Below are 54,030 nucleotides of genomic sequence, written 5' to 3'. Positions count from 1 at the left end.
GTCCGAAAGAGCGGGTGGAGACCACGCCTGACGCGCGGCGTTCGGTGTCCGTTCGTCGTGGTCGCTACTCCGTGCTCAAGTACCCTCCCAGTTCTGTTGGTATCTGCTAACTTCAGCAAGTGGTGTGCCCCGAAGCCGAGTCCGAATCGGAGCGAAGGTAGAACGCGGTCGGTGTCTGATTAGTACCTGCTAAGTCGCTCCGCGACAGAGCGAAAACCGAATGCGCGAGTTCGAATTCGTCGTTCGCTTCTCGGAGGGAACCGACGAGCTAATGGACCTGTTTTACGAGTACCCGAGCCTGCGGTCCCGGTCGTCGGTCTGTTCGTCCACCACGGACGTGATGTGGCGGGTCGACCACGTCGTCGGCACGCCGGAGGCGCTGTCGGCGTTCGAGGAGGTGTTCCTCGACGAGACGCGGTGTAACGAGTGTCTCGACGCGCCCGACTGCCACACCCATCGCAACTACCACGTCCTCGACCGCTCGGACAACTCGATGACCGTCTACACCTACCGCGAGGAGGTGAGCAACTGCCACTCGATTCCGCGCTACGTCCTCGAACACGTCGGGCCGGGGGTCATCTTCGAGTCGTCCCGCCGCGCGGGCGCGTACCGCTGGCGCATTCTCTATCCCGGCGACCACCCGCTCGGCGAACTGTACGAGACCATCGAGGCGCAGCTCAGAGAGGGACTGCAACTGGACGTCGAACACCTCACGAGCGCCGGTAACTGGGACGCCGAGTCGCGCATCGCGGCCGACCTCTCGTCGGCTCACTGGGAGGCGCTCGAAACCGCCGTCGAACACGGCTACTACGAGCGCCCGCGAAAGGTGACCGTCGAAGACCTCAGCGACGTGCTCGACGTGCCACGTTCGACGGTTCAGTACCGACTGCGAACCGCCGAGGACCTCGTGATGTCGCAACTCGGTGACCCCGACTTGTAGGTGCAGCGCGAAATCGTGCCACGTAAAAGCACACGCTCGCTGCCGCTCGCGGTTCAAGATTGAGAGAAGTGCTCCGTCAGGGATTCGAACTCACTCGCAACGCGTTGCGTTGCTCGCTGCTCGAACCCTTCGTCGAATTTCTGACTTGAACCCGCTCGCTGCCGCTCGCGGTTCAAGATTGAGAGAAGTGCTCCGTCAGGGATTCGAACCCTGGTCATCACCGTGAGAGGGTGATATGATTGGCCGGACTACACCAACAGAGCACGTTGGTACATCACCAGATATTGCTCGCGATTGTAAAAGGTTGTCGCTTCAAATCGGGTGTGATACCGACTGCCGTGTTGCGATTAGACGACCCGTTTGCCCTCTCGATACACCTGCCGGACCGTCCGCCACGCGCCGGCGTCCTCGCTCGGGTCGGCGTCGAGGACGACGAGGTCCGCGACGTAGCCCTCGGCGACCTTCCCCACGTCGTCCAACCCGAGGAGGTCCGCGCCGCCGACGGTCGCGGCTTCGAGCGCTTCGGCGGGCGACAGGCCGTACTCGACGAGCAGTTCCATCTCGCGGAGCGCGTTCTCGCCGTGGTCGTTGAACGGCGTGCCCGCGTCGGTACCCATGGCGATGTTCACGCCGGCGTCGAGCGCGTGTTCCCATGCGGTTTCGAAGCGCTCGGCGGCGTCCGCAGCCTTTTCGACCGCCTCCGGCGGGATGCCGGCCTCGACGCCCGCCTCGACGATTTCGCGGACGGCCGAGGCCGTCGGCACCCAGTACGTGCCGTTGTCGACCATGAGGTCGGCGGCTTCCTCGTCCATGAACATCCCGTGTTCGACGCTCGAAACCCCCGCGCGGGCGGCGTTTTTGATACCGTCCTCGCCGTGGGCGTGGGCCGCGGTCGTGACGCCCTTCGCGCTCGCGGCCTCCGCGAGGGCGCGAATTTCCGCTTCCGTGAGCTCGGGTGCGCCCGTGACCGCGCCGGTCGTGAGGACGCCGCCGGTCGCGATGCATTTCACCACGTCGGCGCCGCGCTTCAGTTGCTCTCGGGCGGCCTTGCGAACCTCGTCCGGACCGTCGGCCTCCCGACCCAACCAGTGGGCGTGGCCGCCGGTCATGGTGATGGGTTCCCCCGCGGCGAGGACGCGCGGCCCGTCGAGCTCGCCGGCGGCGACTGCGGCCTTCGCACTCGTCGCAGTGTTGCCGGGCGAACCGAGGTCGCGGACGGTCGTGACGCCCGCTTCCAGCGTCTTCCGGAGGTTGGCCGCGGCCCGATAGCAGGCGCGTTCGACCGGCTCGGACCGATAGGCGGCCACGTCGGGGCGACCGTCCATCATGAGGTGAACGTGGGCGTCGACGAGTCCCGGCGCGACCACCGCACCCGAGCAGTGTCGCGTCTCGCCTTCGGTCTCGTCGCCGACGGACGCGATGCGCCCGGTCGACTCGTCTATCACCACGTTCGCCTCGCGGGTCCCGTCGGCGTCGACGACCCGCACGCCGGTTAGCGTGAACATACGTGTGTCAACCCGGGCAGGTGACCTAAAGCCGCGGGTGTCAGCGAAGAACAACCGACCGACTGCGAGGCATTCGAACGCGACGAAACCCGACCCCCTCACTCGGGGACGATGTCACCGACGGTGACCGCGTCACCGACCGACAGCGTCTCGCCCCACGACGATTCCGGCACCGCGGTGTTGACCATGAGCCGGAAGTCGTGGTCGAACCAGTCGCCGCCGGACCACTCGGGGAGCGTCTCGCGGCGCTTCGTCATGAACGTCGTCCGGAAGTCGGCCGTCTCCGCGCCCGTGTCCGGGTCGCGGCTCGGGACGACACAGCGCTGGCAGGGGTTGACGCCCTCGAAGGCGACCCCGCCGACGCTGAACTCGACGACCGTCCCGCGCCGGTCGAACAGGTGGTCCTCCCAGAACGGCTCGCTCGCGTCGAAGACGAGGTTCGGCCGGAGGCGACGGCGCATCTCGTCGGCGTCGACGCTGTCGAACCACGAGGCGACCGCGTCGAGCGTCCCCGTCGAGATGACGGTCGGGCCGCTGGCTTCGGTGTCGTCGGGGAACCCGCCGGCGGGGTCGCGCCGGAGTTCGACCGGGTAGCCGAAGTACGCCGAGAGCCAGCCGTCGGCCTCGGCTATCGGGCCGTCGTAATCGTCCATCTCGGGGGCCGACAGTTCGACCGTTCCGTCGGCGAGCGAGACGGAACTCCGGATTCGGTGGACCGCCCGCTCGCGCTTACCGTTGACGTACTCGCCGTCCTCGTCGAAGATGGCGTACTCGCGGTCGCCGCGGAGCCCGCCGTTCTCGACGATGTCGGCGGCGTCGACGAACTCGGCGTCGAGCGACTTCACGGGGTAGACCGCGATGCGGTCGAGCGTCACGGCCGCCGCGCCGGCGGTCGCGCCCGCTTCCGCATCCGTGGCCGCGGCCGCTGTCGTCTCCGCCTCGGCCGCCGAGGTGTTACCGTCGGTCGGGCTCCCGTCTGTCATCTACTCCTCGCTTTCGTCCGTCTCGTCGGACTCGTCGTCCGCGGTCGCGTCGGCGAACAGCTCGGCGATGGTCTCCTCGTCGACGATTTCGTAGCCCGCCTCGGAGACGGTGACGAGATTCAGTTCGTCGCTCTCGATTTCCTCGTCGGCCGCGACGAGCGCCTCGACGGCGAGCGCGAGGCCGTCTTCGAGCGACAGGTCCTCGGCGTAGCCGTCTTCGAGGGCGGCCTGGACGTCCTCGCGGTGGCCGCCGATGGCGACCGCCTTCCACTCCTGGGGCGTCCCCGAGGGGTCGGTCGCAAACAGGCGACCCGAGCCGTTTTCGACGCCGCCGATGAGGAGCGACGCGCCGTACGGGCGGGTGCCGCCGGACTGCGTGCTCTCTTGGATGTTGTCGGTGATGGTTTTCGTGAGCGTCTCGACGCCGATTGGCTCGCCGTAGCGCAGGTGCTCGCGCTGGGCGGTCGTCCGCGCGAAGTCCACGAGCTTCCGCGCGTCGGCGACGTGGCCGGCCGTGGCCGCGCCGAGCGCGTCGTCGAGTTTGTGCAGTTTCTCGATGCTTTCGGCTTCCATGAGTTCCGACGGGGTCGACCGGAGCGCCGCCAGCACGACGCCGTCGGCGGTGCGGACGCCGAGAACCGGCGCGCCGCGCTTGACGGCCTCGCGGGCGTACTCGACCTGATAGATGCGTCCGTCGGGGGAGAAAAGCGACGTTCCGCGGTCGTAGGCCTGCTTGTCGTTTCGGTTCATCGTGCGACCTCCTCGCTCGCGTCGGCGACGTTCGTCATTACTCTCCGGTCAGTCCCGGAGGCGGAAAAAGCCTCCACACCCGGCATCGGTGTGGGGTTCGTACTCGAATCGGCGGGCTATCCGACGGTTTCAGGCGAATCGAGGGCTCGAACCGCGGAACTACGCTTCGATAACGTCCGCGTCGGGCGCGTTCCGCTTGACGCTCTCGATGCCCTGTTTCGCCTTCTGTTTCGACGCGTAGCCCTCGCCCGAGTCGGCGAGGATGTTCCCGTTGTCGTGGACGAGTCGCCAGCGGTACTTGTCGGCCGCGTCGACGAACACCTCGAAGTGCGCCTTGCTCATACGGAGAAACTGTTGTCAGCCGACAAAAATGTATTCGCCGGCGGAGCGTCGCGGCCGACGCGCCAGTCCGGCGGCTCAGGCGGCTTCGGGTTCGAGCGCCTCGGCGTCGACTTCCAGCAGTCGCGTCTCGCAGTCCTCACAGCGGACGACGAACACCTCCCACGACCGGCAGCACGATTCGGCGGTCTCCGAGCCGAACCGGACGCCGCCGCCGCAGGTCGGACAGCTGTTGAGGTAGATGCGGAGCCCCCGCGCCAGCGCGCTCCGCTGTTCGGCCGTCAGCTGGTCCCGGTCGTCGAGGCGACCGTCGAGGGCGGCGTCGGCGGCCACGTCCGCGACGAGCGCGCCGTTCGACTCCCAGGTGCCGAGGGTGGTGCCGTCGGCCATCGCCACGAGCCACCGGCTCCGAGCGCGAGACTCCAGCGTGACATCGGCCTCGTCGACCCCGGTCAAGCGGGCGAGCCACCGTCGAGCGACCGTCTCGTCGGTGCGCGCGATTTCGTCGTCCCACGCCGATTCGAACGCCGGTGCGAGGCGGAGTTCGTCGCCGCTCTCGTCCAACTCCAACGCACCGGCGTCCATCAAGGTCGCCTCCACGTCGAACGCCGCGACTGACGCGCCATCGCCGTCTAACTGCCCCGATTCGACCTCCTCGCCCGACGATTCGGCGTCAACGTCGTCATCGGCGGCCGACCCAGGCGCGGATGCGGTGGCCCCGACGCGAGTCTGCGTCGGCTCCTTGTCGAACCAGCGGAGGACCCGGTCGGGGAAGTACGTCTTCGTGAGCGTCGGCGTGCCGGGAATCAGGTAGCCGCGGAAGTAGATGGCCCCCGCGAAGAGGGCGAACGAGACGAGTCCGAGCGGCGGCCACGCGACGCCGAGCACCAGACTCAACGCGGCGGCGATGACGACGTTCACGACGGTACAGGGCGTACACCGGTTCTCGCCGGTGTACTCGGGTTGTCGGAGTCGGTCTGCGAGTGTCGAGGCGGTCATAGCGAGGGGAAGCTTCGTTCCCTCTTACGAGGTCGTTCGCGTCAATAAAGCTACTCGTGATGCGTCACGAGAAACGCAGGTCGTTCACGAGCGCCCGTGAGGTGACGCCCGGCGTCTCAGCGCTTCGGCCGCTTGAACACGAGCGCCGTCTGCCCGCTGTTCGCGCCAGCGCCGCGCGAGTCCGAAATCGTGTCCACGAGCTCCCAGCCGTCGCCGCCGAGGGAGTTGAGCGCGTCTTCCATCGGGGAGGTGTCGCCGCTGAACAGGCCGCCGTCGGCCGTGCGGACGATTTTGTACTCCCACTCGCCCGAGTTACTCATCGGATTCCTCCGCGCCGCGGTCAGCCGCGGCGGGCTGTTTGCGCTCGTACGTGACGAACGAAAAGCCGTCGCGGTCGTCGCGGTCGGTCTCGACCCACTTCCCGCGGTCCCACTCGGGGAACCGCGTGTCGCCTTCGTGTGCCGCGTCGAGTTCGGTGAGCACCAGCCCCGCGGCGCGGCCGAGGAACTGCTCGTAGACGGTCGCGCCGCCGACGACGTAGACGGTCTCGACGCCCATCTCGTCGGCCGCGTCCTCGGCGGCGGCGACCGCAGATTCGACCGACTCGACCGCTTCAGCGCCCTCGGGGAGGTCGAGGTCGCGGGTCGTCAGCACGACGCTGTGACGCTCCGGAAGCGGGCCGCCGAGCTGGCGGGCGATGCTCTCGTAGGTCTTGCGACCCATCACGACCGGGTGGCCGGTCGTCGTCCGCTTGAACTGTTTCAGGTCCTCGGGGAGGTGCCACGGCATGTCGCCGTCGCGGCCGATGACGCGGTTGTCGGCGACGGCGGCGACGAGGACGAACCGGACCGCGGCGTCGCCCTCGGTTTCGGACCCAGAAAGCTCCTCGCCGCTCATTCGGCCACCGCGAAGCGAATCCCGTCGGCCGGGTCGTAGTCGCGGAGGACGATGTCCTCGAACGAGAGGTCTTCGAGCGGCACGTCGGCCACGTCGAGCGCGGGGCGCTCGCGCGGCTCGCGCGAGGCCTGCAAGAGCAGTCCGGGGACGTGGTCGTAGTCCTCCTCGCCGTCGGCCTCCTCGGGGGCCGCGTCGAGGAGCCATTCGCGCACGTCGAGGTATTCGTCGGGCGACTGCACGTCGGCGAGGCGGGACTGGAGTTCGTCGAGGTGGTCGCCGTACCACGCGCCGCGCTCGCCGGCCCCGCAGTAGACGTGGGCGTCGACGATGGTGTGGGCGAACGACCCGAGTTCGAAGCCGGCGCGCTGGGCGACGACCTGCGCGAGGATGGCGTACGCCGCGAGGTTGAACGGGACGCCGAGCGCGATATCGCCGGAGCGCTGGGTCAGATGGAGGTTGAGTTCGTCGCCCTGCACGTTGAAGACGAACGTGTAGTGACACGGCGGGAGCGTCGAGACGGCCGCGTTGGCGGGGTGCCACGCGTTGATGACCAGCCGGCGCGAGTTCGGGTTCTCGTCGAGCGTGTCGAGGACGTACGCGAGCTGGTCGAACGTCCCCTCGTCGTTCATCCAGCGGTGGCCGTCGTCGGGCCACGCCTCGCCCGCAAGCCCCTCCTCGGGGACCGGGTAGCGCCGCCAGAACCGGCCGTAGGCCGTGTCGAGGTGGCCCTCCTCGTCGGCCCACGCGTCCCAGATGCCCGTCTCCTCGCGGAGGGTGCGGATGTGTTCCTCGCCGGAGAGATACCACAGCAGTTCGTGGATGAGGGAGTTCCAGCGGAAGCCCGAGAGGTCCTTCGTCGTGAGCAGCGGAAAGCCCTCTTGGAGGTCGACGGTGTAGTGCTTCGAGAAGCCCGAGATGGTATCGACGCCCGTTCGATTCGGTTTGTGCCGCCCGGTTCCGAGAACGTCCGTGACGAGGTCGAGATATTGGCGCATGAGAGGTGCCCTGGTTGGGTGTTGGTCGTCGTCGGTCCCTCTAAATCCTACCGTCCTCGGCCCGGATTTCCGCAGCGCCCACAACACCGAATACCCCGCTTTTCGTACCCGTGACCGTGATTCGCAATCTCGCAGGAGACATCTGCGCCTTCACGAGCAACGTCTTTCTCGTCGACGGCGAGACCACCGCGCTCGTGGACACCGGGGCGAACTTCGACGTGGTGCCGACGGTCCGCGAGGTCACCGACTCGCTCGACGCGGTGTACCTCACCCACACGCACCCCGACCACATCGGCAACGTCGACGCCGTCCGCGAGGCGTTCGACGTGCAGACGTGGGGCTACGACACCGGCAACCTCGCCGTAGACAGGCGCATCGACGACGGCGAGCGCGTCCAAATCGGTGACGACGTGTTCGAGGCGGTCCACACGCCGGGCCACAAGGACGACCACCTCTGCTTTTTCTCCCGCGGGTCGGGCGTCTGCTTCGCGGGCGACCTCGTCTTCGCCAACGGCGGGTTCGGTCGGACCGACCTCCCCGAGGGCGACCGCGGCGCGCTCGTCGAGAGCATCGACCGCCTGCGCGAGGTGGTCGGCGGCGACCTGACCGAACTCCACACTGGCCACGGCCCGAGCGTCGCGACTCGCCCGAGCGAGGACCTCGAACTCGCGGCCCGCGCGGCGCGGACGAGGTAAACCGTCGCCTCGCCGCGTCACCTCGCGCTAGCGACTCGTGTAGCCGCCGTCGACGGTGAGCGCCTCGCCGGTCGTGAACGACGCGCCGTCCGAACAGAGCCAGACGACCGCGGAGGCGATTTCGTCCACGTCGCCGAGGCGGTTCATCGGGTGGAGCGACTCGATTCCCTGGCGCGCTTCGGGGTCGTCGAGGCCGCCTTCCCCGAGCAGGGGCGTGTCGACGAAACCCGGGCACACCGCGTTGACGCGGACGCCCTGTTCGGCGTACTCGATGGCCGCGGTCTTCGTCAGTCCGAGGACGCCGTGCTTCGCGGCGACGTACGGGGCCGCGTTCGCGAAGCCGACTTTCCCGAGAATCGACGCCATGTTGACGATGACGCCGCCGTCGACGTCGAGCATCGCGGGAATCTCGTGTCGCATCGACCGCCAGACGCCGTTGAGGTTCACGTCGACGACCCGGTGCCACTCGTCGGCCGAGAGGTCGGCGGTCGGTTTCTGCGGGCCGCCGATACCCGCGTTGTTGCAGGCGAAGTCGAGTCGGCCGTACTCGGAGACAGCCGTGTCGACCAGCGCGGCGACGGCGTCGTCGTCCGTCACGTCCGTCTCGACGAATATCGCCGTCCCGCCGGCTTTTTCGATGCGTGCGACGGTCTCCTCGCCGCCCTCGACGTTCACGTCGGAGACGACGACGCGCGCGCCCTCCGCGGCGAACGCCTCCGCGGTCGCGCGACCGATTCCAGAGCTAGCGCCGGTCACGACCGCGACTTCGGTGTCGAACTGAGTCATCGTACGAGAGAGAACACACCGACCTGACAGATAACCGTTTGTGCGACTCTCACGCCGGAAGAATATCGGGGACACCGAGCCGCGCGGTGCGGGTGTGGTCGTTATTCCTCGTCTGCTTCGGGGACGGCGTCGGGATGAAGGCCGAAGTAACCCGGTTCGTCGCTCCGCGGGTCGTTGATGACGAAGTCCTCTTGGTTGGCGACGATCCACGGAATCGTCCACTGGATGATGCGGTCTTCGGTCTCCTCGGCGAGGTCGTCCTGCGGCGACAGCCCCTGCATCAGGCGGGCGATTTCGCCCACGGTGTACATGTAGTCTGGGTCGAGGATGTCGGCGGGTTCGTACAGGAGATACCCGTAGAGGGTGTCGAAGTCGTCTTTCGGCTTGGGCATGCGTGCGCTTCTCGGCCGACGGGCAAAACCCCGACGACCGCGGGCGGCGGGTGACGAGCATCGGCGGCGACGGCAGTGCGACTGACGAGCGTGCCCATCGCTCCCTTACAGCCTTCGATAACCCCATAAGTAGGCTTATCAGCCGTGACGCCAGACCCGAAACGATGAGCGCCGCCGCCGCACGACTCGTCGAGGCCTTCCGTAGCTTCGGCGGGGACGACCTCCGCGACCTCTGGGTCTTCGACCACCACGGGTACGAACACCTCTACGTCAGGGAGGACGTGTCCGATGCGCTCGAATGTCTCGACATCTCGCAGTTTATCGACAACGAGCGGTTCGGATACGTCACGAGAGACACCTACGAGACGCTGTACTACGCGGACTACGGCTACACCGTCCGCGGGTTCGACTCGTTCGAGCAGTTTCGGACCTTCGTCGGCGACCGCCCCACCGGAATCCTCGCCGGCTTCGACCGCGGGGCTGGCCGCGACTTCGCCGCCCTGCACGACCGCGTCTGCGCGCTGAACGACGAGTTCGACGGGGCGGACCTGTTCAGCGACCCGACCGCCCGCGACCGACTGCCCTGAGGTCGAGCGGAGCGCATCCGCGGACTGATTTGATTCGATTCGGTTCGACGCGGACAGCGCCGCCGCTGACGGCGTTGCGTCCGAAAGAAAAGTCGGGATGTACCGGGTTTACTCGAAGAGTTCGACGGCCTGCTCGTAGCGAGCGGCGGGTTCGTCCCAGTCGACGACCTCGAAGAACGCGGAGACGAAGTCGCCGCGGGCCGGGCCGTAGTCGTGGTAGTACGAGTGCTCCCAGACGTCCAGCGCGAGGATGGGATGGCTACCCCAGAGCGCGCCCTGGTCGTGCTTGTCGACGACGACGTTCCGAAGCTGGTTCGAGAACGAGTCGTACACTAAGAGCGCCCAGCCGCCGGCCGCGCCGGCCGCCGCTTCGAATTCACCCTTCCACGCCTCGTAGGAACCGAAGTCCTCCGCGATGCGCTCTGCGAGCGCACCTTCGGGTTCGTCGCCGCCTTCCGGCGACATGTTCTGCCAGAACAGGTCGTGCAGAATGTGACCGGAGCCGTTGTGGGTGACGTTGCGGAGCGCGCCGGCGGACGAGCCGAACTCGCCTGCTTCGCGGTTCTCGGCGAGGGTTTCTTCGGCCGCGTTCCAGCCGTTGACGTAGCCCTGGTGGTGGGTGTCGTGATGCCACGTCAGCACCTGCTCGGAGATGTGCGGTTCGAGGGCGTCGTACTCGTACGGAAGCGGGTCGAGTTCGTAGCTCATAATGTGTAACCTCCGTATCATGCGTCGGGCGGAATCCTGTTAAAACTTGAGGAGGGGTATGCTAGCACAAACCACAGTATGCGGGTCGCTATCGGTCGATATCTCCGCTTCGAGAAGCTCCGGTTCGCGCGAGCGTGTCAGCCGTCGAACGGCTTCGTCCGGCGCTCGTACTCGATTTCCGTCGAGACGGCGTCGGCGATTTCGGCTCCGAACTCGCGTTCGACGAGATGTAACGAGAGGTCGAGACCGGAGGTGACGCCGCCCGCGGTGAGCACGTCGCCGTCGTCGACGACGCGCGCTTCGACGACTTCCGCGGCCGTCTGTCGGAGGTCGGAGAGCGCGCCGCCGTGGGTGACCGCGGGGCGTCCGTCGAGGATGCCGGCGCGGGCGAGGAGCATCCCGCCGGTACAGACGCCGGCGACGGTCGTTCCGGCCTCGTGGAGCGCGGCGATGGCGTCGGGAATCTCGCCCTTCTCGGCTTCGGCCCACGCGCTCTGGTCGGCGCGGGAGTTCCAGCCGCCACCGGGGACGACGAGCAGGTCCGGGCGGTCGGTTTCCGGGTCGAGGGCGCCGTCGACGCCGACGCGCATCCCGTGGCTCGCGGTCACGAACTCGCGGTCGTCGAGCGCGACGAGTTCGGCCTCGCAGTCGGCCCCGGCCGCGCCGGCGTTCTGGAACACCTCGAACGGCGCGACGGCGTCGAGTTCGTCGAAGCCGTCGTAGAGGATGATAGCGACGTGCATGAACTCTGAGTCGATTTGCGAGAAGAAAGTCGTTCGTGCCGCGGCGACCGAGGGCAAAAAACAGCAGGCGGGGTCAGTCGTCGCTCAGTCGTCGCCGCGGGCGGCCTCGAACATCGAAATCGCGCGCTCGCGGCGGTCGGCGTGGTCCACGATGGGCTCCGGGTAGTCGGGCGCGAGCCGCTCGCGTTCGAGGTCGGTCAGTTCGTGCCACTCGTGGATGGTGTTGGCCGTCACGTCCGAGAGCTCGGGGACGTACCGCTTGATGTACTCGCCGTCGGGGTCGTAGCGCTCGCCCTGCGTCATCGGGTTGAAGATGCGGAAGTACGGCTGGGCGTCGGTCCCCGTCGAGGCGGCCCACTGCCAGCCGCCGTTGTCGTTTGCGGTGTCGTGGTCCGCGAGGTGCTCGCGGAAGTGCGCGTAGCCGTGTCGCCAGTCGCACAGCAGGTCCTTCGTGAGGAACGACGCGACGATCATCCGGACGCGGTTGTGCATGTACGCCTCCTCGCGGAGCTGTCGCATCCCGGCGTCGACGATGGGGTAGCCGGTTTCGCCCGCCTTCCACGCCGCGAGTTCCTCGTCGTCGTCGCGCCACGCGATGTCCTCCTCGTACTCCTTGTAGTTCTCCGTGACGACGTTCGGATGCTCTCGGAGGACGTGGGCGTAGAACTCCCGCCACGCCAACTGCGACTGGAACTCCTCGACGGACTCGTCTCTCTCGCCGCCGACGCCCTCGCGGGCCGCGGCGGTCGCCGCGTACACCTCGCGGATGCCGATGGTCCCGAACTTGAGGTCCGTCGAGAGCCGCGACGTGGCGTCCCGCGTCGGGTAGTCGCGGTCGTCGGCGTAGCGGTAGATGGCGTCCGCGCAGAACGCCGAGAGGCGCTCGCGGGCCGCCTCGGTCCCCGCCGACTGGACCGATGCCGACGGCTCCTCGAAGCCGAGGTCCGAGATGGTCGGGAGGCCGCCGACGGCGATGTCGAACTCTGCGTCGCCGTTGGTGAGGTCTTCGGCCGCGGATTCGAGCGTGGCGGCGTCGACGAGGTCGTCGGCGTCCGGCTCCGGGTACGGGTCGGGCTTGTCGCGGTCGCGCCACTTCTTCCAGAAGTAGGTGTAGACGGAGTAGGTGTCGCCAGCGTTTGTCGTGATGCTCCCCGGCGGGTGGAAGATGGCGTCGTGGACCGGCTCGCGGGCGACGCCGGCCTCGTCGAGGGCGAGCCGCACGTCCGCGTCGCGCTCGCGGGCGAGCCCGGAGTAGTCGATACCCCACACGGCCCGCTCGGCGTCGAGCGCCGCCGCCACCGCCGGCACGACCGTCCGGGGGTCGCCGCGGGCGACGAGCAGGTCGCTCCCGCGCTCTCGGTAGGCGTCGCGGAGCTCGGAAAGCGCGTCGAGCAGGTACCTGACGCGGGGCGCGCCGGCGTGGTCGAGCACGTCCCGGTCGAAGACGAAAAGCGGGGCGACGGGGCCCGCCTCCGCGGCCGTCGCGAGGCCGCGGTTGTCCGCGACGCGCAGGTCCCGGCGGTGCCAGTGCAGTTGCATGTGCGCGCCTCAGGACGGCGGCTATGTGAATGTAGCGGCAGTCGGACGCCGACGGGCCGAAAAATCGGCCGACCGGCTCGTTCGACTGAACTTAATCGCTCGCTGTCGCTGGAAACGGTGTCCTACCGCGTCTCGCGGCGGCAGTCGCTCGTGTTCGGACACCCGTTGGCATGGATGTGGTACGATAGTCGACACTCGCGGCGGCGCGACTGTCGCGGGTAATGTGATGTTATCGACCGAAGTCCGGCACGGGAGCACGTTTACGTTCTTGCTATCTGGTGTACCCGGTTCATACCTATACGGCGTCGTACCCACGGTTCTGGTATGTCCGGGCATCGCTGCCTTCCTGACTCCGGGGTCCGACAGCCGCGTCTCCGGTCTCCGCTCGTGTTTCCGCTCCTCCTCTTGACGTTCGTCTGCGGGACGCTCGGGTGGCTCGTCTGGGTCCCCTACGGCGCGTTCCTCGGCGTGCTCCCGCCCGTCGTCGTCTTCGGCTTCGCGTTCCTCGAACTCTCGTCGGCCTCGCCGTCGCCCCCGCAACTCCCGTCGGCGCGGCCGTCGCCGCCGCTCTCGCTCGACGGCCGGGTCGACCTCGCCGCCGCGTTGCACGGCGCGGGCGTCTTCGCGACCGACGCGGACGACAACCTCTCGCTGTCGCCGCAGTTCGCCGACGACTGGCGCGCCCGAATGCTCGAAGCCGACGGGCGAGACGGCGACCGCGAGGCGCTCGCGGCGCTTCTCGGCGTCGACTCGGACAGAATCGAGATGGGGTGGAACGAGCGGGGGCTGTTCGCGCGACTCGACCACGGAACCGTCGGTCGGTGGTCCTCCCGCGCCGCGTTCGTCGCCGACCGCACGGCGGTCGCGACGTTCCGCCGGTACTACCCCGAGTGGTGGCGGCTCTCGACGGCCGACCGGAACCGCGTCCTCGGGGCGCTTCGGTTGTGTCTCCGGACGTGCCCGACCTGTGACGGCGCGGTCGCGGTCGAAACCGAACGGGTGCGGACCTCCGACGGGACGAAACGGCACGTCTCGGCCGTCTGCCGGGGCTGTGACGCGACGCTGTTCGACGGCGTGGTCGAGCAGTCGGCGGCCGAACAGTCCGGGTCCGACAAGGGTGCCGGCGTGCACCCGCAGAACACGCGGTAAGCGAGGCGAGAGCGCGAGGCACGCCGCGCCCGGCGAGCGCCGACGGGTCGGCGCGAGCGCGGGCCTCTCAGGGGAGCGAGTCGATGCCGTCGCGCCGCCCGTCGAGCACCGAAAAGCGCTCGTCGCGGCGTCGTTCGAGCCACCGGAGCAGGCGCTCCGCCCACCGGAGTTTCTGCGCTTTCATCGCGTCCACGGTCGGGTCGTCGAAGTCCCAGCCGGCGAAGACGAGCCGCTTCGCCCCGAGTTCGTCGGCGATGAAGACCGCCCGGTCGCCGTCGGTGAAGCCGCCCCAGTTGACGACGGGGCCGACGGGAGCCGCCTGCGTCGTCCCGAGGACGTGGTCGGCGTCGAACTGTGGAACCCACTCGCGGACCGCGGGAAGGTTGTCGCCGTGGGCGTGGGCCGCGACGGGCACGCCCGATTCGGTTAGTTCGACCGCCGTCTCGGGGTTCTTGTCGAGGTCCGTCACCATCAAATCGAGGTCGAACCCGGCGTCTCGCACCGCGTCGGCTGCGGTGGAGGCGGCGACGACCACGTCCACGTCGGGGTCGTCGAGTCGGTCGAGTTCGGCGTCGAGCGTCGGGGCCGCCCCGCAGACGGCGACGGTCGCGCCCACCCAGTCCAGTCGGTCGCGGTCGAACGGTTTCACGAGGTCCGCGAGCGCGTCTCTGGCGCGCTCGTCGCCGGTTCGGTCGAAGCCGAAGTCGTCGAGAATCCGCCCGTAGACGGGTTCCCACGTGGTGAAATCCATGGTATAGCTGTCGCTCAGAATGTAACTGTATGGGCCGGAACGGCACTCGTGTACCCCTACCCGCGTGCCCTTCCGGCGTCCACAGGACCGTTTTAGAGTCGGATGGTATAAGTTTTCTCTTAGTAGAACGGTCAACGTCTGCCGAACGTCAGACGGCGAGACGGGTCTGTGAGGGGTTCACGCACCAGTTATCGCGTCGCCCGCTCGACCGTTTCGAGGGCGGCTTCGAGGGCGTCGGAGGCGTCCGTGACGAGCGTCGAAAGCCGGGCGAGCGCGGCGGGCGTCCCGACCAGCAGCGCCCCGGTGTCGCCGGCGGCCAAGACGGCTCCCGCGTCGCCGGCGGCGGCTTCGAGGGCCTCGCGGTCGTCGACTCCGAGTCCTTCCAGTTCGAAGACGCGCGTGACGCTCTCGGCCGCGAGGTCGCGGTTCGCGCCGACCCGGTCGAGGTGTCTGGCGGCCTCGCCGGTCGTCGTCACGTCGAGTTCCTCGACCGACACGTCGCCGGGGTCGCGGACGCGACGGCGCGCGAACTCGTGGCCGATGAGGGCCGCGTCGCGGGTCTCTTTCACGTCGTGGGTCCGGACGACGTGGGCACCGCGCTCGACCGCCATCGACGTGGCGGCGAGGCTGACGGGCAGGGCCTCCTCGGTCGAGCGGCCGGCCACGTCGCGGAGGAAGTTCTTGCGGTTGATGGAGACCAGGATGGGGTAGCCGTAGCCGCGGAACTCCCGCAGGCGGTCGAACGTCTCGCGGTCGTGTTCGAGCGTCTTCGCCTCCGACCAGCCGCCGAAAGCGGGGTCGAGGATGGTCTTGTCGGTGAAGCCGTTCAGTTCGAGGGCGTCGTAGATGTCGTCGACCTCCTCGATTGCACCGGGGCGGGTGAGGTCCGGGGGGCTCGCCATCTTGGCGACGGCGGCGTCGAACTCCTCGCAGACGCGGGGCATCTCCGGGTCGGCGAAGCCGCAGATATCGTTGACCATGTCGAACCCACCGTCGAGCGCCGCCTCCGCGACCTCGTGGTAGCGCGTCTCGATGGAGAAGACGGCGTCGCCGGAGACGCTGTCGAGGACCGAAAGCGCCGTGTCGAGGCGGTCGAGTTCGTCTTCGGCCGACAGCACGTCGAGGCGCTTGTTCGCGGATTCGAGGCCGATATCGACGATGTCGGCCCCCTCGTCGATGAGTTCGCGGTCGACGTACTCGGCGGCCTCGCTCGGGTCGTTGAACACGCTCGGCTTGTACGGGGACTCCTTGGAGACGTTCAGCACGCCCATGATTCGGGGCGGGTGGTCGTCGCCGATTTCGAGTCCTGCCGCATCGACGGTGCGCATACCCGTCGGTTGGACCACACGACTATATGCCGACCGGTCGCGGAAGGCGGGCAGCCAGCCCTGCGGCGCTCGTTCGCCGTCGCTCGCGGACGACTGACCGGCATCACGCCACTTTTATCCGCCGCTCGGCTACCTCGGACCATGGCGAAGGTCAGCGTCGGACTCCGCGGATGGCGCTTCGAAGAGTCCGAGATATTCACCGACGAGGGCGAGTTCAAACCGCTCGACGAGATTCCCGAGGACCCACGGGAGCGTCTCATGCGCCTCGTCTCGCTCGTCGAGGAGCCGTGCGACGCCTGCTATCTAATCCACGGCGACGAGGAGATACAGCAGTGCCGACAGGCCGCCATCGTCTACGGCGAGCCCCGCGAGGAGGTGCTTCTCTGCGAGCACCACGAGCCGGACTTCCTCTACTGGTTCCGCGAGGAGGACGGCCGCGACCTCGTCGGCGACGCGGTGTTCGCCGACGCCTTCCACGAGTGGTTCGCCGCCGGCGGCCGCGCGCCCGACGGCTACGGCGGGCTGGAGTACGTCGACACCGAACCCGACGAACTCCCGTCGCCGCCGGACGCCAACGAGATACAGCGCCGGCTGGAGGAGAACTTCGTCGAGGGCGAGCGTATCAACCTCCGCGACTACGGCCCCGGCGCGGACGACGAGGACGGGACGCCCCTGACCGAAGACGACCTCGACGGCGTCGACCTCGACACGGACTACCCGACGAAATGAGCGACGACCCAGACGCCGACGCCGTCGATGTTGCCGACGCCGCCGATACCGCCGATACCGCCAACGCCGCCACCGGTGACGCCGGGGACCGCGAGTTCGTCGTCGTCGTCGTCGAACCCGAGACGCCCGGCAACGTCGGGACCATCGCGCGGGCGATGAAGAACTTCGGCATCTACGACCTCCGCCTCGTCGACCCGCCGCCGCTCGACCCCGACGGCGAGGCCTACGGCTTCGCCGGCCACGCCCGCGAGGACGTGCTTCCGAACGCCACCGAGACGACCCTAGAGGAGGTCGTCGAGGAGTTCCACACCGTCGGGACGACCGCGGTCTCCCACGAGGACTCCACCCGGCACGTCCGCTACCCGTTCAAGACGCCGGTCGAAATCGCCGACTCGCTGGAGTCGGTGGAGACGAAGACCGCGCTCGTCTTCGGCCGCGAGGGAACCGGCCTCGACAACGAGGAGTTGGCGATGCTCGACGAGGTCTGTTGTATCCCCGCCGACGACCGCTATCCCGTGCTCAACCTCGGGCAGGCGGCGACGCTTCTCATGTACGAACTTCGCCGGTTTACGGTCGAGGAGACGCAGCTACCGGATGTGGAGCGCGAGCGCGCCTCAGAGGCGGAAATCGAGGTCGTCTACCGCTTTTTCGACGAGTTGCTCGACGCCGTGGACTACCGCGAACACAAGCGAACCAAGACCTCGCGGATGATGCGCCGACTGCTCGGCCGCGCCCACCCGACCGAGCGCGAGGCCGCGACGCTGACGGGCGTGTTCCGCCGGGCCGCCGAGGCCGTCCGCGACCCGGACCGCTTCCGCGACGACGAGAGCTGACGCGTCCGCGCTACTCCGCGTCGTCGTCCCGGCGGGCGAACATCACGTAGCTCACGAACGAACAGACTTTCTCGACCTCGCCGGACTCGCGCTCCGCGCGGGTCGTCGTCCGAATCTCCACGAGGCCGCGGCTGTCGGTCTCGACGGTCGTCTCCAGCACCTCGTTTTCCACGACGAGCGTGTCCCCCGGATACACCGGTTTCCACCAGCGAAGCTCGTCGACGCCTTTCGCGCCGAGGGCGGCCGAGTCACCGAGGAAGCCGTCAACGAGCAGGCGCATCGTCATCGCCGTGGTGTGCCAACCGCTGGCGATGACGCCGCCGTACATCGACTCGGACTCGGCGCGCTCCGGGTCGGTGTGGAACCACTGCGGGTCGTACTGTTCGGCGAACTCCAGCACCTCCGCTTCGGTCACGTCGTACGCGCCGAACTCGTGGGTGTCGCCGGCCGCGAAATCCTCGAAGAACTGCATGACTCCCCTTCGGCCGGCCCCGTGGAGAAAGTAGCGGTGTCGGCGGTCCGGGCGGCGCACGCGGCCGAGCGCACCCCGTTTTCGTTCCCCCGCCCCTGAGCGCCAGACAGCTTTTGCGGTCCGACCCCGTATCCCCACGCGAGATGGCAACGTCCCCGCGCCGCTCTCGCCTCCCGATGGTCGCCGTCGGCGTCGTCGTCCTCGCGTTCTACCTCTCGCTCAGCGCGCTCAGCGCGTTCGCGGTGGTGACGCTCTGGCGGCTTCGCCCCGACCCCCTGACCGCCGCCGTCGTCGGCGTCGCAGTCGCCGTCGTCCTCGGCTATCTGAGCTTCCGCTTCGGCACGGTGCGACTGCTCAGCCAACTCGACGCGCGGGATATGTCGCCCGCGGAGTCGCCGTCGGTCCACCGCCTGCGCGACCGCCTCGCCGAGCGGATGGACCTCGACCCGCCGACGCTGAAGCTCGCGCGTTTCGCCGCGCCGAACGCGATGGCGCTCGACCCGATGGGCCGCGACGTGGTCGTCCTCGACGCCTCGCTGTTCCGCCTCCTCGACGCCGACGAGTTCGAGGCGCTGCTCGCGCACGAACTCGCGCACCTCGAACGGAAAGACGGGCTGGTCCAGTCGCTCGTGGCGAGCGTCCTCCAGACGGTCGTCGGCGTCGGCTACCTGTTCGTCTCGCCGGTGACGTTCCTGACGACGGGCGTCGCCCTCGGCTCGGCGTGGATGCGCGGCCGGCCGGGGTCGTGGACCGAGACGCTCGCCGGGCGGATTCGCCTCCGACTGGACGAGTTCGTCGGGCTGTTCGGCTTCGGCCTCACCGTGTTCGTCCGGTCGCAGTCGAGAAAACGGGAGTTCGCGGCCGACGCGCGGGCCGCCGAGGTGACGGACAAGCCGATGGCGCTCGCGTCGGCCCTGCGGAAGTTAGAGCGGGCCGCCCGGCCGCAACACGGCCTGTCGCCGCTGTGGGTGTACGGCGAGGTCGAGGTCGAAGACTCGGTGTCGGACCTGCTTTCGACCCACCCCTCGACCGACGAGCGCGTGGAGCGACTGGCAGCGATGGCCGACGAGTCGATGACGCGAATCGAGGTGCGCTGAGATGCCCGGCTCGCCCGACCCGGTGCTCGGCAACTGGCTTCTCACCCACATCGTCGCCGTCGCCGCCGCGCTCGGCACCGTCGCCGTCGTCTACGCGACCCGCGCCCGGAGCGCCCGAAGCTTCCTGACGCCCGCGCTCGTCGGCGGCGGCTACGCCCTCGCCACGCTCGCCGTCTGGACCGCGGCGCGACTCGTCACCGACGCGTTCCCCTCGGGGCTGGTCGAAGACCCGCTGACCGCGGCGGGCTTCCTCGGCGTTTCGTTCCTCCTGCTCGCCGGGTTCGTCGCCGTTTCGGCCCTGCTGTTCGCTCGCCGCGGGCTGGTCGCGCCGCTCGTCGGCCTGTTCGGCGTCACGGAACTCGTCTGGTGGGCGTTCCTCCACGTCCGCGGCGAGACCGATGCGCTGGGGATGTTCCTCATCTTCGGGCCGGTGCTGTTGGTGCTTCTCGTCGTCGCGGCCGGCGTCGAGTTCGCGGGGCGGTGGGGCTGGCGGCGGTTCGTCCGCGAGAGCGGGCGCTCGGCGTCGTGAGAACCGAGAACGGAGAAAACGGGATGCGGTCCGAGGCCTCGGCGGTCAGGCCCGCTTTTGAATCTCCTCGCGGAGCACGTCGCTGACGACGCCGCCGTCGGCCTTGCCGCGGAGCGCGCCCATCGCCTCGCCCATGAGCGCCGAGAACGCGCCCATGCCCTGCTGTTCGACTTGGTCGGCGTTGCGCTCGACGACCTCCGCGATGGCCTCGCGGACCTCCTCTTCGGAGACGCCGGAGAGGCCGGCCTCCTCGACGGCTTCCTCGGCCGTGAGGCTCGGGTCCTCGGCGATGGTGGCGAGCACGTCGTTGACGCCCTCCTTGGCGAGGTCGCCGTCCTCGACGAGCTGCATGACCGCGAGCAGGTGGTCGTCGGTGAGTTCGGAGACGGCCACGTCGTCGCGGCGGAGTTCGGTCAGCGTCGATTCGAGCAGCCCCGCCGCGAACGTCGCGTCGATGCCGGCGTCCACGGCCTCCTCGAACAGCGGCATCGTCCGGCCGTAGGCGACCTGCTCCGCGAGGCCGGCGTCGAGGCCGAACTCGGCTTGGTAGCGGTCGACCTTCTCGGTCAGGAGTTCGGGCGTCTCCACGTCGCTCGGGTCGAGGTCGACGGGGGGTACGTCCGTCTCGGGGTACATCCGGGCCGCGCCGGGGAGCGGGCGGAGGTAGCGCGTCGTGCCGTCGTCGTTGGCCCCGCGGGTCTCCTCGGGGACCTCCTCGATGGCGACTTCGGCGCGCTCTGCGACCGCGTCGATGGCGAGGTCGGCCGTCTCGGGGTCGTCGGCGACGATGGCGACCGCGTCCTCGGGGCCGGCGTCGACCGCCTCGCGGAGCGATTCGACCTCGGCCTCGGTGACGCCGTAGGCCGGGAGTTCGTCGGTGTGGAAGATGCCGCCCGCGCCGTGGCGCTTGGCGTGGTCGGAGAGTTCGGTGCCGAGGCGGCGGTCGGGCTGGAGTTCGCGGCCGACGAGGCCGTCGAAGCCGTACAGCGGGACGGCCGTGACCTTCCCGCCGGCGTCGAGCGCGCCGCGGATGACGCCGGAGTCCGAGTCCTCGAACACGTCGGTCACGTCGGCCACGCCGCCGACGGAGGCGTCGCGCGACTGGAGTTCGTCACGAATCTCGACGAGTTCCGCCTGTCGGCCGACCTCGAAGCGGACGATTTCGTCGATTTGGTCGAGCGCCTGCACGCCCTTGATTTCGACGCGCGCGCCGTCGGCGATGGAGACGTTCACGTCCTGCCGGATGGTACCGAGGCCGCGTTTGACCTTCCCGGTCGAGCGCAGGAGCATCCCGATGGTCTGGGCCGCCTCGCGCGCCTGTTCGGGCGAGGAGATGTCCGGGCCGGTGCCGATTTCGACGAGCGGGATGCCGAGGCGGTCGAGGCTGTATAGGACGCCGTCGTCTCGCTCTTCGACGCGCTGGGCGGACTCCTCTTCGAGCATGAGGTCCACGACGGAGACGGGGCCGTCTTCGGTCTGAATCTCGCCTTCCTGCGCGATGAGCGACGAGCGCTGGAACCCCGAGGTGTTCGAGCCGTCGATGACGAGCTTGCGCATGACGTGCGCCTCGTCGACGACGTTCATGTCGAGCAGTTCGGCAATCTGCATGGCGACCGTCCGCGCCTCGTGGTCGAGTTCGTGCGGCGGCTCGTCGTCCTCTTCGACCAGACAGGTCGAGTCGTAGGCGAGATACTCGAACTCGCGTTCGACGCGGCTCTCTTCGAGCGCGGCGTCGTCGAGTTCGCCCAGTTCGCTCTTGGTCGGATGGAGGAAGCGCGTGAACGTGCGCGTCGCCTCGTCGGGCTCGCGGAGGTCGGTCGGACACCCGCAGAACAGCTTCGTCTCGGTGTCGAGTTGCTGGTGAATCTCCAGCCCAGCCACGAGGCCGAGGTCCTCGTAGTCGTAGTCGTACTCGGTCATTGGTACTCCCTGCGTTCGGGGGGAGTAAAAAAGGATTCAGTCTGCCGTCAGAGGCGACGAAGCCCCTCATCGATACCTTCGACCTGTTCACACTCGGGACAGACGTACGTCCACCCGTCGTTCGTCGCTCGTCCCTCCGGGAATACGGCCCCACAACCTCGACACTCCAACATGTCTCGCCCGCGGGCCCGCTGCTGTTGCAGTCCGGCCATACTGGTATAATCGTCAAAATCAAGCTTCAAAATACCGATTTTCGAGATTTCGTGACAGTTCTTCACTCGGGGGTGACTGTCACGGCAGCGCCGGAGTGCGATTGCTACCGCGAGCCGAGTAAATATAACCGTCTTCGCGGCTGAACTGACCGAAATCGACGCGAACGCGACCCGAACCGAGCGGGTCGCCCGCTCGACTCAACGTATCAAAAAGTGGACTGTTTTTCGCCGGGGCTCAGTCGTCGCCGAGGATGCCGCGATGGGTCATCTTCTCGGGGTCGAGCACCTCGTCGGCTTCCGCCTCGGTGAGGTAGCCCTCGTCGACGGCGACCTGTCGGACGCTTTTGTCCTCAGCGAGCGCCTTCTTCGCCACCTTCGAGGCCTTGTCGTAGCCGATTGCGGGGTTGAGCGCCGTCGCCAGCGCCATCGACTGTTCGACCCGCGTCTCGCAGTGTTCCTCGTTAGCTTCGAGTTTGGCGACGAACCGCTCGGCGAAGACCTCCGAGGAGTTCGCCAGCAGCTTCGCTGATTCGAGGAAGTTGTGCGCGAGCACGGGCTTGTAGAGGTTGAGGTCGATTTGGCCCTCCGCGGCACCGGCGGAGACGGCGGCGTCGTTGCCGACGACCTGCTTGTGGACCTGATTGACCGCCTCCGCGACGACCGGGTTGATTTTCCCGGGCATGATGGAGGAGCCGGGCTGGTTCTCCGGCTGTTCGAGTTCGCCGAGCCCGTTGCGCGGGCCGGACGCGAGCAGGCGGAGGTCGTTTGCGATTTTGTTCAGGGAGCCGGCGACGGTGCGGAGCGCGCCGTGGGCCTCGCTCATCGCGTCGTGGGCCGCCTGCGCCTCGAAGTGGTTGTCGGCCTCGCGGAACTCGACGCCGGTCTCCTCGGTCATGTACTCGGCTGCCTTCGCCGGGAACTCGGGGTGCGTGTTGAGTCCCGTGCCGACCGCGGTGCCGCCGAGCGCGAGTTCGCCGAGGTGCTCGCGCACGTTCTCGACGCGGCGGATGCCCTTTTCGACCTGCGTGCGGTAGCCGCCGAACTCCTGTCCGAGGCGGACGGGCGTGGCGTCCTGCAAGTGGGTTCGGCCGGTCTTGACGACGCCGTCGAACTCGGCTTCCTTGTCGCCGAGCGCCGCGGCGAGCGTCTCCAGCGCGGGAAGCAGGTCCTTCTCGACGGCTTCGAGGGAGGCGACGTGCATGGCCGTCGGAATCACGTCGTTGGAAGACTGGCCGAAGTTGACGTGGTCGTTCGGGTGGACGACGCGGTCACCGATGCCCTCGCCCATAATCTCCGCGGCGCGGTTGGCGATGACCTCGTTGGCGTTCATGTTCGAGGACGTGCCCGAACCGGTCTGGAACACGTCGACGGGGAACTGGTCGTCGAGCTCGCCGGCGATGACCTCGTCGGCGGCCTCGACGATGGCGGCCGCGACGTCCTCGTCTATCATGCCGAGGTCGCGGTTGGCCTGCGCGGCGGCCTTCTTCACCACGCCGAGCGCGCGGACGAACCGCCGCCCGAAGGTGATGCCGGAGATGGGGAAGTTCTCGACCGCCCGCTGGGTCTGTGCGCCCCAGTAGGCGTCGACAGGCACTTCCATCTCGCCGAGACTGTCCCGCTCGATTCGATAATCATCGTCGCCCATGATTCGGGGGTCGTTTTGGCAGGAGGTAAAATCCATTGGTCCGTGCGCCTCACTGACAGCCGCGACTGTCGGCGGTCGCGCGGCGCGTCAGCTGACATGCCAACCGCGACGGCCGCGGCGACCGCGGCGGTTCGGTCACTCCTCGCGCGCCGCGTACTCCTCGGGCGTGTACGTCTTCAGCTCCATCGCGTGGATGTCCGTCGTCATGTGGTCGCCGAGGGCGTCGTAGACGAGCTGGTGCTGTTGGACGAGCGACTTCCCCTCGAAGGCGGGCGAGACGACGACGGCGGCGTAGTGGTCGTCCTCGTGGTCCTGGTCGACCGTTCGCGGCCGCGAGACCGTCGCGTCGGCGTCCTCGATGTGCGATTCGATGAGGTCCTCGATGGCGGCGAGTTCCATGTGCGTACTGGCGGCCCGCGCCGGGAAAAAGCGTCCGGGAGGTGGCGACCGCCTCGCGGAGGTTTTTATTCGGGGACGACGCACCTCGGGTCGTGACTGACGCGACACCCACCGCCGGGCCCGAGGAGGCCGTCCGCGTGCTCCGCGACGACCACGAGCGACTGCTGACCGTCGTCGGCCAGTGCGCCACCGCCGTCACCGCGGAGTGGGACGGCGATTCCGTGACGGACCGCGAGCGCGTCGTGCCCCCGTTCAGGCGCGCGCTTGACGGCTCCGGCGCGCTGTCTCGCCTGCCTCGGGCGCTCGCGGACGCGGTGACGGCTACCGGTCGACCGATGGCCGCGCCGCCCGTCGCGGCCCCGCCCTACGTGGTCGTCACCGGCGAGGGCGTCGTCCTCCGCGCCAACCTCGGTGACGGCCGACTGGTGGTGCTCCTCCGGGCGTTCGAGGTCGACCGTGGCGGCGATGGCGACGGCGACAGTGACGGCGACGGCGGCGACGGCGGCGACAGCGAACCCCACCGCTACCGCCGCATCGACGGCGTCGAAATCGAAGCCGAAATCGTCTGAGTCGGGTCTGGTCGGAGCGGGGCGGGTCGCTCTCGGCCGCGTTTACATCTGATAGCGGCGCACGTCGTCCCGCGGCGGGGCCTGCGACTGCCCGGTCATCTCGTCGTAGGTCATCCCCGCGAGGTACTCGTCGTAGGTCACGTCGTAGCCCTGCTGGAGGTGGAAGTCCAGTTGGCCGCGGTCGAGTTCCGACTGGAACAGCGCGTGGACCGCCCGGCGGACGAGTTCGTCCGCGTCGTCGGGGTCGAACAGGGCGACGAGCATGGCGAGTTCGTGTCGCGTCTCGCGGTCGAGCGACACGTCGAGGCTGTCTCCGAGGTCTCCGTAAGCCGCGTCAACGTCGTCTGTGAGTTCGTCGAGCGTCATCGCCCGGCGATGGGGCCGTCACGGGGATACGCGTTTCGACCGCGCGGGAAGGACCGCGCTCCGGCATCGCCACGGCTAAACGCCGGCCGTCCCAAGCCGGGGCGATGAGCGACGCGTCGTCCGAACTCCCCGCCGACCTCGACCGCGAAGCAGTCCAGTCCGCGCTCACCGAGTGGTACGAGGCCGACCACCGGGACTTCCCGTGGCGGCGCACCGACGACCCCTACGAGATTCTCGTCTCCGAGGTGATGAGCCAGCAGACCCAACTCGGCCGCGTGGTCGAGGCGTGGGAGGCGTTCCTCGACGAGTGGCCGACGACGGCCGACCTCGCGGCGGCCGACCGCGCCGACGTGGTCGGCTTCTGGACGGACCACCGACTGGGCTACAACAACCGCGCGAAGTACCTCCACGAGGCCGCTCGGCAGGTCGAAGAGGACCACGGCGGCAAGTTCCCCCGGACGCCCGACGGCCTCTCCGAGCTGATGGGCGTCGGCCCCTACACCGCCAACGCGGTCGCCTCCTTCGCGTTCAACAACGGCGACGCGGTGGTCGACACCAACGTCAAGCGGGTGCTGCACCGCGCCTTCGCGGTCCCCGACGACGACGCGGCGTTCGAAGCCGCCGCCTCGGAACTCATGCCCGACGGCGAGTCCCGCGTCTGGAACAACGCCATCATGGAATTGGGGGGCGTGGCCTGCGGGAAGACGCCCACCTGCGACGAGTCCGGCTGTCCGTGGCGGCGGTTCTGCCACGCCTACGAGACCGGCGACTTCACCGCGCCCGACGTGCCGACCCAGCCGAGTTTCGAGGGGAGCAGGCGGCAGTTCCGCGGGCGGGTCGTCAGAGTTCTCGGCGAGTACGACGACCTCGGCCTCTCGGAGTTAGGACCCCGAGTCCGCGTCGACTACGGCGGCGATACGGGTGCGGAGTGGCTCCGCGGCCTCGTGGACGACCTCGAATCCGACGGCCTCGTCGATGTCGCGGAGGGCGACGACGGCGTCCGCGTCTCGCTGGCGAAGTAGCGCCACCTCCGGGCGATTTCCATTACGGCACTTTCAGATAGGCGTCGCCGGCCGCCTGTCGCGTCACGAGTTCACCGACGCCCGAGGGGACCACCTCGACGCCGTCGGCCAGGCGGTCGGCGTCGAACCCGCGGCCGTCGAGGGAGTTCCGACAGGCGCAACAGCGGACGCCGGCCTCGAACAGCGAGTCGAGGCGGTCGCGGACGGGCGAGTCATCGAGAAACAGGAGCGCCGCGTCGCCGTTGGCAAGAAGGGTGACAGTGTCCGTCTCGACCGTCTCGTCGTCGAGCAGGTTTCGGACGTTGCGGATGGCGTGTCGCCAGTCACCGAGGTCGGCGCTGGAGACGTGGAAGACGACGTTCACGGTTGGTTTTCGCCCCCCGGCTCCCTGTGTGTTGCGCCCGTCCGACACGCCCGGAGGCGGCCGACGGGGTTTTCACGCAGTCACGGAGACACAGGATATGACGCAGCCGCACGTGGTCGCCATCTGCGGCAGTCTCCGCGACCACAGCTACACCCGACTGGCGCTCGAACACGTCCTCGCAGGCGCGTCCGCCGCCGGCGGAACGACGGAACTCGTGGACCTCCGCGAGTACGACCTCCCGCCGCTCGACGCCGACTTCGACGAGCAGGGCGGCTCGGCCGAACTCGTCCGCGTCGTCGACGGCGCGGACGCGGTCATCCTCGGGACGCCGGTCTACCACGGCTCGTACTCCGGAATCCTCAAGAACGCCCTCGACTACTGCGGCTTCGACGAGTTCGGAGAGAAGACCGTCGGCCTACTCGCCGTCGCCGGTGGTTCCTTCCCCGTGACCGCCCTCGAACATCTCCGGTCGGTCTGCCGGTCGCTGAACTCGTGGGTGCTTCCCCATCAGGTCGCGATTCCCCGCGTCTCCTCGTCGTTCGACGGCGACGACATCACCGACGAGGACCTGCGCGAGCGGGTCGAACGACTCGGCCGCGACGCGGTCGTCTACGCCAACATCGAGCCGGAGCCGCCGACGTTCGAAAGCGGCGAAAACGTCGGCGCTGACGACTGACTCGCCGTCACGGGCCATCCGTCCACCCCGCCTGTCAGCGGCGTCGAACCGCGGAGCCGACCCGTCTCGACGGCTGACCGTCGCGGCAGATGAACAATCGTTTTGACCCTCCTCGTCCCCCTGTCAGGATATGCACGCCATCACGCAGAGCGGATGGATAGAGGTCATCTCCGGCTCTATGTTCTCGGGGAAGACGGAGGAACTCCTCCGACGCCTCCGCCGGGCCGAAATCGCCGGGCAGGAGATTTCGGTGTTCAAGCCCCAACTCGACGACCGCTACGGCGAGACGACGGTCGGCTCGCACGCCGGCCGGTCGTGGGAGGCGAGCGTCGTCCCCTCCGAGGGCGAGGGCGTCTGGCAAATCGCGGAGGAACTCAACGGCGAGGACGTGGTCGCCATCGACGAGGCCAACTTCTTCTCGGCCGAACTGGTCGACGTGTGCGAGGCGCTGGCCGCCGACGGTAAGCGCGTCGTCGTCTCGGGGACCGACCAGACGTTCCGCGCCGAGCCGTTCGACCCGCTTCCGCAACTGATGGCGCTCGCCGAGTACGTCGACAAGCTTCAGGCCATCTGCACCGTCTGCGGCGAGCCGGCGACCCGGAACCAGCGGCTCATCGACGGCGAGCCGGCCCACGTCGACGACCCGACCATCCTCGTCGGCGCGGAGGAGTCCTACGAGGCGCGGTGTCGGAACTGTCATACCCTCCGGCGGGACTAGAGGCTAGCGTGACTACTTGGGTCGAAACCCCACGGGAGGGCCGCGACCGCGGGCTGTCCGGCCTCCTCCGCGCGTGGGTCGCGGTGGTCGCTCGCCCCCGCCAGTTCTTCCGGGACGGCGTCGCTCCCGGCGACCAAGCGCCCGGGCTGGTGTTCGCCATCGCGGTGGCGCTCGTCTATCAGGGCCTCGGGTACGCCCTCGCGCCGGCGACGATTCCGGCCATCGAGGGCGGCCCGCTCGTCTCGGCGCTCGTCGCCCTGCTCGTCGTCGCGCTGTTCGTCGCGCCGGCGTTGCTCCACCTGACGGCGGCCATGCAGACGGCGCTTCTCATCCCGCTTCTGTCCCGCCGCGCGGGGGTGAGCGAGACGGTGCAGGTCATCGCCTACGCCGCCGCGCCCTGTGCCTTCGCCAGCCTCCCGATTCCCGGCGTTCGCGCCCTCTGTGCGGTCTACGGGGCGGTACTCCTCGTCGTCGGCATCAGCGAGGTCCACCAGACGACGGTGCCGAAAGCCGCGGTCGCGGCGGCCGTCCCCGCCGGCGTGGTGTTCGGCTACGCCTTCGGGGGCTTCCGCGCCCTCGGTGAACTCGCCGCCGCGCTCGCGCTCGTCTGAGCCGAACCGGCCCGTATTTCGCCCGCTTCGACCGACCGAGCGGCGATTTCTCGCCCGCGAACGCGCGAATCTTCTCTGAGCGTTTTTCGACAATCGTTTTAGTTAGGGGTTGTTTGCTCAACGCAATGGATTGGATTACGCACGAGGAGGACGTCTGGTTCGAATTCCGGGGCAATAGCCCCCACCAGCTCGTCCCCGGCCGATTTTACAAAGGCACCGTCGACGGCTACGCCGACTTCGGTGTCTTCGTCGACCTCGCTTCGAACGTGACTGGCTTACTGCACCGCAGCGAACTCGACCGCCGCCTCGAATCCCTCGACTGGGAGCCGGGCGACGAGGTGTTCGTTCAGGTGAAGAACGTCCGCGACAACGGCAACATCGACCTCGGCTGGTCGATTCGCCAGTCCGACTCCGAGTTCCGCGGCGCTCGCATCCACGACCCCGACGGCGACGCCGACGGCCAGCCCGTCGAGCAGGAAGCCGAGAGCGGCGGTCCGACGACCGTCAAGACGCGCCCGAAGACGGGCAAGACGACGAAGCCCGCCGGCGTGAGCACGTCGTCCGAGACCGCCGACTCCGAGTCCGACGCAGACTCGCAGTCCGAGCAGGACGCCGCGTCCGAGCCTGAGTCCGAGTCCGACGCCGGAGACGAGGACCGCGCGCCGACCGCCGGCGACGTCGTCGACGACATCGCCGCAAACGGCGAGTCCGAGCAGGAAGCCGACGCGGAGCCGGAGCCCGAGAGCGACTCGGAGTCCGAAGACGACGCCGAAGTCGACGCCGAGCAGGAAGCCGAGGCCGACGCTGACGACGCCGCCGACGAGGCGGAGCGCGTGACGCTCGCCAGCATCGACGACCGCGTCGGCGACGTGATTCGCGTCGAGGGCGAAATCGCCAGCGTCCGCCAGACCGGCGGCCCGACGGTGTTCGAACTCCGCGACGAGACGGCCATCGCAGACTGCGCGGCGTTCGTCGAGGCCGGCGTCCGCGCGTACCCCGAAGTCGAAGTGGGCGACTACGTCCGCATCGACGGCGAGGTCGAGCGCCGCCGCGGCGAACTCCAAATCGAGACCGAGGAGCTGACGATTCTCGACGGCGACGAGGCCGACACCGTGGCCCAGCGCCTCGCGGACGCCCTCTCGGACGAGGCCCGCCCGGACGCCGTCGCGCCCCTCGCGGCCCACGAGCCGGTCGCCGCCGTCGGCAAGTCGCTGCTCGACGCCGCGGAGGCCATCCGCCGCGCCGTCCTCGAATCGCGCCCCATCGTCGTCCGCCACACGGCCACCGCCGACGGCTACGTCGCCGGCGCGGCCGTCGAGCGCGCCGTGCTCCCGCTCATCCGTGAGGAGCACCCCCGCGACGACGCCGAGTACCACTACTTCACCCGTCGCCCGCTCGAAGAGGCCGTCTACGGCATGGACGCCGCCACGAACGACGTGACGCGGATGCTCGAAGACCGCGACCGCCACGACGAGAAGCTCCCGCTCGTGCTTCTCCTCGGTGCCGGTTCGACCGCCGAGTCCCTCGACGGTCTCGGCCTGCTCGGCGTCTACGGCTCCGAGCGCGTCGTCGTCGACGCCGCGCCCGCCGACGACGAGGTCGCCGCGGAAGTCGACGTGCTCGTCAACCCCGCCCGCGAGGGGGCCGACGCCCGCGACCTCTCGGTTGGCGCGCTCGCCTCCACGCTTTCCGTCGCCGTCAACGACGACGTGCGCGACGACGTGTCGCACCTCCCCGCGGTCAGCTACTGGGAGAACTGCCCGCAGCAGTACCTCGACCTCGCGGAATCGCACGGCTTCGACGCCGACCGCGTCCGCGAACTCCGCGAGGCCGTCGCGCTGGAGGCCTACTACCAGTCGTATCAGGACAAGCGCGAACTCATCGCAGACCTGCTGTTCGACGCCGACGAGGGCCTCGCCGGCCACGTCTCCGAGCAGTTCCGCATCAAGCTCGAAGACGAAATCGAGACGGCGCAGGCGAACCTCGAACGCCGCGAGGTCGGTGCCATCTCCGCGGCCGTCCTCGACTCCGACGCTTACAGTCACCGCTTCGACTTCCCGCCGACGGGCCTGCTCGTGGACGAACTCCACCGCCGAACCCGTGAGGGCGACGCCTTCGTGACCGTCGCGCTCGGCATGGACGAACTCTACCTCCGCGCCACGGGCGACCTCGACCTCCGCGCAGTCGTCGAGTCGGCCGCCGAGAAAGCGCCCGCCGCCGGCCTCGCCGCCGCGGGCATCCGCGAAGGTCGCATCGAGTTCCTGACCGGCGCGCGCGACGAGGCGCTCGAAGCCGTCCTCGACGCCGCCGCCGAGCAGTTCTAAGCCGCAATCCAGACTCCTCCTCGCGCGGTTCGACGGAGGGCCCTATTCTAGCCTCCCGAGCGACACGCTTATCCACGAAACGACCCGATTCGCGCCCATGAACCGCCACCACGTCGCTGAACGGGAGGTGTGGCCGTGAGCGCCGAGACCGAGACGGAGTCCGAGGCGTTCGAGCGGACCTGCGAGGCGCTCGTCGAGCGCATCCTCGCGGGCGACGTCGACCGCGACGACCTCGAATCCGCAAAGCTCGACGCCTGTTCGGAACACTCCTCGCCGAAGGTCCCGAAGAACGCCGAGATTCTTCAGTACGCCCCGGAGGACCGCCGCGAGGAGGTCAAGGAGGTCGTCCAGCGCAAGCCCGTCCGCACCGCCTCCGGCGTCTCGCCGGTCGCCATCATGACCTCGCCGCACATGTGCCCCCACGGGAAGTGCCTCTACTGTCCCGGCGGACCCGCCAGCGAGTTCTCCTCGTCGCAGTCGTACACGGGCCACGAGCCCGCGGCCGCCCGCGGCGTCCAGAACGACTACGACCCCTACGGGCAGGTCACGCTCCGCCTCGAACAGCTTCGACACATCGGCCACCCCGTGGACAAGGTCGAACTCATCCTCATGGGCGGGACGATGACCGCCCGGAGCCACGACTACCAGGAGTGGTTCGTCAAGCGGGCGCTCGAAGCCATGAACGACTACGACCTCGACAAGGAGCCGGAACCGGCCGAAGACCGGTCGTTCAAGCCCGACCCCGAGGATGTCGAGTTCGAGTACATCGAGGACGTCATCGCGGAAAACGAGACGAACGACATCCGCAACATCGGGACGACGTTCGAGACGAAGCCCGACTGGTGTGACCCCGAGCAAATCGACCGGATGCTCGATTTGGGCGCGACGAAGGTCGAAGTCGGCGTCCAGACGACCTACGAGCGCATCAACCGCGAGATGCACCGCGGCCACGGCGTGCAGGCCTCCATCGACGCCAACCGCCGCCTCCGCGACTCGGCGTTCAAGGTCGGCTTCCACATGATGCCCGGTCAGCCCGGCATGACCAAGGAGATGTGTCTGGAGGACTTCCGTCAGCTGTTCGAAAACAGCGACTGGCGGCCCGACTACCTCAAAATCTACCCGACGCTCATCGTCCGCGACACCGTCACCTACGACATGTGGCGGCGCGACGAGTACGAGCCGCTGAACAACGAGGAGGCAGCCGACATCGTCGCGGAGGTCATGGGCATGATTCCGAAGTACACACGCCTCCAGCGCGTCCAGCGGGACATCCCCGCGGACTTCATCGACGCCGGCGTCTGGAAGTCCAACCTCCGGCAACTGGCCGCCCAGCGCGCCGAGGAGCGCGGCATCGTCCAGCGGGACATCCGCGCCCGCGAGGTCGGCATGAACGAGGCCGACCCGGACCCGGAACGCATCGAACTCGACGTGATGACCTACGAGGTCGCCGGCGGGACCGAGCACTTCATCTCGTTCGAAGACCCCGTCGAGGACCTGCTGGTCGGCTTCTGTCGGCTCCGATTCCCCGGCAATCCGGTCCGCCGCGAGCTTCAGGACGCGGCGCTCGTCCGCGAACTCCACGTCTACGGCTCCGAGGCGGGTATCGGTGCCGACGGCGACTGGCAGCACAAGGGCTACGGGAAGAAGCTCCTCGCCCACGCCGAGGAACTGTCCCGCGAGGCCGGTTACGACAAGATTTCGGTCATCTCCGGCATCGGCGTCCGGCAGTACTACAAGCAGAAACTCGGCTACCATCAGGACGGGCCGTACGTGTCGAAGCGGCTGTAGGGAATAGTTGGATTTTTGGTCCAGATTTTTGCGAGACGAGCGAAGCGAGTCTCGGAAAAAGGTGGGACTGGGCCGTACGTGTCGAAGCGGTTGTAGCCGACGAGCGCTCTCCTGCCGATTCTCATTCCTGAGTGTCGCTCCGTCACGCTTTTACTGTCTGACCCATCGCACACGGTAGGATGGCACCACAGGGGGGTGCGGCGGGTTCGGGGCAGGCGGCGACGTGGCTTCAGGACCTCCGCTCGACGCTCGCACAGTTCGTTTCGACAGAAGAGCGACTCGGTATCTCGGCGGCGCTCGTCGCGCTCGCGCTCGGTATCGCGGTCTTTCTCGCGCCGCGGCTCGTCTCGCGGGCGACCGCCGAACTCCGAACGCGGGTGTTGGCCCACCCGCGGGTCCCGGACGCCGTCACCGACGCGGCGTGGCTGTTTCCCGCGACGGTCGTCGTCCGGACGCTCCAACTCGCGGTGTTCGTCGGCGCTGCGCTCTCGCTGTTGCTCCTCTGGGGCTACACCGGCCTCGCCGCGGACCTCACCGAACTGCTCGCCGTCGCGGTGCCGAACGCCGCCAAACTCGGGGCCACGGTCGCGCTGTTCGCCGGGGCGCTCGTCGGGACGAACGTCCTCGAAGAGAAACTGGACTCGTACGCGACCGCATCGGACAACATCAACGCCCACCAGCAGGGCATCGTCTTCCGCGTCCTCCAACTGGTCGTCCTCCTCGCGGTCGGGATGGCGGCGCTCACGGTCTGGCAGGTCAGAATCGGCGGCCTGCTCGTCGGCGCGGGCTTCCTCGGTATCGTGGTCGGGATGGCCGCGCGACAGACCCTCGGGTCGCTCATCGCGGGCTTCGTGCTGATGTTCTCCCGACCGTTCGAACTGGGTGACTGGGTCGAAATCGACGACGCCGAGGGCATCGTCACCGACATCACCATCATCAACACCCGCCTGAGCAACGCCGACGGCGAGACGGTCGTCTTCCCAAACGACCGCGTGACCAACGCGAAGATAACGAACCGGACGAAGCGCAACCGCCTCCGGCTCCGCCTCGACGTGGGCATCGACTACGAGGCCGACATCGAACGCGCCGAGTCGGTGGCCGAGGAGGCGCTTTCCGACCTCAAGTTCGTCGAGGGGGTACCGAAGCCGCAGGTGATGCCGACGACGTTCGGTGACTCCGCCATCGGCCTCCAACTGCGTTTTTGGATTACGAGCCCCTCGGCCCCGCGCCGTGCGCAGGCGAAAGCCGAGGTGCTTCGGAGCGTGAAACTCGCCTTCGACCGCGAGGGAATCAAGATACCCTACCCGCAGCGCGAACTGCTCGCCCGCGAGGAGGCCGACGGCTTCCAGTTACGGGAGGACCGCCGCAGTCAGCCGGTCGAGACGTCGGTTTCGGAGGATTAGGCGTCGTTACAGCGACTTCCGCATCTCGACGTGCGGGATGCCGGCCTCGTCGAACTCGTCGCTCGTCGTCTCGTAGCCGAGGCCGCGGTAGAACCCCTCGGCGGTCGTCTGGCCGTGGAGGAGAAGCGAGTCGAAGCCGCGCTCGCGCGCCTCGGCTTCGAGCGCCTCCATGAGTCGCCGCCCCCAGCCCTCGCCGCGGGCCGATTCGAGGACGGCGACGCGCTCGACTTTGCCGACGCCGGGTTCGTACTCGCGCAGTCGGGCCGCGCCGACCGCGTCGCCGTCGCGGGAGGCGACGAAGTGGACCGCCTCGGCGTCGGGGTCGTCGTGTTCGTCCCACTCCAGTTCCTCGTCGACGCCCTGTTCGTCCACGAAGACGGCCTTGCGGACGCCGAAGGCGTCGTCGCGTTCTGCGTCGCCGGTGGCGACGCGAACGTCACTGTTGGTCATCGTCGGACGTTTCGTGGGGTGCTACCTGACGATTTCGGAGCGGCCGCGCGAACTGACGCCCGACCGGGGTGCGTCACACTGGGACGGTCAGTCTGCCGACGACACGATATCCCGGAGCCCGTCTGCCGACCGTGCCCACACCCCGTCGTCGAAGTCGACTGCGTCGTTCCACTTCGCGACGACGCTCGAAACGGCCAAATCGCCGGTGACGTTGTTCATCGTCGCGATTCGGCCGAGAATCGGGTCGACACCGGCGACGAACCCGACGACCTCCAGCGGCAGCCCCACCTGCGTGAGGACGACAGTCAACATCACGAGCCCCGCACCGGGGACGCCCGCGGTCCCGATGCTAATCAACACCGCCACCAGAAGGACGAGCACCTGCTCGGAGAGCACGAGCGGTTGTCCGACGACGTTTGCGGCGAACACGACGGTTATCGCCTGTCGTATCGCAGCCCCGTCCATATTTGCGGTTGCTCCGACCGGGAGCGCAAACGAGTAGACACGCTCGTCGATTCGAAGGTCCTCCTCTGCGTTCTGCATCGTGACGGGGAGCGTCCCGCTCGACGAACGGGTGGCGAACGCCGTCACCATCGCGTCTTTCGCGCCGGCGAGGAACGCGACCGGCGAGACGTTCATCACCAGTCCCATCAGCAAGAACAGATACGTGATGACGATGTGCGCGACGACGGCGACAGCGACGGCCAGCACCAACTCACCGAGCGAGGAGAACACGCCGATGCCCTCGGTGCCGATACCGGACGCCATCAGCGCGAAGATACCGACGACACCGTATTCGAGGACACCGCGGACGATGACGAACAGCGCTTCCGTGCCGACTTCGAAGGCAGCGAAAATCGAATCGACAGTCTCGGCAAGGTCATCCTGCCGTGCTCGGACGTACGTGAGCGCGATGCCGAAGGTGATGACGAAGAAGACTGTCGCCAACAGGTTCCCCTCGGCCAGCGCAGTCACGGGGTTACTGGGGACGATTCCCAGGAGAACGTCTGTCAGCGACGGTGGCGCTTGCGATCTGGCTTCCGCATCGAGAAACTCGACTCCTCGCCCCGGTTGCAGGATGTTCGCGACGGCGAGGCCGATGAGACCGGCGATGGTCGTCGTCACCGCGTAGAGCCCGACCGTCGAGCCGCCGATTTTCCCCAGCTGAGCGGGCGAAAGTTGGCGAATCCCCGAGAGAAGTGTGAAGACGATGATGGGGATGATGAGCATGTTGAGCAACCGGATGAACAGCTCGCCCAACGGGCTGACCACGGCCATCCGTTCCCCGAAGAGGATACCCGCCGCCGACCCGGCGACGAACGCAACGAAGATACGATAGATGAGTGGGACCGAGCGATACTCGTCCCACACGGTTCGTACTGTCCCGAACATACCCCAGCAACGGCTTCCCTTTTCAAAAACGCAGTTCTCCCCATCGCTCCTGCGCCTATCTACAACGGTCACCGACCGTCGCGTTACTGCCCGTACACTGACGTTTCAGGGGCGAGACCGCCGATAGACGGGTGGTTCCGCGTCGCCCCGGTTCGCATCGAAACCTCCACCGTCGGTATCGGATACGACTACGCTTCGTAGCTATGCACAAAATTTGCTGCTTCGCCCGGCGATTCGCTGGGGGGAGCACCCAGTACGCGACCCCGTCGGACCGTGACACCACCGCCTGTCACGTCGCCGCGTCGGTGGTCCCACCGGACGGCCGACGGTCGCCGGTCCGTCCGCCGAGCGCCCAGCCGAGTCGGTAGACGAGCGATCCGGTTGCGAGCGTCACCAGCACCCAGACGACGAGCAGCACGCCGACGAACAGGACGCCGTAGCCGCCGACGGGGACCATCGGAAGCGCGAACGCCGTGGGTGCGGCGACGATGGCGAGCGACAGCAAACGCGTGCTCCCGCCGCGCCGGGCCGCGTAGCCGAGGGGCAGAAACAACACGATGGCGGTTGCCAACGCGAACGCGCTGAACGAGACCCACGGGTTCGCCCCCGGCATCGAAATCGCGGTGGCGACCGCGAGCGCGACCTGCGGGCCGACGGCGGCGGCGACGAGGCGGCGGAACCCGAGCGCCTCGGGGCGGGCCGCCGAGACGACGCCGAGCGCGACCAGTTGGAGGGCGAGGAGCCACGCCACCGCGGCGGCGCTCCCGGAGAAGGCTTGGACGACGAGGAGACAGAGCCCCCACATGACACCGAGTGCCGCGACGGGGGGTCCGAAGCGCCGCGCGCCGCGCTCGTCGTCGAACCGGCGGTCGAACTGCCGGACGAGGAGCACGCCGACGATGAGCACGAGCGTCGGGACGACCGCGACCCACGCGAGGTTCGTGAGGACGCCGGGGCCGGAGTCGGCGGCGAGGCTGGCGTAGGCCGCGGCCGTGGTGGCAAGCCCCGCGTCGGGGCCGAACGTGAGGTACGTCTGGCTCCCGATGCTCGACGCGCCCTCGTCGGCGGCGCTCCAGACGGCGGCCGTCCCGTTGGTCCGCGTCTCGGCGGGCGCGGTGAGGAGCGACGACCCCTCGGGACCGGTCACAGTGAACCGGTCGGCGTCGACGTAGACGGTGCCCCTGACCCCGTCGTCGTGGAAGTAGTCCACGACCAGCACGTCGCCGTAGCCGCGGGACGCCATCTCGGGCACCTCGAAGGTCACGACCGCGGTGTCGCCGTCCATCCGGGTTTCGAGGCGTCTGCGGTCGTCGGTGAACACGCGGTAGTCGTCGAACGTCCCGCGGACGACGCGGTCGAGTTGTTCGGGGTTCTCGCGGAACGTCGCGGCCGAGTCGTCGTCGAGTTCGACGCGGGCGGTCCACGTGCCGACGCCGTCGTCGCCGACGCGGACTCGGAGCGTGCTCGATTCGACCGTGAGCGGGACGCCGGCGGCGTCGCCCGCTTCTTCGAACGCCTCGCCGCAGACGCCGCAGACGGCCTCTGGCGGGGGTCGCGCTTCGGCCGGGGCGTTTCCGACGGGGAGTCCGGCCAGCGCGACGAGGAGGGCGAGGGTGACGAGCGCGAGGGTGCGAGAGCGCATTCACCGACAATATTCAGGGTTATTGATAAGTATCTTCTCCCCGAGTCGGGGAGGCGTCGCATTCGCGGAAACGACACCCCTTTTCGTTCGCCGCCAAAAAGCGAGTCCATGGATCCGAAGCGGGAACTCACGAGCGTCGACCTCGCGGCCCTCGTCACCGAGTTGAACCGGTACGAGGGCGCGAAGGTCGACAAGGCGTACCTCTACGGCGACGACCTGCTTCGCCTCAAGATGCGGGACTTCGACCGCGGACGGCTCGAACTCCTCCTCGAAGTGGGCGAGATAAAGCGCGCGCACCTCGCCGCACAGGAGCACGTACCGGACGCCCCCGGTCGGCCGCCGAACTTCGCGATGATGCTCAGAAACCGGCTCAGCGGGGCCGACTTCGCGGGTGTCGAGCAGTACGAGTTCGACCGCATCCTCACCTTCACGTTCGAGCGGGGCGACGAGAACACGAAAATCGTCGTCGAGCTGTTCGGACAGGGCAACATCGCGGTGCTCGACGAGACGGGCGAAGTCGTCCGCAGTCTGGAGACGGTGCGACTCAAGTCGCGGACGGTCGCGCCGGGGTCGCAGTACGAGTACCCCGCTTCGCGGCTCGACCCCCTCACCGTCAGCCGCGACGCCCTCGGCCGGAACATGGAGCAGTCCGACACCGACGTGGTGCGGACGCTCGCCACCCAGTTGAACCTCGGCGGCCTCTACGCCGAGGAGCTGTGTACCCGCGCCGGCGTGGAGAAGACCCTCGACATCGCCGACGCCACCGACGACGACTACGACGACATCTACGACGCCATCGTCGACCTCCGCGAGCAGGTGCGCGCCGGGGAGTTCGACCCGCGGCTCTACCTCGACGACGACGGCGAAGTCGTGGACGTGACGCCCTTCCCGCTGCGCGAACACCAGAACGCCGGGCTCGACGAGGAGGCCTACGACACGTTCAACGACGCGCTCGACGAGTACTTCTTCCGGCTCGATTTGACCGCCGACGAGCAGGAGGCGACCTCCGACCGCCCGGACTTCGAGGAGCAAATCGCCAAACAGCAGCGCATCATCGACCAGCAGGAGGGCGCAATCGAGGGCTTCGAACAGCAGGCCCAAGACGAGCGCGAGCGCGCCGAACTGCTGTACGCCAACTACGACCTCGTCGACGACGTGCTGTCGACCGTCCGCGGCGCGCGCGAGGAGGGCGTCCCGTGGGACGACATCGCCGCGACGCTGGAAGAGGGTGCCGAACAGGGCATCCCCGAGGCCGAGGCCGTCACGAACGTCGACGGCGCGAACGGCACGGTCACCGTCGACCTCGACGACGCGACCGTCACCCTCGACGTGTCGATGGGCGTCGAGAAGAACGCAGACCGCCTCTACACCGAGGCAAAACGCATCGAGGAGAAAAAGGAGGGCGCGCTGGCGGCCATCGAGGACACCCGCGAGGAGTTAGCGGCCGTAAAGAAGCGCCGCGACGAGTGGGAGGCCGACGACGGCGACGACGACGAAGACGACGAGGACGAAGAACCCGAGGAGACCGACTGGCTCGCGCTCGACTCGGTGCCCGTCAAGTCCACGGAACACTGGTTCGAGCGGTTCCGTTGGTTCCACACCTCCACGGGCTACCTCGTCGTCGGCGGCCGCAACGCCGACCAAAACGAGGAGTTAGTGAAGAAGTACATGAGCAAGCACGACCGCTTCTTCCACACGCAGGCCCACGGGGGGCCGGTCACGCTCCTGAAGGCGACGGGACCGAGCGAGCCCGCCCAAGCGGTCGACTTCTCCGAGGAGACGCTCCGCGAGGCCGCGCAGTTCGCCGTCTCGTACTCCTCCATCTGGAAGGAGGGCCGCTTCGCCGACGACGCCTACATGGTCGAGCCGTCGCAGGTGTCGAAGACGCCCGAATCCGGCGAGTACATCGAAAAGGGGAGCTTCGTCGTCCGCGGCGACCGCGAGTACTTCGAGGACGTGCCCGCGAAGGTCGCGGTCGGCATCCAGTGCGAAGACGAGACGCGCGTCATCGGCGGCCCGCCGTCGGCAATCGAGACGCGCGCGGAGACGACGCTGACGCTCACCCCGGGGCAGTACGCCCAGAACGACGCCGCGAAACTGTGTTATCGTCGGCTCCGCGAGCGCTTCGCAGACAAGTCGTTCGTCAGAAAAATCGCGTCACCCGACCAGATTCAGGAGTTCCTCCCGCCGGGCGGGAGCGATATCGTCGACGAGTGAACGTCGCCGCCGCCTTCGGGTAATCGGGCGTTAGACGGCTTAATAGTCAATTATTCGGACACCTCGGGTACAAGATTATATACTTTCTCGTCGTAATGTTGCATCGAGCGCGCGTGTCAACCCGCGGTTCTCACGCGGCCGAACGGCCGGTGAGTGGGTGGTGGCGCTCGGTGAAACATCATGATTTCAGAATCACTCAATTACCTTCGAAACGGTGAGGACTGGGTAAAGACGGTCCTCATCGGCGGCGTCCTCGGCCTGTTGAGCGTCCTCATCGTCCCGACGTTCCTCGTCATCGGCTATCTCCTTCGGGTCGTTCGCGCGACCATGAAGGGCGACGAGGAGCCCCCGGTGTTCGACGACTGGGGTGAGATGGCGATAGACGGCGTGAAAGGCTTCGCAATCGCGTTCGTCTACGCGCTCGTCCCGGCCATCATCGCGGGCGTGTTCGGCTTCGCCGGCATCGTCGGCGCGGCGGCCGGCGGCTCCGACGCCGCGGGCGCGGTCGGCGGCATCGTGGCGCTCGTGGGCCTCCTGCTCGCGTTCGTCCTCGGCCTGCTCGCCGCGTACCTCATCCCGGCGGCGCTGTCGAACTACGCCGAGACCGACCGCATGGGCGCGGCGTTCGACATCGGCACGCTCCGTCCCATCCTGACCTCGGGCAAGTACGCCACCGCGTGGCTCATGTCCTTCGCGGTGCTGTTCGCGTCGTCTATCGTGGTCGGCGTCCTGAACGTCATCCCGCTTCTCGGCTTCGTCGTCGGGGCGTTCGTGACGTTCTACGCGGCCGTCGCCGCCTACTACATCATCGGCAAGACGTGGGGCGAACTCCACGAGGTCGAGATGATGGACGAAGGCCAGACGCCGGGCGAGCAGCCCGCCGTCTGAACTATCAGCGAGAATTCGAATTTTCGACGGAATATCTAAGCCGATAGCGCCGCGACACCCCAACGGTATGCTCTCCGACGCGCTGTGGTTTCTCAAACGAAGCGACGACTGGGTTGCGACGACCATTATCGGCGGGGTTCTCTGGCTGCTCTCTGTGTTGATATTCCCAGGGATTATCCTCCAAGGCTACTTCGTCAGGGCGATGCGGGCGGCCGCGAACGGCGAGCGGGCCGCGCCCTCGTTCACGGACTGGGGCGAACTGTTCGTCGACGGCCTGAAGCTGTTCGTGGTGACGTTCGTCTGGGCGTTAGTGGCCATCGTCCCGGCGATACTCCTCTCGGTCATCATCGGCATCGGCACGTTCACCGTCTCCGAGGCGGCGACGGGGAGTGCGGCGGCGTCCTCCGCTGGCGGCGTCGGGCTCGGTATCGCCTCGCTCGTCCTCGGCCTCCTCGTGTTCGTGCTCGGACTCCTCGCGGCCTACATCGGGCCGGCCGCCGGAGCGAACTTCGCCATCGAAGGCAACCTCGGGGCCGGCTTCGACGTGCGCACTATCCTCTCCGGCGCGTTCACCGGCGAGTACGCCGTCGCGTGGTTGCTCGCGCTCGTCGTCACGGTCGTGCTCGGCTTCATCGGTGGTCTCCTCTCGGCCATCGTCGTCGGCTTCTTCGTCCTGTTCTACGTGCAGGTGATGACGTACTACCTGTGGGCGCGCGGCTTCGCCGACGCCACCGGTAAGGGCCGGCAGTCGACCGGATGGTAGGGTAGCTCGGTTGCGATTGCGGGGGCCCGCGATAGCAGGACTCTTTTCCGTTCCCCGACGACCGGACGTGTATGCGCATTTCGAGCCGCGGTCGCGGCGAGGAGGGGCGCGAGCGAATCACGCTCGTCCCCGAGAACGTCGACGACCTCTGGCACCTCTCGTACGTCCTCGAACCGGGTGACCTCGTCTCCGGCGACACCACCCGGCGCATCCAGCGCGACGACGAGCAGATGCGGGACACCGGCGGCGAGCGCGAGCACCTCAACGTCACCATCGAGATCGACGACGTGGAGTTCGCCCGCTTCGCCAACCGCCTGCGCGTCGGCGGCGTCATCGTCTCCTGTTCCCGCGAGGACCAACTCGGCCACCACCACACCCTCAACGTCGAGGAGCGCGCCGAGATAACCATCGAGAAACAGTTCAAGGCCGACCAGATAGACCGCATCGAGACGGCCGAACAGGCCGCGGAAAACCCCGACGTGGCCATCGCCACCGTCGAGGAGGGCGCGGCCTACATCCACACCGTCGCCCAGTACGGCACCGAGGAGTACGCCTCGCTCACGAAGCCGACCGGGAAAGGCGAGTACGCCCGCCCGCGGTCCGAACTGTTCGACGAACTCGGGTCCGCGCTGTCGCACCTCGAGGTGGACGCCATCATCCTCGCCGGGCCGGGATTCACGAAAAACGACGCGATGGACTACTTCGAGAACAACTTCCCCGCGGTCGCGGAGACCATCGTCACGACCGTCGACACCGCCGGCGTCGGCGACCGCGGCGTCCACGAGGTGCTCAAGCGCGGCGCGGTCGACGACGTGCAGAAACAGACCCGCATCGCCGAGGAGGCCAACCTCATCGACGAACTGATGGAGAACATCTCGACGGGCGCGAAGGCGGCCTACGGCGTCGAACAGGTCGCGGAGGCCGCGGAGTTCGGCGCGGTCGAACACCTGCTGCTTCTGGACTCGCGGCTCCGCGCGGAGCGACAGGGCGACGGCGACTGGGACGTGGACGTCAACGACATCATCGACTCGGTCGAACAGAAGGGCGGCGAGGTCACCGTGTTCTCCGCGGAGTTCCAGCCCGGCGAGCAGTTGAAGAACCTCGGGGGCATCGCGGCGGTCCTCCGGTACCGATTGCAGTAGCCGCACGCCGGAGAAACCGTTTAGCCGTCCGAAACCCACGTCTAGTCGTGATTCGGAGCGGGCTCTCGGAGGCGACGAAGCGGGTCGACAGCTGGCTCGACCGGGTGTTTTTCGCCGCGTGGGAGGTGTCGGTACTGGCGATTCCGACCCTCTGGTTTCTGCTTTTCGCGACGCCCAGAGCCGCGGTGTCGCTGTCCGGCCTCACCGCCCTCGCGGCGAGCGCCGTCGGCGTCGGCGCGCTGGCGTCCGCCTCGGTCGTCCTCGCCGGGACCGAGCGGGTCGCACGCCTGAGATGTGACCGGCCCGCGGACGCTTACTGCCCGGTGAGCGACTCGCTCGCCGGCGAGAAGTCGATGGTCGTCCCGAGTCCCTCGTCGCGCGCCTTCTCGTAGAGCATGTGGGCCGCGGCGACCGTCTCGATGCCCGTGCCGCCGCTGTCGAAGACGGTTATCTCTTCTCTGTCCTCGCGCCCGGCGGCGACGCCCGCGACGACCTCACCGAGTTCGGCGTGAATGTGGTCTTCGTCGACGACGCCGGCCTCGACGGCGGCGAGGAACGACCCGGCGTCCATCGTCGCGCGCTCGCGGAGGTCGGGGACGTACGTCGCGCGCTCGATGGTCGTCTCGTCGAGTTCGCGCTTTTCGGGGTGGTACTGGCCCATCGCGGTGACGTGCGTGCCGGGTTCGAGCAGGTCGCCGTCGAACACCGGGTCCGTGGCGGTCGTGGCCGTGACGACGATGTCCGCGCCCTCGACGGCCGCGGCGCTGGAGGCGACGGCCGCGACGCTGGCGTCGAGCGTGCGGTCCATCTCGCCCGCGAACGACTCGCGGCTCTCCTTGGTGGGCGAGTAGACCCAGACGCTGTCGAGGTCGCGGACGGCCGCGGCGGCCCGAAGCTGACCGCGGGCCTGCGCGCCGCTCCCGATGAGCGCGAGCGTCGAGGCGTCGTCGCGGGCGAGCGAGTCGACGGCGACGCCGCCGGCCGCGCCGGTCTTGAAGGGGTTCATGCTCGCGCCGTCGAGGAGCGCCAGCGGCTCGCCGCTCTCGGCGTCGAAAAGCGGCGTCATGAACCACGCGTCCTCCGCGCCGAAGCCGGCGGAGTACATGTAACCGCCCATCGCGCCCGTCTCGGGCAACACGGCCGCGTAGGAGGTGAGCATGCCCGGCGGCTCGCGGTTGAACAGCTTGGTCCGCGGCTCGGCCGGCGCGCCCTCGCCGCGCTGTCGGTAGCCCTCGCGGACGGCCTCGACGTACTCGGCCGGCGTCGCCAGTCCGCTAATCTCGTCGCTCGTGAGGAACAACGTCGCTGTCATGGTCGGAAAAACGAGACCTGCGGTCAAAACCCTGCGGGCCGGCGAACCGGCCGGGCGGGCGTGCGATGGGGGTTAGTCGGCGTCGAGGACCGACGGAGAAGGCGCGTCAGCGGCGTTGGGACCGGCGTGTTCGTTGAGGCGGGACGGAGACGGCGACGAGGGCCCGTTCACGAAGAGCGCGTGGCCGGTGAGGAGCGCGGCCACGCCCGCAGCCATCGGCACTGCCGTGGTCAACTGCAACCCGGCGATGGTAAGCGTGCCGGTGATGCCGAGGAGTGCGAGCGGGATGAGCCCAAGAATGTAGTCGTAATATCCGGTCATAATATATACCATACTACGGACGTAAGTGGTATAATTCTTTCCCATAGATGACTGATATTCTCCTTGTGGCTTCTCGATAACGTTCTTATAACTTATGAATAGATAATCGCATGACTGCGTCGGATTGGTTCCTTCGGAGAATATCACAAATCCGATACTGTGGGTTGTGCTTCCCGGTCGAACAGCCGGCTCGGTGCGCGCGTCGCCTGCCGGAACTCCACACGGTTATGGGAGTCGGTACCGTGGCCGGAGACGTGAACCGTAACGACCGCTCCATCGTCGCGTTGGTGATGCTCGCCCACGGGATGGTCCACACGTACGAACTGTCCATCCCCATCTTCGTGGCCATCTGGCTCGGGGAGTTCGCGAGCATCGACCTCGGTCTCGCGACGGTGCCAGTCACGACCGCCTCGCTGGGCGTGATGACGGGCCTCGGCTTCGCGCTGTTCGGGCTCGGGGCGCTCCCCGGCGGCATCCTCGTCGACCGCGTCGGCTCCAAGCGCCTCATCGTCGCCTGCCTCCTCGGGATGGCCGGGTCGTTCGTCCTGCTCGCGCTGTCACCGAACCTCGTCGTCGTCGCGCTCGCGCTCCTCGTCTGGGGCGCGGCGGCCAGCGTCTACCACCCCGCCGGACTCCGCCTCATCAGCACCGGCGTCGAGGAACGCGGGACCGGCTTCGCCTACCACGGCATCGCCGGCAACATCGGCATCGGCTTCGGTCCGTTCCTCACCGCGCTCCTCTTGCTGTTTTTCGACTGGCATCTCGTCGCCGGCGTGCTCGCGCTCCCGGCGCTCGCGGCCGCCGCGCTCGCCACCCGCGCCAACTTCGAAGAACAGGCCGCGGTCGCCGCGGCCGACGGCGGTGAGGGGGGTGACGCCGGCGATAGCGACACCGGCGGCGACGGCAAAGCCGGCGCGGGCGTCGAGTCGTCCGCGGAACTGGTCTCGCAGTCGAAGCACCTTTTCGCCGGCGGCTTCGCGCTCGTCTTCGCGCTCGTGATGTTCTCGGGGCTCTACTACCGCGGCGTCACGACGTTCCTGCCGGACCTCCTCGGCTCGGTCATCGGCATCGAGCCGATTCCGGTGTCGGCGCTCCTGCCCGCCGGCCTCGTCTCCGGGTCGGCCGGCCGCGCGCCGACGCTCGACGTGGAACTGTTCGTCTACGCCGGCCTCCTGACGGTCGGCGTCTTCGGGCAGTACGTCGGCGGCAAGCTCACCGACCGCATCAGGACCGAGCGCGGCATCGTCGCCGGCTTCGGCGCGCTCGCCGTCATCGCCATCGCCTTCCTCCCCGTGGCGAGTCTCGGCGTCGGCCCGCTTCTCGCCATCTGTGCACTGCTCGGCTTCTTCCTGTTTATGGTCCAGCCGTTCTACCAAGCGACCGTCGCGGAGTACACGCCCGCCGGGCTTCGAGGGCTCTCCTACGGCTTTACCTACCTCGGCGTGTTCGGCGTCGGCGCGCTCGGCGGCGCTATCGCCGGTTACATCCTCACGGTCGCTGATTCGACGGCGTTGTTCGCGGTCCTCGCGGGGTTCGCGGCGGCCGCGACGCTCCTGGGCGTGACGCTGTTGCGACGGCGGCCGACGCCCGCCTGACACCGGGTCGAGTGGGAGGCCCTCCGGTTCGGGGGGACGGCCGGCAGAAAATACGGTTTCGGTCGGTTCTCCGGTGCGGTTCGAGGGGTCCGAACTCGGCGCTCGGCGTTCGACGCTCAGACGAGCTTGAAGTACAGCGTCCGCCAGACGCCGAGGGCGACGGAGCCGAGCACCAGCATGACCGCGACGAACGTGAGTTCGACGCCGCCTTCGAAAAGCGGCGTCCAGCGAATCGCCATGCCGACGACGGTCGCCGCGAGCCACGAGCGGACGCCGAGCGGGACGGCCGATTTCGCTGATTCCGCCGCGCCGGGCGAGTACGCGCCCAACAGCGGAGCGGTGACGAGCCATCCGATGAGGAACGGGACCGCGGTGAGCACCCAGCCGACCGGGTCGGCCGAGAGGTACGACACTCCGTTGTGCTGAATCACGCCGACGGTGACGAGGAGGAAGATGGCGAGCACGTCGCCCACGGCGATGGGTAACGCCCCGGCATCGAGTCGCTCCTCTAAGAACGACGTCGAGGTTGCCATAGGCGTGGATTCGTCGCCCCCCTAATGGCTCTCCCGCTTTTTTCCGACCACCGTGTACTCGAAGCCGCGTTCGACCACGGCGGCCTCGAACCCGACGCGTTCGAGAAAGCGCACGAGTTCGTCGGGCGCGGCGAACGCCGACCCGAAGCCGACGACCCGCTCGGCGGCGACCAGCCCCCGGCCGAGGAGCGTCTCGGGGTCGAACTCGTTGACGGCGAACACCCCGCCGGGCGCGAGCACTCGGAAGACCTCCTCGGCGACGCCCCGTTGGTTCGGCATGTGGTGGAAGGCGTCCACGACGGTCACGGCGTCGAGGGCGTCGTCAGCGAAGGGGAGTCCCCGTGCGTCGCCGCGGACGCAGTCGAGGCCCCGCCCGCGCGCCCGGCGGAGCATCCCGACCGAGCGGTCGAGGACGATTCGCTCGGGAACGTCGAGCGCGAGGGTCGCCCGCCCGGAGCCGCCGCCGATGTCGACGACGCGCTCGACATCCCGGTCGGCGCGGTCGAGCGCCGTTTCGAGCGCGCCGGGGTCGGCTGGCGGCATCACGAGGTCGTAGACGGGTGCGAAGCGGTCGAAGAACCGAACGTCGCCAGCGCCGTGCATGGCAGACGCCACGGCCCCGCCGGGGAAGGTTCTTGCGCGCGGCGGCCCCAGTTCGGCCATGGAGTTTGACCTGCTCGGCTGGCCCGAAGACGGGCCGCGACTCCGCCTCGACTACCGGCGGTTCGCCTACGCGGGGAAGTTCGTCACCGCGGCGACGGGCAAGACGGTGCTCCGCGACCCCGACGAGTCCCTGCCGCCCCTCGACGACGACCGACCCGCGCCGACCGGTGGCCCCAACTCCCTGCCGCCGTTGGCCGAGGACGTGGTCGCCGCGGTCGCGTTCAACGAGGACCGGACCGACCCGACGACGCTCTGGTTCCGGTACGTCACGGTTCGGCGGGACCGCCGGGGCGACGGACTCGGCCCCGACCTCCTCCGCCGGACCTGCGACGCCGCCGCCGACCGCGGCTACGAGACGGTCCGCATCGCCGCGAACAACCCCTTCGCCTACGAGGCGTGCCACAAGGCCGGGTTCGGCTTCACGGGCCGCGAAACGGGCGTCGCCGAGTTGGTGCTGGAGCGCCCCGCCGGCGCGCCCGCGGCGGTCTCCCGCGAGGCGTACCAGTCCGGTCTCGACCGCTATCGCGCCCGCGACCTCGACGACCCGGAGCGGGCGTTTCTCGCGGCGCGCGAAGGAGTTGAACCCCCCGAAATCGACGCCGGTCACTCGGACGATTGAAACCCTCGGCCCCCGAAAGCCGAGCAAATGGGAAACGCAGACCTGCGGACGCTCGCCGCGCTCTCCGAGGTGTCGTTCGACGAGGTGTCCGGGAGCGTCGTCGCCGTCGACGCCCACAACTGGCTGTACCGCTATCTCACGACGACGGTCAAGTGGACGAGTTCGGAGACGTACACGACGAGCGAGGGCGAGGAGGTCGCCAACCTCGTCGGCATCGTCCAGGGACTCCCCAAGTTCTTCGAACACGACCTGACGCCCGTCTTCGTCTTCGACGGCGGCGTCACCGAGATGAAAGACGACGAGGTGGCCAAGCGCCGCGAGCAGCGCGAGAAGGCCGAAGAACGCCTCGAAGCGGCGCGTGAGGCGGGCGACGCGGCCGAGGCCGCCCGGATGGAAGCCCGGACCCAGCGGCTCACCGAGACGATTCAGGACACCAGCCGCGAACTCCTCTCGCTTTTCGACGTGCCGGTGGTCGAAGCGCCCGCCGAGGGCGAGGCGCAGGCGTCCTACATGGCCCGCACGGGCGATGCCGACTACGTGGGCAGCGAGGACTACGACACCCTCTTGTTCGGCGCACCCTACACGCTCCGACAGCTCACGAGCAAGGGCGACCCCGAGCTGATGGACCTCGACGCGACGCTCGACAAACACGACATCACCCACGAGCAACTCGTCGACATCGCCATGCTCTGCGGGACCGACTTCAACGAGGGTATCACGGGAATCGGCCCGAAAACGGCCGTGAAGCTCGTCACGGAACACGGCGACCTCTGGTCGGTCCTCGAAGCCCGCGGCGACACCATCCCCAACGCCGACCGGGTGCGCGAGTTCTTCTTGGACCCGCCGGTCACCGACGACTACGACTACGACACCGACATCGACCCCGACGTGGCCGCCGCCCGCGAGTTCGTCACCGAGACGTGGGAGGTCGACCCCGAGGAGGTCCGCCGCGGCTTCGAGCGCATCGAGGAATCGGTCACGCAGACCGGTCTCGACCGCTGGACGTAGGCCGCGTTCGACCCGAGCAGACAGCCAGCCGACACGTTTACACGGGGCGGTTCGGAACTCCGGCGTGTGTCCCCCGACGACGCCCCTCCCGCGGACGACTCTCCCTCCGATGAACGCTCCTCGCTCTCGCGTCGCCAACTGCTCGGCCTCGTCGGCGGCGCGGGCGCGGTCGGCGGTATCGGCTGGTTCAGGCCGACGTGGCTTCCGGACCCGATTACCGACTGGCTGACGACGGTGTATCCAGACCCGTCGAGTAACTACGTCTGGCGGCCGCCGGTGAGCGACGAACACGCCGACGCGGCGGTGGCGAACCTCGAATCTGTGGTCGAACGTGCCGAGGAGTTGCGCTCGCAGGTCGACCTCGACTCGGTAGACGAGGATATGCGGTTTCACCTCCGCGGGTCGCCCGCCGGCGGCCACCTCGAATCCGCGAAAGAGGAACGGAACGCTCGCCACCGACTCAGGTCTGCGACCACCGGACTTCAGTACGCCGGTGAGACGGTCGGCTACGCGACCATCGCGCTCGGAGACGACGACCCCGAGTTCCTCGTCGAGCGCGGCCGCGAACTGGAACAGGAGATTGACGACCTCGCCGCGTCAGTCTCCGAGTACCGCGTTTCCGACCCCGGCCGCGACCTCGCGTTTCTCTACTCAATCGAGCGACTCCTCTCAGTCACGCGATTGACCGTCGGCTGGGGCGACTCGGACGGCGGCGAGTCGATGAACTACTCGGCACACGACTTCGCCGGCGAGTGGGGCTCGCAGTTGCAGGCACAACAGCGCCTCCGGACCGCCCGCTACCACCGCGAGCAGTACCGATCGAACCTCGGTGCCGACACGATTCCATACCGGGACCGACTCGCTGACGCCATCGACGCGTTCTGGACTCGAATCGACGAGTACCCGCGCCGAAGCGAGGTGCGGACCACGATCGAAGAAGAGCGCGACCTTGACCAATCGACGCCCTACGGGGCCGCCCGGTGGGAGTTGTTCACGCTCTGTTTCGACAACGACGCCAGATACGTCGGAGAGTACGAGCGCGGACTGACCGCGAAGCAGTTCGTCGACACCGCCCGTGCCCTCCTCGCGCGGCGTGCCCACGACTTCGCGCTCGACGCCCTCGACGTGGACCCCGGCGACACCGACTACGACTCCGGTCGGTCGTTCCGGGCGAAACGCCGTGCGATGCGCAACTTTCGGGCGACGCGCGACGAATACGACTCACCCATCGCGGGCATCGTCGCCAGCGAGGCGGCGAGTCGAATCCGCGCCGGCGACGTGAGTCTCGAAATGGGCGACGGTCCCGCGTGGAAAGAGCGCGTCGAATCGGCGGTGTACTACCTCGTCGGTGCCGGGATGATGCGCGAACTCGGGAACGTGGTCGAACCCGTCGTCAACCGCGACGCGACCTGACCGGCCGCGTTACGACACGTCCTCGATGGCGTCTACCAGCATCGTCACGCCGAGGTCGATTTCGCGGGCGGTCACGTCGAGCGGCGGGAGGATTCGGAGCACCTTGTAGCCGCACGAGAGGGTGAGGAGGCCGCGCTTGAGGGCCGCTTCCTGCACGGCGTCGCGGCGTTCGTTGGTGTCGAACTCGACGGCGAGCAGCAGGCCCTTGCCGCGCACGTCGACGACGGTGTCGGGCGCGTCGTCGCGCAGTCGCTCGATGAACTGCCGGCCGCGGGCGACGGCGTTGTCAAGCAGGTCGTACTCCTCGATGGCGTCGAGCGTGAACACGCCCTGCATCGAGGAGACGATGTCGCCAGCGCCCCACGTCGATGAGAGCCGCGAGGTCTCGTCGGGGAATATCTCGTCGTTCGAGATTGTCGCGCCGACGCGGAGGCCCTTCGCGCCGGTGATGATGTCGGGTTCGATGGGGTAGTGGTCGGAGCCCCACAGCTCGCCGGTGCGGCCGACGCCGGTCTGAATCTCGTCGGCGATGAGCGTCAAGTCGTAGTCGTCGACGACGGCGGCGAGTTCCTCGACGAAGGCGTCGGAGGGGAAGCGGTAGCCGCCCTCTCCCTGTATCGGTTCGACGATGACGTAGGCGACCTCGTCGGCGTCGATGTGGCCCGTCTTCGGGTGGAGCTTCTGTCGGAGTTTGGAGACGGCGCTGTCGGCGTCGGGGAAGAAGCCGCAGGAACACGTCTCGGGCGAACAGGTCCGGTCGTCGCAGAACGGCACGTCGAGGACGCCCGAAACCTCGGGGAACTTGCGGCGGTAGACTGACTTCGATCGGTTGAGCGAGAGCGCGCCGAGGGTGCGGCCGTGGAACGCGCCCTCGAAGGTGACGCCGTACTTCGCGCCGTCGGCGTGGTCGTAGGCGATTTTGATGGCGTTCTCGACGGCCTCGGCCCCGGAGTTCGACAGGAACACCGTGTCCATCCCGTAGTGGCTCGTGAGGTCGGTCAGTCTGTCCATGAGCGCGGCGGGACCGGGGAGTCGCTCCTCGCCGGGCGCGGAGCCGTCGCTGACGTAGAAGTCCTGGCCGGCGATTTTCGTCGGGTCCACGAGGTCGAACTCGGCCATGCGGTCCATGAGTTTCGGGTTGTTGTAGCCGAGCGGCGCGGCCGCGACGTGGCTCGTGAAATCGAGGAGGACGTTGCCGTCGACGTCGGTGCAGAAGGGGCCTTCCGACTCCGCGGTGATGTCCCAGACGAAGTCGTAGACGTACGTGCTCGGCGCGGCGTGTTCGTGGTGGTACGCGACCCACTCGCGCGCTTTCTCGCCGGGCATCGAATCGACGCGTGGCACCGCCGTCTCTCGGTCCATGCGACTCGGTACGGCGACACATAAGTTAAGATGTTCGTTATTATTGATGCAATATCGGCCGCCCCTCGGTCGAGTCGGTCGGTTTCGCCGCGCGAACCGACGGCTTCGGCGGCCGGTCGTGACGGCGTTCCGTCGTGACCTGTCGCTCCCGCGATAGGCTTTTGATGCCTCCGCGTCCGTGGTTGGGTATGGCTCTCCCTGACATCCAGCGCTCCCGCGCGATGTGGTGGTCGCTCGCGTTGGTCCTCGCGGGCGCGCTCACCTACGTCGTCTACTCTTTTATCGGGACGTTCGTCTTCGGGCTCTTCATCTACTACGCCACGCGGCCCATCTACCGGCGGATTCGTCGCCGGGTGAGGCCTCCGAGCCTCGCGGCCGCCGTGGCGCTTTTCGCCCTCGCACTCCCCGTGCTCGGCCTCGTCGTCTACGCCGCGACCATCGCCCTCCGCGAGTTCCTGCGGTACGCCGACCGGCTCTCGACGGACGAGGTGCCCATCGACCTCGAAGCCTACGGCATCGACCCGACGCTGTTGGAGGGAATCGCCAGCCCGCAGGCGCTGTTGGAGTACGACTTCCGGTCGGTGCTGACGCCCGAGGCGCTCGGCTCGGTGTTCGATTCGCTGAGCGTCGCCGCCAACACGTTCGCTTTCCTCGGCGTCGGTGCGATTCACCTGTTCGTCATGATTGCGTTCGCGTTCTACCTCCTCCGCGACGGCCACCGCCTGCGACGGTGGGGCCAGTCGATGTTCGCCGACGACCACGGCATCCTCGAAGCCTACATGCGCGGCGTGGACCGCGACTTCAACAACATCTTCTTCGGCAACATCCTCAACGCCATCCTCACGGGCACCATCGGCGTCATCGCGTACTCGCTTTTGAACGTCCTCGCGCCGACGGGCGTCCGCATCCCCGCGCCGGCGCTCATCGGACTGCTCGCGGGCGTGGCGAGCCTCATCCCCGTCGTCGGCATGAAGCTCGTCTACGTCCCCATCGCGGGCTACATGGGACTCGAAGCGGCGATTGCGAATCCGCCCGGACTCTGGTTCGTCCTGCTTTTCGCCGCCGTCTCGTTCGTCATCGTGGACACGATTCCGGACCTCGTGCTCCGGCCGTACGTCTCCGGTCGGAGCCTCCACGTCGGAGCCGTGATGCTCGCGTACACGTTCGGCCCGCTGCTTTTCGGCTGGTACGGCATCTTCCTCATGCCGATGATACTCGTGTTGTTCGTGAACTTCGCCCGACTCGTCCTGCCGGAGCTCTTGGCTGGAAAACCGATTCGGCCGTACATGGTTGACCCGGGGCACTTGGTCGACGGCCCGCCGGTCGAGGAGCTAACCGCTGACGAGGCGGACGACACGCAGCGAGAGCCAGCCGAAACCGAACGGTCGTCGGAGGGCGAGTCGGATGTTCCGGAGACGTTTACCGACCGGGACGAGACGAGGTCAGGCCGAGACTCGCGGTCTCCGTCCGACGCCGGCGTCGACGGGTAGCTCGGGTCGTTCGCTCACGCCTCGAAGTCTTCGGGGACGTACTCCGCTTCCCACTCGTCGCGGGCCTTGATTTCGCGGCGACCGCGGCGGGTGAGCGTGTAGTAGTTGGTTCGGCGGTCGCGCTGGCCCTTGTCGACCAGCCCCTTCTCGACGAGCGTGTCGAGGTTGGGATAGAGCCGCCCGTGGTGAATCTCCTTTTCGTAGTAGGCTTCGAGTTCTTCTTTGATGGCGAGTCCGTGCGGCTCTTCGAGACCAGCGATGACGTACAGCAGGTCTCGCTGGAATCCTGTCAGGTCGTACATCGGTAAATTCGACTCGTATGTTACTGTCTAATTCAGATAAGCATATCGGCCTCGACCGACGATTCACCCTCGAAACCGCGCCAGTCTCCGAAATCTTCTGGACGCGATTATGTTATTCATCTTACTAATATTCCGGAGTGTCCGTTTCGAGGACTGGATATGTCCACAACTGGACGGCTCTCGTGGTTTGCGCGACAATATTGTTAATTGTTATCAATGAACAAGGCATGGCTGTTCGGAACGAAAATCCCGCCGGCCGAGGGAACTCCTCGATAGTTCCGGGGAGACGGTCGGCCGACTCGGAATCAGGAGTTCGTTTTCGGACGGCGAGTGAGACGGACCTGCCGGTCTCAGGTCGTAGTTTCGCGCAGAAGGAAAGCAAGCCGTGCCGGAAATCTCCGGCACGGCATGCCGCCCTGAATTGGTCCCCGCTGACGCTTCGGCCCTCCAAAGCGAAGCGTCACTTACGGCTACTGTTCGGTTTCACTTAAAGATAACGACGCGTGCCAATCGTTGACAACGATGCTAACTGTCCATCTGAGTGGTACGTACGCGCCGAATTCCGGCGTTCGTCGATTTCGTTCTGTTCGAAGAGTTATGTTTGGTTAGTCACATATGCTCTTCTTCCAACACCCAGCCGAGCGCCCGCTTGTAGTGCGTCATGAGCTTTCTGACACCTTCGTGTCGCATCTCCTCGGAGTCGAGTTCGTCCTTCAGGAACTCGTACTGCTCTCGAACTTCGGATTCGCTTCGCATACGCCGACGGTGGGCGGCCGGACGTATGTAGCCCGGCGGTCGTCTCGACTGGCGACCGCTCGCGGCCGCGTCGACTCGCCTCACTCCTGATGCTCTCCGCGTCGGGTCGCCGTGCTTTTGCGCCGTCGGAGCCAACCCGGTCGCATGGAGATACGCGGCGAGCGCGAGTGCAAGGAGTGCGACCACCGATGGTCGTACTACGAGACGGGAAGCGTATCGTGCCCGCAGTGCGGGAGCCTCCGGAGCGTCGGCGTCGGCGGCAGGGAGCGCCACACCGCCACGCAGACCGACCTCGACCTCTCGGCGCACCGCTCCGCCGTCGGCGACGGGTCGATTCGAGACGCCGCGCCGGCGTTGAAATCCGACCTCCGCGACTACGTCCGGCAGACGGGCTACATC

59 protein-coding genes and 1 tRNA gene (1 of these 60 only partly in view) are annotated in these 54,030 nt (G+C 67.9%); 27 read left to right on the top strand and 33 right to left on the bottom strand.

What is annotated here, in order from left to right:
• Nucleotides 1-220: 220 nt before the first annotated feature.
• Nucleotides 221-940: a helix-turn-helix domain-containing protein gene (locus E4P24_RS14715; protein WP_004061135.1), complete on the top strand. Its 720-nt coding sequence runs from the start codon at nucleotides 221-223 to the stop codon at nucleotides 938-940.
• 188 nt (nucleotides 941-1,128) lie between these two features.
• Here E4P24_RS14715 and E4P24_RS14710 read toward each other — a convergent pair.
• The 9 genes from E4P24_RS14710 to thyA all read right to left on the bottom strand — a co-directional run bounded on the left by E4P24_RS14710 (nucleotide 1,129) and on the right by thyA (nucleotide 7,408).
• Nucleotides 1,129-1,203 (bottom strand) — tRNA-Glu (locus E4P24_RS14710).
• 84 nt (nucleotides 1,204-1,287) lie between these two features.
• A complete protein-coding gene (locus E4P24_RS14705; RefSeq protein ID WP_188148638.1) occupies nucleotides 1,288-2,445 on the bottom strand; it encodes an amidohydrolase family protein in 1,158 nt (385 codons plus the stop codon).
• A 98-nt stretch (nucleotides 2,446-2,543) separates the two neighbouring features.
• Complete coding sequence (locus tag E4P24_RS14700; protein ID WP_188148637.1) at nucleotides 2,544-3,428, bottom strand: MOSC domain-containing protein; 885 nt, start codon at nucleotides 3,426-3,428, stop codon at nucleotides 2,544-2,546.
• Nucleotides 3,429-4,178: a proteasome subunit alpha gene (gene psmA2, locus E4P24_RS14695; protein ID WP_006601584.1), complete on the bottom strand. Its 750-nt coding sequence runs from the start codon at nucleotides 4,176-4,178 to the stop codon at nucleotides 3,429-3,431. It lies immediately after the preceding gene.
• A 159-nt stretch (nucleotides 4,179-4,337) separates the two neighbouring features.
• Nucleotides 4,338-4,520, bottom strand: a complete 183-nt coding sequence (locus E4P24_RS14690; RefSeq protein WP_004061144.1) for an HVO_2922 family protein — start codon at nucleotides 4,518-4,520, stop codon at nucleotides 4,338-4,340.
• A 75-nt stretch (nucleotides 4,521-4,595) separates the two neighbouring features.
• Nucleotides 4,596-5,516, bottom strand: a complete 921-nt coding sequence (locus E4P24_RS14685; RefSeq protein WP_004061146.1) for a hypothetical protein — start codon at nucleotides 5,514-5,516, stop codon at nucleotides 4,596-4,598.
• A gap of 116 nt (nucleotides 5,517-5,632) precedes the next feature.
• Nucleotides 5,633-5,836, bottom strand: a complete 204-nt coding sequence (locus tag E4P24_RS14680; protein ID WP_004061148.1) for a DUF4177 domain-containing protein — start codon at nucleotides 5,834-5,836, stop codon at nucleotides 5,633-5,635.
• Nucleotides 5,829-6,413: a dihydrofolate reductase gene (locus tag E4P24_RS14675; RefSeq protein WP_004044748.1), complete on the bottom strand. Its 585-nt coding sequence runs from the start codon at nucleotides 6,411-6,413 to the stop codon at nucleotides 5,829-5,831. The genes E4P24_RS14680 and E4P24_RS14675 overlap by 8 nt, the downstream gene beginning before the upstream one ends.
• Nucleotides 6,410-7,408: a thymidylate synthase gene (gene thyA, locus E4P24_RS14670; RefSeq protein ID WP_004044747.1), complete on the bottom strand. Its 999-nt coding sequence runs from the start codon at nucleotides 7,406-7,408 to the stop codon at nucleotides 6,410-6,412. Before thyA ends, E4P24_RS14675 begins: the two co-directional genes overlap by 4 nt.
• 116 nt (nucleotides 7,409-7,524) lie before the next feature.
• Between thyA and E4P24_RS14665 the strand changes: the two genes are divergently transcribed.
• Nucleotides 7,525-8,103 carry an MBL fold metallo-hydrolase gene (locus E4P24_RS14665; protein WP_188148636.1) on the top strand — a complete coding sequence of 193 codons (579 nt, stop codon included), beginning with the start codon at nucleotides 7,525-7,527 and terminating at the stop codon, nucleotides 8,101-8,103.
• A gap of 27 nt (nucleotides 8,104-8,130) precedes the next feature.
• On the opposite strand, the gene E4P24_RS14660 is transcribed toward E4P24_RS14665, so the two are convergent.
• Nucleotides 8,131-8,889, bottom strand: coding sequence for an SDR family oxidoreductase (locus E4P24_RS14660; RefSeq protein ID WP_115802738.1), 759 nt, complete (start codon nucleotides 8,887-8,889; stop codon nucleotides 8,131-8,133).
• 101 nt (nucleotides 8,890-8,990) lie between these two features.
• Entirely contained in the window at nucleotides 8,991-9,281 is a 291-nt protein-coding gene (locus E4P24_RS14655; protein ID WP_004061159.1) for a DUF5827 family protein, read from the bottom strand.
• Nucleotides 9,282-9,445: 164 nt separating this feature from the next.
• Between E4P24_RS14655 and E4P24_RS14650 the strand changes: the two genes are divergently transcribed.
• Nucleotides 9,446-9,868: a hypothetical protein gene (locus E4P24_RS14650; protein ID WP_188148635.1), complete on the top strand. Its 423-nt coding sequence runs from the start codon at nucleotides 9,446-9,448 to the stop codon at nucleotides 9,866-9,868.
• 108 nt (nucleotides 9,869-9,976) lie between these two features.
• On the opposite strand, the gene sod is transcribed toward E4P24_RS14650, so the two are convergent.
• From sod to E4P24_RS14635, 3 genes are all read right to left on the bottom strand, one after another.
• Nucleotides 9,977-10,576 carry a superoxide dismutase gene (gene sod, locus E4P24_RS14645; RefSeq protein WP_013035375.1) on the bottom strand — a complete coding sequence of 200 codons (600 nt, stop codon included), beginning with the start codon at nucleotides 10,574-10,576 and terminating at the stop codon, nucleotides 9,977-9,979.
• A 137-nt stretch (nucleotides 10,577-10,713) separates the two neighbouring features.
• Nucleotides 10,714-11,319, bottom strand: coding sequence for a DJ-1/PfpI family protein (locus E4P24_RS14640; RefSeq protein ID WP_115802739.1), 606 nt, complete (start codon nucleotides 11,317-11,319; stop codon nucleotides 10,714-10,716).
• A gap of 84 nt (nucleotides 11,320-11,403) precedes the next feature.
• Nucleotides 11,404-12,858, bottom strand: a complete 1,455-nt coding sequence (locus E4P24_RS14635) for a deoxyribodipyrimidine photo-lyase (protein WP_188148634.1) — start codon at nucleotides 12,856-12,858, stop codon at nucleotides 11,404-11,406.
• Between the two features lie 387 nt (nucleotides 12,859-13,245).
• Here E4P24_RS14635 and E4P24_RS14630 point away from each other — a divergent pair, with 387 nt between their 5' ends.
• Complete coding sequence (locus E4P24_RS14630; protein ID WP_188148633.1) at nucleotides 13,246-14,007, top strand: hypothetical protein; 762 nt, start codon at nucleotides 13,246-13,248, stop codon at nucleotides 14,005-14,007.
• A 67-nt stretch (nucleotides 14,008-14,074) separates the two neighbouring features.
• Here the strand turns inward: E4P24_RS14630 and E4P24_RS14625 are convergent, their stop codons facing one another.
• Both E4P24_RS14625 and folP read right to left on the bottom strand, forming a co-directional pair.
• Nucleotides 14,075-14,758, bottom strand: coding sequence for a 6-hydroxymethylpterin diphosphokinase MptE-like protein (locus E4P24_RS14625; RefSeq protein WP_188148632.1), 684 nt, complete (start codon nucleotides 14,756-14,758; stop codon nucleotides 14,075-14,077).
• 188 nt (nucleotides 14,759-14,946) lie between these two features.
• A complete protein-coding gene (folP, locus tag E4P24_RS14620; protein ID WP_004061178.1) occupies nucleotides 14,947-16,086 on the bottom strand; it encodes a dihydropteroate synthase in 1,140 nt (379 codons plus the stop codon).
• Nucleotides 16,087-16,227: 141 nt separating this feature from the next.
• Here folP and E4P24_RS14615 point away from each other — a divergent pair, with 141 nt between their 5' ends.
• Complete coding sequence (locus E4P24_RS14615) at nucleotides 16,228-16,815, top strand: hypothetical protein (RefSeq protein WP_004044724.1); 588 nt, start codon at nucleotides 16,228-16,230, stop codon at nucleotides 16,813-16,815.
• Nucleotides 16,812-17,648: an RNA methyltransferase gene (locus E4P24_RS14610; protein ID WP_004061182.1), complete on the top strand. Its 837-nt coding sequence runs from the start codon at nucleotides 16,812-16,814 to the stop codon at nucleotides 17,646-17,648. The genes E4P24_RS14615 and E4P24_RS14610 overlap by 4 nt, the downstream gene beginning before the upstream one ends.
• A 10-nt stretch (nucleotides 17,649-17,658) precedes the next feature.
• Here the strand turns inward: E4P24_RS14610 and E4P24_RS14605 are convergent, their stop codons facing one another.
• Complete coding sequence (locus tag E4P24_RS14605; RefSeq protein WP_004061184.1) at nucleotides 17,659-18,120, bottom strand: MaoC family dehydratase; 462 nt, start codon at nucleotides 18,118-18,120, stop codon at nucleotides 17,659-17,661.
• Nucleotides 18,121-18,296: 176 nt separating this feature from the next.
• Between E4P24_RS14605 and E4P24_RS14600 the strand changes: the two genes are divergently transcribed.
• Both E4P24_RS14600 and E4P24_RS14595 read left to right on the top strand, forming a co-directional pair.
• Nucleotides 18,297-19,217 (top strand): M48 family metallopeptidase, encoded by a 921-nt coding sequence (locus E4P24_RS14600; RefSeq protein WP_188148688.1) that lies wholly within the window; start codon nucleotides 18,297-18,299, stop codon nucleotides 19,215-19,217.
• 1 nt (nucleotide 19,218) lies between these two features.
• The gene (locus E4P24_RS14595; RefSeq protein WP_188148631.1) at nucleotides 19,219-19,746 is read left to right on the top strand and encodes a hypothetical protein; all 528 of its coding nucleotides are present in this window, start codon (nucleotides 19,219-19,221) and stop codon (nucleotides 19,744-19,746) included.
• Between the two features lie 45 nt (nucleotides 19,747-19,791).
• Here the strand turns inward: E4P24_RS14595 and gatE are convergent, their stop codons facing one another.
• The 4 genes from gatE to E4P24_RS14580 form a co-directional block, all read right to left on the bottom strand.
• Nucleotides 19,792-21,666, bottom strand: coding sequence for a Glu-tRNA(Gln) amidotransferase subunit GatE (gatE, locus tag E4P24_RS14590; protein WP_008608558.1), 1,875 nt, complete (start codon nucleotides 21,664-21,666; stop codon nucleotides 19,792-19,794).
• Between the two features lie 47 nt (nucleotides 21,667-21,713).
• Entirely contained in the window at nucleotides 21,714-21,878 is a 165-nt protein-coding gene (locus tag E4P24_RS19260) for an HVO_2901 family zinc finger protein (RefSeq protein WP_305037778.1), read from the bottom strand.
• A gap of 235 nt (nucleotides 21,879-22,113) precedes the next feature.
• A complete protein-coding gene (locus tag E4P24_RS14585; RefSeq protein ID WP_006601578.1) occupies nucleotides 22,114-23,523 on the bottom strand; it encodes a class II fumarate hydratase in 1,410 nt (469 codons plus the stop codon).
• A 135-nt stretch (nucleotides 23,524-23,658) separates the two neighbouring features.
• A complete protein-coding gene (locus tag E4P24_RS14580) occupies nucleotides 23,659-23,922 on the bottom strand; it encodes a BolA family protein (protein WP_004044717.1) in 264 nt (87 codons plus the stop codon).
• Between the two features lie 92 nt (nucleotides 23,923-24,014).
• On the opposite strand from E4P24_RS14580, the gene E4P24_RS14575 reads away from it, so the two are divergent.
• The gene (locus E4P24_RS14575) at nucleotides 24,015-24,491 is read left to right on the top strand and encodes a hypothetical protein (protein WP_115802749.1); all 477 of its coding nucleotides are present in this window, start codon (nucleotides 24,015-24,017) and stop codon (nucleotides 24,489-24,491) included.
• 42 nt (nucleotides 24,492-24,533) lie between these two features.
• On the opposite strand, the gene E4P24_RS14570 is transcribed toward E4P24_RS14575, so the two are convergent.
• Nucleotides 24,534-24,857, bottom strand: a complete 324-nt coding sequence (locus E4P24_RS14570; protein WP_188148630.1) for a hypothetical protein — start codon at nucleotides 24,855-24,857, stop codon at nucleotides 24,534-24,536.
• A gap of 104 nt (nucleotides 24,858-24,961) precedes the next feature.
• Between E4P24_RS14570 and E4P24_RS14565 the strand changes: the two genes are divergently transcribed.
• Nucleotides 24,962-25,879 (top strand): A/G-specific adenine glycosylase, encoded by a 918-nt coding sequence (locus E4P24_RS14565; RefSeq protein WP_115802750.1) that lies wholly within the window; start codon nucleotides 24,962-24,964, stop codon nucleotides 25,877-25,879.
• A 22-nt stretch (nucleotides 25,880-25,901) separates the two neighbouring features.
• Here E4P24_RS14565 and E4P24_RS14560 read toward each other — a convergent pair whose 3' ends face one another.
• Entirely contained in the window at nucleotides 25,902-26,243 is a 342-nt protein-coding gene (locus tag E4P24_RS14560; RefSeq protein ID WP_004044711.1) for a DsrE family protein, read from the bottom strand.
• Nucleotides 26,244-26,340: 97 nt separating this feature from the next.
• On the opposite strand from E4P24_RS14560, the gene E4P24_RS14555 reads away from it, so the two are divergent.
• The 6 genes from E4P24_RS14555 (at nucleotide 26,341) to E4P24_RS14530 (ending at nucleotide 33,763) form a co-directional block, all read left to right on the top strand.
• Nucleotides 26,341-26,919: an NADPH-dependent FMN reductase gene (locus tag E4P24_RS14555; protein WP_188148629.1), complete on the top strand. Its 579-nt coding sequence runs from the start codon at nucleotides 26,341-26,343 to the stop codon at nucleotides 26,917-26,919.
• Nucleotides 26,920-27,049: 130 nt separating this feature from the next.
• Entirely contained in the window at nucleotides 27,050-27,637 is a 588-nt protein-coding gene (locus E4P24_RS14550; protein WP_004061202.1) for a thymidine kinase, read from the top strand.
• An 83-nt stretch (nucleotides 27,638-27,720) separates the two neighbouring features.
• Complete coding sequence (locus tag E4P24_RS14545; RefSeq protein WP_004061204.1) at nucleotides 27,721-28,248, top strand: YIP1 family protein; 528 nt, start codon at nucleotides 27,721-27,723, stop codon at nucleotides 28,246-28,248.
• 125 nt (nucleotides 28,249-28,373) lie between these two features.
• Nucleotides 28,374-30,572, top strand: a complete 2,199-nt coding sequence (locus E4P24_RS14540) for a DHH family phosphoesterase (RefSeq protein WP_188148628.1) — start codon at nucleotides 28,374-28,376, stop codon at nucleotides 30,570-30,572.
• A 129-nt stretch (nucleotides 30,573-30,701) separates the two neighbouring features.
• Complete coding sequence (locus E4P24_RS14535; RefSeq protein WP_144858612.1) at nucleotides 30,702-32,360, top strand: tRNA uridine(34) 5-carboxymethylaminomethyl modification radical SAM/GNAT enzyme Elp3; 1,659 nt, start codon at nucleotides 30,702-30,704, stop codon at nucleotides 32,358-32,360.
• 179 nt (nucleotides 32,361-32,539) lie between these two features.
• A complete protein-coding gene (locus E4P24_RS14530) occupies nucleotides 32,540-33,763 on the top strand; it encodes a mechanosensitive ion channel family protein (protein ID WP_004061225.1) in 1,224 nt (407 codons plus the stop codon).
• A gap of 6 nt (nucleotides 33,764-33,769) precedes the next feature.
• Here the strand turns inward: E4P24_RS14530 and E4P24_RS14525 are convergent, their stop codons facing one another.
• The 3 genes from E4P24_RS14525 to E4P24_RS14515 form a co-directional block, all read right to left on the bottom strand.
• Nucleotides 33,770-34,213 carry a GNAT family N-acetyltransferase gene (locus tag E4P24_RS14525; RefSeq protein WP_004061227.1) on the bottom strand — a complete coding sequence of 148 codons (444 nt, stop codon included), beginning with the start codon at nucleotides 34,211-34,213 and terminating at the stop codon, nucleotides 33,770-33,772.
• A gap of 87 nt (nucleotides 34,214-34,300) precedes the next feature.
• A complete protein-coding gene (locus E4P24_RS14520; protein ID WP_013035604.1) occupies nucleotides 34,301-35,605 on the bottom strand; it encodes a dicarboxylate/amino acid:cation symporter in 1,305 nt (434 codons plus the stop codon).
• A 289-nt stretch (nucleotides 35,606-35,894) separates the two neighbouring features.
• Nucleotides 35,895-37,247, bottom strand: a complete 1,353-nt coding sequence (locus E4P24_RS14515; protein WP_115891510.1) for a hypothetical protein — start codon at nucleotides 37,245-37,247, stop codon at nucleotides 35,895-35,897.
• A gap of 108 nt (nucleotides 37,248-37,355) precedes the next feature.
• Here E4P24_RS14515 and rqcH point away from each other — a divergent pair, with 108 nt between their 5' ends.
• From rqcH to E4P24_RS19330, 5 genes are all read left to right on the top strand, one after another.
• On the top strand, nucleotides 37,356-39,464 hold the full coding sequence (rqcH, locus tag E4P24_RS14510; protein ID WP_004061232.1) for a ribosome rescue protein RqcH: 2,109 nt from the start codon (nucleotides 37,356-37,358) through the stop codon (nucleotides 39,462-39,464).
• 180 nt (nucleotides 39,465-39,644) lie between these two features.
• Nucleotides 39,645-40,352: a DUF4013 domain-containing protein gene (locus E4P24_RS14505; RefSeq protein ID WP_006601571.1), complete on the top strand. Its 708-nt coding sequence runs from the start codon at nucleotides 39,645-39,647 to the stop codon at nucleotides 40,350-40,352.
• A 67-nt stretch (nucleotides 40,353-40,419) separates the two neighbouring features.
• Nucleotides 40,420-41,115 (top strand): DUF4013 domain-containing protein, encoded by a 696-nt coding sequence (locus E4P24_RS14500; protein ID WP_008605286.1) that lies wholly within the window; start codon nucleotides 40,420-40,422, stop codon nucleotides 41,113-41,115.
• 71 nt (nucleotides 41,116-41,186) lie between these two features.
• Nucleotides 41,187-42,257, top strand: a complete 1,071-nt coding sequence (locus E4P24_RS14495) for an mRNA surveillance protein pelota (RefSeq protein ID WP_115891509.1) — start codon at nucleotides 41,187-41,189, stop codon at nucleotides 42,255-42,257.
• 50 nt (nucleotides 42,258-42,307) lie between these two features.
• Nucleotides 42,308-42,649: a hypothetical protein gene (locus tag E4P24_RS19330; RefSeq protein ID WP_233506107.1), complete on the top strand. Its 342-nt coding sequence runs from the start codon at nucleotides 42,308-42,310 to the stop codon at nucleotides 42,647-42,649.
• Here the strand turns inward: E4P24_RS19330 and E4P24_RS14485 are convergent.
• Both E4P24_RS14485 and E4P24_RS14480 read right to left on the bottom strand, forming a co-directional pair.
• Nucleotides 42,571-43,569, bottom strand: coding sequence for an ornithine cyclodeaminase family protein (locus E4P24_RS14485; protein WP_004061236.1), 999 nt, complete (start codon nucleotides 43,567-43,569; stop codon nucleotides 42,571-42,573). The two genes, E4P24_RS19330 and E4P24_RS14485, sit on opposite strands and share 79 nt — an antisense overlap.
• A gap of 72 nt (nucleotides 43,570-43,641) precedes the next feature.
• Nucleotides 43,642-43,890, bottom strand: a complete 249-nt coding sequence (locus E4P24_RS14480) for a hypothetical protein (protein ID WP_188148627.1) — start codon at nucleotides 43,888-43,890, stop codon at nucleotides 43,642-43,644.
• A 227-nt stretch (nucleotides 43,891-44,117) separates the two neighbouring features.
• On the opposite strand from E4P24_RS14480, the gene E4P24_RS14475 reads away from it, so the two are divergent.
• Entirely contained in the window at nucleotides 44,118-45,485 is a 1,368-nt protein-coding gene (locus tag E4P24_RS14475; protein WP_188148626.1) for an MFS transporter, read from the top strand.
• Between the two features lie 116 nt (nucleotides 45,486-45,601).
• Here E4P24_RS14475 and E4P24_RS14470 read toward each other — a convergent pair whose 3' ends face one another.
• Nucleotides 45,602-46,018: a DUF3054 domain-containing protein gene (locus E4P24_RS14470; RefSeq protein WP_004061238.1), complete on the bottom strand. Its 417-nt coding sequence runs from the start codon at nucleotides 46,016-46,018 to the stop codon at nucleotides 45,602-45,604.
• A gap of 21 nt (nucleotides 46,019-46,039) precedes the next feature.
• Nucleotides 46,040-46,621 (bottom strand): class I SAM-dependent methyltransferase, encoded by a 582-nt coding sequence (locus tag E4P24_RS14465; protein WP_006601566.1) that lies wholly within the window; start codon nucleotides 46,619-46,621, stop codon nucleotides 46,040-46,042.
• A gap of 58 nt (nucleotides 46,622-46,679) precedes the next feature.
• On the opposite strand from E4P24_RS14465, the gene E4P24_RS14460 reads away from it, so the two are divergent.
• The 3 genes from E4P24_RS14460 to E4P24_RS14450 all read left to right on the top strand — a co-directional run bounded on the left by E4P24_RS14460 (nucleotide 46,680) and on the right by E4P24_RS14450 (nucleotide 49,721).
• The gene (locus E4P24_RS14460) at nucleotides 46,680-47,300 is read left to right on the top strand and encodes a GNAT family N-acetyltransferase (RefSeq protein ID WP_188148625.1); all 621 of its coding nucleotides are present in this window, start codon (nucleotides 46,680-46,682) and stop codon (nucleotides 47,298-47,300) included.
• 27 nt (nucleotides 47,301-47,327) lie between these two features.
• Complete coding sequence (gene fen / locus E4P24_RS14455) at nucleotides 47,328-48,308, top strand: flap endonuclease-1 (protein WP_188148624.1); 981 nt, start codon at nucleotides 47,328-47,330, stop codon at nucleotides 48,306-48,308.
• Between the two features lie 66 nt (nucleotides 48,309-48,374).
• On the top strand, nucleotides 48,375-49,721 hold the full coding sequence (locus tag E4P24_RS14450) for a transcriptional initiation protein Tat (RefSeq protein WP_115891508.1): 1,347 nt from the start codon (nucleotides 48,375-48,377) through the stop codon (nucleotides 49,719-49,721).
• 9 nt (nucleotides 49,722-49,730) lie between these two features.
• On the opposite strand, the gene E4P24_RS14445 is transcribed toward E4P24_RS14450, so the two are convergent.
• On the bottom strand, nucleotides 49,731-51,083 hold the full coding sequence (locus tag E4P24_RS14445; protein ID WP_188148623.1) for an aspartate aminotransferase family protein: 1,353 nt from the start codon (nucleotides 51,081-51,083) through the stop codon (nucleotides 49,731-49,733).
• A 221-nt stretch (nucleotides 51,084-51,304) separates the two neighbouring features.
• Here E4P24_RS14445 and E4P24_RS14440 point away from each other — a divergent pair, with 221 nt between their 5' ends.
• Entirely contained in the window at nucleotides 51,305-52,573 is a 1,269-nt protein-coding gene (locus E4P24_RS14440; RefSeq protein ID WP_004061249.1) for an AI-2E family transporter, read from the top strand.
• A gap of 14 nt (nucleotides 52,574-52,587) precedes the next feature.
• Here E4P24_RS14440 and E4P24_RS14435 read toward each other — a convergent pair whose 3' ends face one another.
• Nucleotides 52,588-52,875 carry a PadR family transcriptional regulator gene (locus E4P24_RS14435; protein WP_004044685.1) on the bottom strand — a complete coding sequence of 96 codons (288 nt, stop codon included), beginning with the start codon at nucleotides 52,873-52,875 and terminating at the stop codon, nucleotides 52,588-52,590.
• A gap of 609 nt (nucleotides 52,876-53,484) precedes the next feature.
• Nucleotides 53,485-53,631 (bottom strand): hypothetical protein, encoded by a 147-nt coding sequence (locus tag E4P24_RS14430; protein WP_004061251.1) that lies wholly within the window; start codon nucleotides 53,629-53,631, stop codon nucleotides 53,485-53,487.
• A 144-nt stretch (nucleotides 53,632-53,775) separates the two neighbouring features.
• Here E4P24_RS14430 and E4P24_RS14425 point away from each other — a divergent pair, with 144 nt between their 5' ends.
• On the top strand, nucleotides 53,776-54,030 hold the beginning of the coding sequence (locus E4P24_RS14425) for a hypothetical protein (protein ID WP_188148622.1). The gene runs 456 nt beyond the window's last position; 255 of the gene's 711 nt are visible here — the first part of the coding sequence; its start codon is at nucleotides 53,776-53,778; its stop codon lies beyond the right edge, outside the window.

Source organism: Haloferax sp. AS1 (assembly GCF_014530665.1).
GTDB classification, from domain to species: domain Archaea; phylum Halobacteriota; class Halobacteria; order Halobacteriales; family Haloferacaceae; genus Haloferax; species Haloferax volcanii.
The sequence above is the reverse complement of the archived record's forward strand: the minus strand, read 5'-3'. Positions and strand labels throughout refer to the sequence as shown.

Coding starts and splice junctions, on each gene's coding strand:
- E4P24_RS14715 (WP_004061135.1), top strand. CDS start 221: ATGCGCGAGTTCGAATTCGTCGTTCGCTTCTCGGAGGGAACCGACGAG.
- E4P24_RS14705 (WP_188148638.1), bottom strand. CDS start 2,445: ATGTTCACGCTAACCGGCGTGCGGGTCGTCGACGCCGACGGGACCCGC.
- E4P24_RS14700 (WP_188148637.1), bottom strand. CDS start 3,428: ATGACAGACGGGAGCCCGACCGACGGTAACACCTCGGCGGCCGAGGCG.
- psmA2 (WP_006601584.1), bottom strand. CDS start 4,178: ATGAACCGAAACGACAAGCAGGCCTACGACCGCGGAACGTCGCTTTTC.
- E4P24_RS14690 (WP_004061144.1), bottom strand. CDS start 4,520: ATGAGCAAGGCGCACTTCGAGGTGTTCGTCGACGCGGCCGACAAGTAC.
- E4P24_RS14685 (WP_004061146.1), bottom strand. CDS start 5,516: ATGACCGCCTCGACACTCGCAGACCGACTCCGACAACCCGAGTACACC.
- E4P24_RS14680 (WP_004061148.1), bottom strand. CDS start 5,836: ATGAGTAACTCGGGCGAGTGGGAGTACAAAATCGTCCGCACGGCCGAC.
- E4P24_RS14675 (WP_004044748.1), bottom strand. CDS start 6,413: ATGAGCGGCGAGGAGCTTTCTGGGTCCGAAACCGAGGGCGACGCCGCG.
- thyA (WP_004044747.1), bottom strand. CDS start 7,408: ATGCGCCAATATCTCGACCTCGTCACGGACGTTCTCGGAACCGGGCGG.
- E4P24_RS14660 (WP_115802738.1), bottom strand. CDS start 8,889: ATGACTCAGTTCGACACCGAAGTCGCGGTCGTGACCGGCGCTAGCTCT.
- E4P24_RS14655 (WP_004061159.1), bottom strand. CDS start 9,281: ATGCCCAAGCCGAAAGACGACTTCGACACCCTCTACGGGTATCTCCTG.
- E4P24_RS14650 (WP_188148635.1), top strand. CDS start 9,446: ATGAGCGCCGCCGCCGCACGACTCGTCGAGGCCTTCCGTAGCTTCGGC.
- sod (WP_013035375.1), bottom strand. CDS start 10,576: ATGAGCTACGAACTCGACCCGCTTCCGTACGAGTACGACGCCCTCGAA.
- E4P24_RS14640 (WP_115802739.1), bottom strand. CDS start 11,319: ATGCACGTCGCTATCATCCTCTACGACGGCTTCGACGAACTCGACGCC.
- E4P24_RS14635 (WP_188148634.1), bottom strand. CDS start 12,858: ATGCAACTGCACTGGCACCGCCGGGACCTGCGCGTCGCGGACAACCGC.
- E4P24_RS14625 (WP_188148632.1), bottom strand. CDS start 14,758: ATGGATTTCACCACGTGGGAACCCGTCTACGGGCGGATTCTCGACGAC.
- folP (WP_004061178.1), bottom strand. CDS start 16,086: ATGCGCACCGTCGATGCGGCAGGACTCGAAATCGGCGACGACCACCCG.
- E4P24_RS14615 (WP_004044724.1), top strand. CDS start 16,228: ATGGCGAAGGTCAGCGTCGGACTCCGCGGATGGCGCTTCGAAGAGTCC.
- E4P24_RS14610 (WP_004061182.1), top strand. CDS start 16,812: ATGAGCGACGACCCAGACGCCGACGCCGTCGATGTTGCCGACGCCGCC.
- E4P24_RS14605 (WP_004061184.1), bottom strand. CDS start 18,120: ATGCAGTTCTTCGAGGATTTCGCGGCCGGCGACACCCACGAGTTCGGC.
- E4P24_RS14600 (WP_188148688.1), top strand. CDS start 18,297: ATGGTCGCCGTCGGCGTCGTCGTCCTCGCGTTCTACCTCTCGCTCAGC.
- E4P24_RS14595 (WP_188148631.1), top strand. CDS start 19,219: ATGCCCGGCTCGCCCGACCCGGTGCTCGGCAACTGGCTTCTCACCCAC.
- gatE (WP_008608558.1), bottom strand. CDS start 21,666: ATGACCGAGTACGACTACGACTACGAGGACCTCGGCCTCGTGGCTGGG.
- E4P24_RS19260 (WP_305037778.1), bottom strand. CDS start 21,878: ATGGCCGGACTGCAACAGCAGCGGGCCCGCGGGCGAGACATGTTGGAG.
- E4P24_RS14585 (WP_006601578.1), bottom strand. CDS start 23,523: ATGGGCGACGATGATTATCGAATCGAGCGGGACAGTCTCGGCGAGATG.
- E4P24_RS14580 (WP_004044717.1), bottom strand. CDS start 23,922: ATGGAACTCGCCGCCATCGAGGACCTCATCGAATCGCACATCGAGGAC.
- E4P24_RS14570 (WP_188148630.1), bottom strand. CDS start 24,857: ATGACGCTCGACGAACTCACAGACGACGTTGACGCGGCTTACGGAGAC.
- E4P24_RS14565 (WP_115802750.1), top strand. CDS start 24,962: ATGAGCGACGCGTCGTCCGAACTCCCCGCCGACCTCGACCGCGAAGCA.
- E4P24_RS14555 (WP_188148629.1), top strand. CDS start 26,341: ATGACGCAGCCGCACGTGGTCGCCATCTGCGGCAGTCTCCGCGACCAC.
- E4P24_RS14550 (WP_004061202.1), top strand. CDS start 27,050: ATGCACGCCATCACGCAGAGCGGATGGATAGAGGTCATCTCCGGCTCT.
- E4P24_RS14540 (WP_188148628.1), top strand. CDS start 28,374: ATGGATTGGATTACGCACGAGGAGGACGTCTGGTTCGAATTCCGGGGC.
- E4P24_RS14530 (WP_004061225.1), top strand. CDS start 32,540: ATGGCACCACAGGGGGGTGCGGCGGGTTCGGGGCAGGCGGCGACGTGG.
- E4P24_RS14525 (WP_004061227.1), bottom strand. CDS start 34,213: ATGACCAACAGTGACGTTCGCGTCGCCACCGGCGACGCAGAACGCGAC.
- E4P24_RS14520 (WP_013035604.1), bottom strand. CDS start 35,605: ATGTTCGGGACAGTACGAACCGTGTGGGACGAGTATCGCTCGGTCCCA.
- E4P24_RS14515 (WP_115891510.1), bottom strand. CDS start 37,247: ATGCGCTCTCGCACCCTCGCGCTCGTCACCCTCGCCCTCCTCGTCGCG.
- rqcH (WP_004061232.1), top strand. CDS start 37,356: ATGGATCCGAAGCGGGAACTCACGAGCGTCGACCTCGCGGCCCTCGTC.
- E4P24_RS14505 (WP_006601571.1), top strand. CDS start 39,645: ATGATTTCAGAATCACTCAATTACCTTCGAAACGGTGAGGACTGGGTA.
- E4P24_RS14500 (WP_008605286.1), top strand. CDS start 40,420: ATGCTCTCCGACGCGCTGTGGTTTCTCAAACGAAGCGACGACTGGGTT.
- E4P24_RS14495 (WP_115891509.1), top strand. CDS start 41,187: ATGCGCATTTCGAGCCGCGGTCGCGGCGAGGAGGGGCGCGAGCGAATC.
- E4P24_RS14485 (WP_004061236.1), bottom strand. CDS start 43,569: ATGACAGCGACGTTGTTCCTCACGAGCGACGAGATTAGCGGACTGGCG.
- E4P24_RS14480 (WP_188148627.1), bottom strand. CDS start 43,890: ATGACCGGATATTACGACTACATTCTTGGGCTCATCCCGCTCGCACTC.
- E4P24_RS14475 (WP_188148626.1), top strand. CDS start 44,118: ATGGGAGTCGGTACCGTGGCCGGAGACGTGAACCGTAACGACCGCTCC.
- E4P24_RS14470 (WP_004061238.1), bottom strand. CDS start 46,018: ATGGCAACCTCGACGTCGTTCTTAGAGGAGCGACTCGATGCCGGGGCG.
- E4P24_RS14465 (WP_006601566.1), bottom strand. CDS start 46,621: ATGCACGGCGCTGGCGACGTTCGGTTCTTCGACCGCTTCGCACCCGTC.
- E4P24_RS14460 (WP_188148625.1), top strand. CDS start 46,680: ATGGAGTTTGACCTGCTCGGCTGGCCCGAAGACGGGCCGCGACTCCGC.
- fen (WP_188148624.1), top strand. CDS start 47,328: ATGGGAAACGCAGACCTGCGGACGCTCGCCGCGCTCTCCGAGGTGTCG.
- E4P24_RS14445 (WP_188148623.1), bottom strand. CDS start 51,083: ATGGACCGAGAGACGGCGGTGCCACGCGTCGATTCGATGCCCGGCGAG.
- E4P24_RS14440 (WP_004061249.1), top strand. CDS start 51,305: ATGTGGTGGTCGCTCGCGTTGGTCCTCGCGGGCGCGCTCACCTACGTC.
- E4P24_RS14435 (WP_004044685.1), bottom strand. CDS start 52,875: ATGTACGACCTGACAGGATTCCAGCGAGACCTGCTGTACGTCATCGCT.
- E4P24_RS14430 (WP_004061251.1), bottom strand. CDS start 53,631: ATGCGAAGCGAATCCGAAGTTCGAGAGCAGTACGAGTTCCTGAAGGAC.